Origin of the sequence: Leucobacter aridicollis (genome assembly GCF_024399335.1) — a bacterium.
GTDB classification, from domain to species: Bacteria; Actinomycetota; Actinomycetes; order Actinomycetales; family Microbacteriaceae; genus Leucobacter; species Leucobacter aridicollis_A.
The window spans coordinates 461,374-519,044 of sequence record NZ_CP075339.1; the positions used below are offsets into that span (position 1 = coordinate 461,374).

47 protein-coding genes and 1 other RNA gene (2 of these 48 only partly in view) are annotated in these 57,671 nt (G+C 65.0%); 29 read left to right on the forward strand and 19 right to left on the reverse strand.

Features of this window, described 5'->3' with window-relative positions; all coding sequences use genetic code 11:
• On the forward strand, positions 1-1,267 hold the 3' portion of the coding sequence (locus KI794_RS02005) for a flotillin family protein (protein ID WP_119281634.1). 290 nt of this gene lie to the left of the window's left edge; only the last 1,267 of its 1,557 coding nucleotides appear in the window; its start codon lies off the left edge, out of view; it ends in the stop codon at positions 1,265-1,267.
• Between the two features lie 43 nt (positions 1,268-1,310).
• A complete protein-coding gene (locus KI794_RS02010; RefSeq protein WP_162921004.1) occupies positions 1,311-1,928 on the forward strand; it encodes a PH domain-containing protein in 618 nt (205 codons plus the stop codon).
• 15 nt (positions 1,929-1,943) lie between these two features.
• On the opposite strand, the gene KI794_RS02015 is transcribed toward KI794_RS02010, so the two are convergent.
• On the reverse strand, positions 1,944-2,465 hold the full coding sequence (locus tag KI794_RS02015) for a YqaJ viral recombinase family protein (RefSeq protein WP_119281869.1): 522 nt from the start codon (positions 2,463-2,465) through the stop codon (positions 1,944-1,946).
• 257 nt (positions 2,466-2,722) lie between these two features.
• Between KI794_RS02015 and KI794_RS02020 the strand changes: the two genes are divergently transcribed.
• Positions 2,723-3,445 carry a response regulator transcription factor gene (locus tag KI794_RS02020; protein WP_119281632.1) on the forward strand — a complete coding sequence of 241 codons (723 nt, stop codon included), beginning with the start codon at positions 2,723-2,725 and terminating at the stop codon, positions 3,443-3,445.
• A 25-nt stretch (positions 3,446-3,470) separates the two neighbouring features.
• Here the strand turns inward: KI794_RS02020 and KI794_RS02025 are convergent, their stop codons facing one another.
• Positions 3,471-4,277: an enoyl-CoA hydratase-related protein gene (locus KI794_RS02025; RefSeq protein ID WP_255808953.1), complete on the reverse strand. Its 807-nt coding sequence runs from the start codon at positions 4,275-4,277 to the stop codon at positions 3,471-3,473.
• A gap of 362 nt (positions 4,278-4,639) precedes the next feature.
• On the opposite strand from KI794_RS02025, the gene rplJ reads away from it, so the two are divergent.
• Both rplJ and rplL read left to right on the forward strand, forming a co-directional pair.
• Positions 4,640-5,149 carry a 50S ribosomal protein L10 gene (gene rplJ / locus KI794_RS02030; RefSeq protein ID WP_119281630.1) on the forward strand — a complete coding sequence of 170 codons (510 nt, stop codon included), beginning with the start codon at positions 4,640-4,642 and terminating at the stop codon, positions 5,147-5,149.
• 72 nt (positions 5,150-5,221) lie between these two features.
• Positions 5,222-5,602, forward strand: coding sequence for a 50S ribosomal protein L7/L12 (gene rplL, locus KI794_RS02035; protein ID WP_119281629.1), 381 nt, complete (start codon positions 5,222-5,224; stop codon positions 5,600-5,602).
• A gap of 74 nt (positions 5,603-5,676) precedes the next feature.
• On the opposite strand, the gene KI794_RS02040 is transcribed toward rplL, so the two are convergent.
• The 8 genes from KI794_RS02040 to KI794_RS02075 form a co-directional block, all read right to left on the reverse strand.
• Complete coding sequence (locus tag KI794_RS02040; RefSeq protein ID WP_255808954.1) at positions 5,677-6,786, reverse strand: baeRF11 domain-containing protein; 1,110 nt, start codon at positions 6,784-6,786, stop codon at positions 5,677-5,679.
• Between the two features lie 175 nt (positions 6,787-6,961).
• Complete coding sequence (locus KI794_RS02045; protein WP_255808955.1) at positions 6,962-8,497, reverse strand: amidohydrolase; 1,536 nt, start codon at positions 8,495-8,497, stop codon at positions 6,962-6,964.
• Positions 8,498-8,506: 9 nt separating this feature from the next.
• A complete protein-coding gene (locus KI794_RS02050) occupies positions 8,507-10,222 on the reverse strand; it encodes an amidohydrolase (protein ID WP_255808956.1) in 1,716 nt (571 codons plus the stop codon).
• Entirely contained in the window at positions 10,219-12,018 is a 1,800-nt protein-coding gene (locus KI794_RS02055) for a dipeptide ABC transporter ATP-binding protein (protein ID WP_255808957.1), read from the reverse strand. The genes KI794_RS02050 and KI794_RS02055 overlap by 4 nt, the downstream gene beginning before the upstream one ends.
• On the reverse strand, positions 12,015-12,992 hold the full coding sequence (locus tag KI794_RS02060; protein WP_255808958.1) for an ABC transporter permease: 978 nt from the start codon (positions 12,990-12,992) through the stop codon (positions 12,015-12,017). Before KI794_RS02060 ends, KI794_RS02055 begins: the two co-directional genes overlap by 4 nt.
• Before the next feature lie 5 nt (positions 12,993-12,997).
• Positions 12,998-13,948 carry an ABC transporter permease gene (locus KI794_RS02065; RefSeq protein WP_119281624.1) on the reverse strand — a complete coding sequence of 317 codons (951 nt, stop codon included), beginning with the start codon at positions 13,946-13,948 and terminating at the stop codon, positions 12,998-13,000.
• 120 nt (positions 13,949-14,068) lie between these two features.
• A complete protein-coding gene (locus KI794_RS02070) occupies positions 14,069-15,685 on the reverse strand; it encodes an ABC transporter substrate-binding protein (RefSeq protein ID WP_255808959.1) in 1,617 nt (538 codons plus the stop codon).
• Between the two features lie 11 nt (positions 15,686-15,696).
• On the reverse strand, positions 15,697-16,986 hold the full coding sequence (locus KI794_RS02075; protein WP_255808960.1) for a cyanophycinase: 1,290 nt from the start codon (positions 16,984-16,986) through the stop codon (positions 15,697-15,699).
• A 281-nt stretch (positions 16,987-17,267) separates the two neighbouring features.
• Between KI794_RS02075 and KI794_RS02080 the strand changes: the two genes are divergently transcribed.
• Both KI794_RS02080 and KI794_RS02085 read left to right on the forward strand, forming a co-directional pair.
• Entirely contained in the window at positions 17,268-18,461 is a 1,194-nt protein-coding gene (locus tag KI794_RS02080; RefSeq protein WP_255808961.1) for a M20/M25/M40 family metallo-hydrolase, read from the forward strand.
• 72 nt (positions 18,462-18,533) lie between these two features.
• The gene (locus KI794_RS02085; RefSeq protein WP_255808962.1) at positions 18,534-19,472 is read left to right on the forward strand and encodes a MurR/RpiR family transcriptional regulator; all 939 of its coding nucleotides are present in this window, start codon (positions 18,534-18,536) and stop codon (positions 19,470-19,472) included.
• Positions 19,473-19,496: 24 nt separating this feature from the next.
• Here the strand turns inward: KI794_RS02085 and KI794_RS02090 are convergent, their stop codons facing one another.
• Positions 19,497-19,634, reverse strand: a complete 138-nt coding sequence (locus KI794_RS02090; protein WP_162921001.1) for a putative transporter small subunit — start codon at positions 19,632-19,634, stop codon at positions 19,497-19,499.
• Positions 19,635-19,660: 26 nt separating this feature from the next.
• Positions 19,661-21,379 (reverse strand): sodium:solute symporter family protein, encoded by a 1,719-nt coding sequence (locus tag KI794_RS02095; protein WP_119281620.1) that lies wholly within the window; start codon positions 21,377-21,379, stop codon positions 19,661-19,663.
• Positions 21,380-21,916: 537 nt separating this feature from the next.
• Here KI794_RS02095 and KI794_RS02100 point away from each other — a divergent pair.
• The 3 genes from KI794_RS02100 to ffs all read left to right on the forward strand — a co-directional run bounded on the left by KI794_RS02100 (position 21,917) and on the right by ffs (position 25,890).
• On the forward strand, positions 21,917-23,653 hold the full coding sequence (locus KI794_RS02100) for an ABC transporter ATP-binding protein (protein WP_255808963.1): 1,737 nt from the start codon (positions 21,917-21,919) through the stop codon (positions 23,651-23,653).
• Entirely contained in the window at positions 23,653-25,779 is a 2,127-nt protein-coding gene (locus tag KI794_RS02105) for an ABC transporter ATP-binding protein (protein WP_370647840.1), read from the forward strand. The genes KI794_RS02100 and KI794_RS02105 overlap by 1 nt, the downstream gene beginning before the upstream one ends.
• 14 nt (positions 25,780-25,793) lie before the next feature.
• An RNA gene (ffs, locus tag KI794_RS02110) (signal recognition particle sRNA small type) lies at positions 25,794-25,890 on the forward strand.
• A 17-nt stretch (positions 25,891-25,907) separates the two neighbouring features.
• On the opposite strand, the gene KI794_RS02115 is transcribed toward ffs, so the two are convergent.
• Entirely contained in the window at positions 25,908-26,582 is a 675-nt protein-coding gene (locus KI794_RS02115; RefSeq protein ID WP_255808964.1) for a MarR family winged helix-turn-helix transcriptional regulator, read from the reverse strand.
• A gap of 136 nt (positions 26,583-26,718) precedes the next feature.
• On the opposite strand from KI794_RS02115, the gene KI794_RS02120 reads away from it, so the two are divergent.
• The 9 genes from KI794_RS02120 to KI794_RS02160 all read left to right on the forward strand — a co-directional run bounded on the left by KI794_RS02120 (position 26,719) and on the right by KI794_RS02160 (position 39,168).
• The gene (locus KI794_RS02120) at positions 26,719-27,543 is read left to right on the forward strand and encodes a hypothetical protein (RefSeq protein WP_255808965.1); all 825 of its coding nucleotides are present in this window, start codon (positions 26,719-26,721) and stop codon (positions 27,541-27,543) included.
• A 162-nt stretch (positions 27,544-27,705) separates the two neighbouring features.
• Positions 27,706-29,811, forward strand: coding sequence for a phosphate acetyltransferase (gene pta / locus KI794_RS02125; protein WP_255808966.1), 2,106 nt, complete (start codon positions 27,706-27,708; stop codon positions 29,809-29,811).
• Positions 29,808-31,001, forward strand: a complete 1,194-nt coding sequence (locus KI794_RS02130; protein WP_119281614.1) for an acetate/propionate family kinase — start codon at positions 29,808-29,810, stop codon at positions 30,999-31,001. The genes pta and KI794_RS02130 overlap by 4 nt, the downstream gene beginning before the upstream one ends.
• A 19-nt stretch (positions 31,002-31,020) precedes the next feature.
• On the forward strand, positions 31,021-31,848 hold the full coding sequence (locus tag KI794_RS02135) for a nitrilase-related carbon-nitrogen hydrolase (protein ID WP_255808967.1): 828 nt from the start codon (positions 31,021-31,023) through the stop codon (positions 31,846-31,848).
• A gap of 61 nt (positions 31,849-31,909) precedes the next feature.
• Positions 31,910-34,822, forward strand: a complete 2,913-nt coding sequence (locus KI794_RS02140) for a DNA polymerase III subunit gamma and tau (RefSeq protein ID WP_255808968.1) — start codon at positions 31,910-31,912, stop codon at positions 34,820-34,822.
• A gap of 3 nt (positions 34,823-34,825) precedes the next feature.
• A complete protein-coding gene (recR, locus tag KI794_RS02145; RefSeq protein WP_119281611.1) occupies positions 34,826-35,434 on the forward strand; it encodes a recombination mediator RecR in 609 nt (202 codons plus the stop codon).
• Between the two features lie 85 nt (positions 35,435-35,519).
• Entirely contained in the window at positions 35,520-36,797 is a 1,278-nt protein-coding gene (locus KI794_RS02150) for an aspartate kinase (protein WP_119281610.1), read from the forward strand.
• Positions 36,798-36,853: 56 nt separating this feature from the next.
• On the forward strand, positions 36,854-37,921 hold the full coding sequence (locus KI794_RS02155; protein WP_255808969.1) for an aspartate-semialdehyde dehydrogenase: 1,068 nt from the start codon (positions 36,854-36,856) through the stop codon (positions 37,919-37,921).
• A 26-nt stretch (positions 37,922-37,947) separates the two neighbouring features.
• Positions 37,948-39,168, forward strand: coding sequence for an LL-diaminopimelate aminotransferase (locus KI794_RS02160; RefSeq protein WP_255808970.1), 1,221 nt, complete (start codon positions 37,948-37,950; stop codon positions 39,166-39,168).
• 263 nt (positions 39,169-39,431) lie between these two features.
• Here the strand turns inward: KI794_RS02160 and KI794_RS02165 are convergent, their stop codons facing one another.
• Both KI794_RS02165 and KI794_RS02170 read right to left on the reverse strand, forming a co-directional pair.
• The gene (locus KI794_RS02165; RefSeq protein ID WP_255808971.1) at positions 39,432-40,364 is read right to left on the reverse strand and encodes a metallophosphoesterase; all 933 of its coding nucleotides are present in this window, start codon (positions 40,362-40,364) and stop codon (positions 39,432-39,434) included.
• A 6-nt stretch (positions 40,365-40,370) separates the two neighbouring features.
• Entirely contained in the window at positions 40,371-42,992 is a 2,622-nt protein-coding gene (locus KI794_RS02170; RefSeq protein ID WP_255808972.1) for a transglycosylase domain-containing protein, read from the reverse strand.
• Between the two features lie 91 nt (positions 42,993-43,083).
• Here KI794_RS02170 and KI794_RS02175 point away from each other — a divergent pair, with 91 nt between their 5' ends.
• Complete coding sequence (locus KI794_RS02175) at positions 43,084-43,251, forward strand: DUF4177 domain-containing protein (RefSeq protein WP_119281866.1); 168 nt, start codon at positions 43,084-43,086, stop codon at positions 43,249-43,251.
• Between the two features lies 1 nt (position 43,252).
• A complete protein-coding gene (locus KI794_RS02180; protein ID WP_119281605.1) occupies positions 43,253-43,729 on the forward strand; it encodes a RidA family protein in 477 nt (158 codons plus the stop codon).
• A gap of 81 nt (positions 43,730-43,810) precedes the next feature.
• Here the strand turns inward: KI794_RS02180 and acs are convergent, their stop codons facing one another.
• Positions 43,811-45,814, reverse strand: coding sequence for an acetate--CoA ligase (gene acs, locus KI794_RS02185; RefSeq protein WP_119281359.1), 2,004 nt, complete (start codon positions 45,812-45,814; stop codon positions 43,811-43,813).
• A gap of 155 nt (positions 45,815-45,969) precedes the next feature.
• Between acs and KI794_RS02190 the strand changes: the two genes are divergently transcribed.
• The 5 genes from KI794_RS02190 (at position 45,970) to KI794_RS02210 (ending at position 49,354) form a co-directional block, all read left to right on the forward strand.
• On the forward strand, positions 45,970-46,968 hold the full coding sequence (locus tag KI794_RS02190; RefSeq protein WP_255808973.1) for a CpaF family protein: 999 nt from the start codon (positions 45,970-45,972) through the stop codon (positions 46,966-46,968).
• 61 nt (positions 46,969-47,029) lie between these two features.
• Positions 47,030-47,956: a type II secretion system F family protein gene (locus KI794_RS02195; RefSeq protein WP_255809717.1), complete on the forward strand. Its 927-nt coding sequence runs from the start codon at positions 47,030-47,032 to the stop codon at positions 47,954-47,956.
• Positions 47,957-48,221: 265 nt separating this feature from the next.
• Positions 48,222-48,644 carry a DUF4244 domain-containing protein gene (locus KI794_RS16245; RefSeq protein WP_370647841.1) on the forward strand — a complete coding sequence of 141 codons (423 nt, stop codon included), beginning with the start codon at positions 48,222-48,224 and terminating at the stop codon, positions 48,642-48,644.
• Between the two features lie 15 nt (positions 48,645-48,659).
• Complete coding sequence (locus KI794_RS02205; protein WP_255808974.1) at positions 48,660-49,025, forward strand: TadE/TadG family type IV pilus assembly protein; 366 nt, start codon at positions 48,660-48,662, stop codon at positions 49,023-49,025.
• Positions 49,022-49,354, forward strand: a complete 333-nt coding sequence (locus KI794_RS02210; RefSeq protein ID WP_119281371.1) for an Rv3654c family TadE-like protein — start codon at positions 49,022-49,024, stop codon at positions 49,352-49,354. Before KI794_RS02205 ends, KI794_RS02210 begins: the two co-directional genes overlap by 4 nt.
• A 61-nt stretch (positions 49,355-49,415) precedes the next feature.
• On the opposite strand, the gene KI794_RS02215 is transcribed toward KI794_RS02210, so the two are convergent.
• Together KI794_RS02215 and KI794_RS02220 are read right to left on the reverse strand one after the other, a co-directional pair.
• Positions 49,416-50,753 (reverse strand): TetR/AcrR family transcriptional regulator, encoded by a 1,338-nt coding sequence (locus KI794_RS02215; protein ID WP_255808975.1) that lies wholly within the window; start codon positions 50,751-50,753, stop codon positions 49,416-49,418.
• 9 nt (positions 50,754-50,762) lie between these two features.
• The gene (locus KI794_RS02220) at positions 50,763-51,701 is read right to left on the reverse strand and encodes a DUF808 domain-containing protein (protein WP_119281354.1); all 939 of its coding nucleotides are present in this window, start codon (positions 51,699-51,701) and stop codon (positions 50,763-50,765) included.
• Positions 51,702-51,890: 189 nt separating this feature from the next.
• On the opposite strand from KI794_RS02220, the gene topA reads away from it, so the two are divergent.
• Positions 51,891-54,719: a type I DNA topoisomerase gene (topA, locus tag KI794_RS02225; RefSeq protein WP_119281353.1), complete on the forward strand. Its 2,829-nt coding sequence runs from the start codon at positions 51,891-51,893 to the stop codon at positions 54,717-54,719.
• Positions 54,720-54,726: 7 nt separating this feature from the next.
• The gene (gene tmk, locus KI794_RS02230) at positions 54,727-55,347 is read left to right on the forward strand and encodes a dTMP kinase (RefSeq protein WP_255808976.1); all 621 of its coding nucleotides are present in this window, start codon (positions 54,727-54,729) and stop codon (positions 55,345-55,347) included.
• A 245-nt stretch (positions 55,348-55,592) separates the two neighbouring features.
• Here the strand turns inward: tmk and KI794_RS02235 are convergent, their stop codons facing one another.
• Complete coding sequence (locus KI794_RS02235; protein ID WP_255808977.1) at positions 55,593-56,972, reverse strand: glutamyl-tRNA reductase; 1,380 nt, start codon at positions 56,970-56,972, stop codon at positions 55,593-55,595.
• Between the two features lie 110 nt (positions 56,973-57,082).
• Between KI794_RS02235 and hemE the strand changes: the two genes are divergently transcribed.
• A protein-coding gene (hemE, locus tag KI794_RS02240; RefSeq protein WP_255808978.1) for a uroporphyrinogen decarboxylase crosses the window boundary here: on the forward strand, positions 57,083-57,671 show its 5' portion. Its footprint extends 521 nt past the window's final position; only the first 589 of its 1,110 coding nucleotides appear in the window; it begins with the start codon at positions 57,083-57,085; the stop codon falls past the right edge of the window.

Consider the following 57,671-nt stretch of genomic DNA (forward strand, 5'->3'; position numbering starts at 1 on the left):
GACCGACGGCATCACGATGCAGGCGCAGGCAGTGGCGGTTGTGAAAGTCGGCGGGACGCAGGAGATGATCCGCGCCGCAGCGCAGCGATTCCTGTCAAACTCTGACGAAATTGACGAGTCGACCCAGGAAGTACTCTCGGGCTCGCTTCGCTCGATTATCGGTGGGCTGACAGTCCTGCAGATCATTCGCGACCGCGCCGTTGTTGCGCAGAGCGTGCTCGAGGCTGCAGAGGAGGCACTGACGAAGCAGGGCCTCGTTGTCGACACGTTGCAGATCCAAGAGATCCGCGACGGCGCCGACTACATCGCAAATATTGGCCGCCCGGAGGCAGCGAAGGTTCGCCAGGCGGCAGACATCGCCGAGACCAATGCCTACCAGGCTTCTGAAGAAGCAAAGATTGCTGCAGAGAAGGTCCTGCTTGACCGCAACCGAGAGCTGAAGCTCCGCCAGGCTGAGATTCAGGCCGAGACTGACAAGGCGAACGCGCAGGCGCAGGCGGCGGATCCGCTCGAGCAGGCAATCCAGCAGCAAGCAATTGTTGAACAGCAGCAGATCACGGCTCAGCGCGAGGTCGCGCTGCGCACCGAGAAGCTGAACGCAGACGTTCGCGCGGTCGCCGAGGCCGAGGCGTACAAGGTCGAGGCGCTCGCGAAGGCCGAAGCCGCTGCCGCGGTGTCGGCGGCGGACGGTCGTGCGCAGGCTGTTGAGCGCGAGGGTCTTGCAGCTCGTGCGGCGCGTATCGCCGCGTCTGAGGCTGTCGCGGCCGAGGGCCGGGCAGAGGCCGAGGCCATCCAGGCGAAGGGAACGGCAGAGGCGATCGCGGTCGAGGCCCGCGCACGCGCCCTCGAGACCCAGTCGCAGGCTGTGCTTGCCCAGGAGCTCATCCACAGGCTCCCGGAGATCGCGGGCGAGTACGCGCAGGCTATCGCCGGCATCGACAGCATGACTGTCGTTTCAGCCGACGGCACTTCGCGGGTCGCGGGCGACGCTATGGGCAACCTGAAGGGCCTCCTGGAGATGGCGCGAGAAACGGTTGGGGTCGACCTCGTCGGCATGCTCAACGGCGTCGTCACGGGTAGCGCGGCAGGAGCCGCAGCCGGGCGCGCTGCGTCGTCCTCGAGCTCTGACGAGCCCGCCTTCGCCGTCGCTGAGCGCGGCGCCGAGGAGGAGACCTCGGGTGCCGACCTGACAGCTGCGGTTGACGAGCGACCCGCGAGCGATGGGGCGACTGGCGTCGCCAACGCCGACGAGGAGCCGACTCGCTAAAGCTGCACCGACGAGGCGCAGGCTGACAGGGCAGAATAGGGGTATGCGGCGTACCCGAAATACTCAGGAGACCACGGTGCTCCCCTCGCAGGGGGCCGAGCAGGTGCTCAGGGGCGCGGGTGATCCCGGGACACTCCCGGGCCACCCTGCGGGAGCCAGCCACCAGGCAGGAGCGGCGCCGCAGCAACCCGAGGAGATTGTCGTGCGCGTGCGGCGGCATGGCAGGCATCTCACCATTCCCGTGCTGCTGTTGTTCGTGGTGGCCGGGTTCGGTGGGTTTTTTATCGGCACGCTTCCTGAAGCGTGGATGAATCTCGCCGCCGCGGGCGGGGCAGCCGTGCTCATCGCGTTCGGCGTGATTGGTCCGCTTCTCGGCTGGCTCGCGCGGCGTGCGGTCGTGACGACGAGGCGCGTGATCTTGCATCACGGCTTCTTCGTCAGGCATCGCAGCGAGATTTCGCTCGCTCGCGTGCGTGAGGTTCGGTCAAAGCAGAACCCAGTCCAGCGCATCTGGGGGTCTGGCGACATCGATCTGCTCGTCGGGGCCGAGGCCACCCGGATCCCTGACGCTCCTGGTGTGAAACTGCTGCACGTTGCGCTCCAGGAACTCTCCGAGCGAAGCTACGACGAGCAGGTGCGGGCGACAGCCTTCGGAATGTAGCCGCAGTCGCGACACCTAGGTTGTGCGCGCGATGAGTACGTCTATGAGCTCACTCGCGAGCTTCACGAGGCGTTCGATCTCTGATTCGTCGCGGTCGATCCACCTGAACTCCGGGTCGCCAACGGGAACAAAGTTCTCGTGGCGCTCCCAGACCATGAGCGTTCGTTCAGCCCCAAGCACGTACTGCTGCCACCAGATCTGCCGTAGGTAGTTTCGAGGAATGACTCGCCATTCCTTGTTCGTCGTCTTGATCTCGGCAAGTTCAAGGGCGCCAGTCGCGCGCTCGACTAGGCCATCAGGCGTCGCAAGATGGCGGAGATCTGTCGCCGCGTGGAAGAGCGCCGAGCTTGGGCGGATCCCGTGCTCACGCTCGACCCACGCAGCGATCTCGGGCTCGCGCGCCTTGCCGTGCTCCGTGTAGGCGTTGCCGATGAAGCTGCTGCCGTACATCTTTTCGCGCGCCGCAGTTTCGATTGAGCGAGGAGTCGAAAGCTTTGCGACGTCGGTCGCGGTAATGCCGCGGGCCCGCGCGCGCATCCACGCGGCTCGATCGGAGCCGTCGGTGACGATGCGCGAGAGGTGTGCTCCAGAGCGGGCCGCGGGGCGTTCTGACTCGGAGATAAGCACCGAATCATTGTCGCACGACGCCCGAAGCTTCTGTGGAGGCGAGCCGCGTAGTCGACCAAATGGCGCGCGTGTGCCAACGCTTAAGCTTATGTCGGCTCAAGAGTATACATGTGTTTGCAAAAGTTCGCCCCCAGCGTGCCCCCAGACGCGCCAGGCACTATATATGTATGACTGCCGAGACGCTCACGAGACAAGATGGAACAATGGTGCGCGCCCTCGTCGTGGACGATGAGGAGTCGATAACCCAACTCATTGCGATGGCACTTCGCTACGAGGGGTGGGAGGTGCGCTCTGCCGCATCCGGAGAAGAAGCGCTTCAGGCAGTCGCAGAGTTTCAGCCAGATGTTGCTGTCTTTGACATCATGCTCCCCGATTTCGACGGAATGCGGCTCCTCTCTCAGGTGCGCGCGAAAGGTGAGATCTTCCCGGTCCTCTTCTTGACTGCCCTCGACTCTGTCGAAGAGCGGGTCGCCGGCCTCACCGCTGGCGGCGACGACTACGTCGTCAAGCCGTTCAGCCTCGAAGAGCTCCTCGCCAGGCTTCGCGGCCTTGTGCGCCGCTCGCAACTACGTCTCGCGTCGCAACCCAACCCAATTCTCCGGGTCGGCGACCTCGAGCTCAACGAAGATAGCTATGAGGTGTCGCGTGGCGGCGAGCTGATGCAGCTGACGAATACCGAGTTCGAGCTGCTGCGCTACCTCATGCGCAACTCTGGGCGTGTGCTGTCGAAGGCGCAGATCCTTGACCGTGTGTGGAGCTACGACTTCGACGGGAAGCCGACTGTCGTCGAGTTGTACATCTCGTACCTCAGGCGAAAGATCGACGCCGGGCGTCCGGCCATGATCCACACCGTGCGCGGTGCCGGATACATGCTGAAGCCTGCCGACTAGGGCCTGAAGCCTGCCGATTAGGGCGTTAGTGTCCGATAAAAACCGGGCGCCGCTTCTCGAGGAAGGCTGACGCTGCTTCGATGGCGTCGCTCGTGCGCCCACTCGCGATGTTTCTCCGAGCCTCGCGCGCGATCGCGAGCTGGAACTCAGGGGTGGTCTCGGTGAGGTTTGCCTTCACGTTCCGCAGGGCAATCGGGGGCTTCGCTGCGAGCCCCTCGGCCATAACGTGTGCCTCAGTGTGAAGTTCATCGTCGGCAACGACGCGGGTAACGAGGCCGATCCGGAGCGCTTCGCGCGCACCCACTTTCTCGTTGAGGAAGAACAGCTCCTTCGCTTTCGCCTCACCGAGCAGGCGGGTCAGGAGCCAAGTGCCTCCGAAGTCGCCCGAGAGGCCAGCGTCAAGGAACGCGGTGCGGAACACTGCTGTGTCTGACGCGAGTCGCAGATCGCAGGCCGCGGCGATCGAGAGACCAGCGCCTGCGCAGGCGCCGCGGATGGCGGCGATGGTGATGAGTGGGCTCTCGCGCAGGAGCACTGAGATCTGCGTCGCGCCGAGCAGTTCGCGAACGCTCGTCTCGCGCGCGGCGCCGCCCTTCGTGAATCCTCCTGCCGAGAACTTGTCGAGATCGCCCCCGACGCTGAAGTGGGCGCCAGCGCCGGTAAGCACGAGCACGCGAACTTCTGTTGAATCGGTGAGGTGCTCGAGCGCAGAGCGCACATCGCTCACGAGGTCGTCGCTGAACGAGTTTCGCTTGTTTGGGCGGTTGAGTGTGAGCGTGGCGACTGCGCCGTTGATCTCGATTGTTGCGGCACTGCTCGTTGGTGCGTGCATGGGAAGCTCCTTTGCTCCGGGAGTGTGGCGGGGAGTTCGCGCCATCTCCACCCTCGCCTGGCTTCCTGGGAGAACGGCCCACTGTTGCGCTGATTTTTGCTACCCGTAAGGGTGTGCTATTCTTCTAGCTGGCCCAAGACCGCCGGTAGAGTTCGCAAGAACTCCGGAACGCTCGCAGCCTCCAGTAGTGGAAAGTGCGAGGACCAGCGCAGGTACAGAACTCCTTGACATGCGAACTTGTTCCATGGATTTGAAGCTCCGTGCGTGCGCGCCGGAGCTTTTTCAGTTTCTGGGAATCGCTTCGTGCGGCACGGCCACCCGTGAGGCACTCGCTTCACGGCTACGACAATCAAGGGAGCGCCATGGCTACGAAGGACGCTACGGTCGCCGATCTTCAGAAGCAGTTTGAAGAGTCGGGCGCCGTTCTGCTGACTGAGTACCGCGGTCTCACGGTTGCTCAGTTGCAGGAACTCCGCAACAGCATCCGCGAGCACGCGACGTACGCTGTGGCGAAGAACACGCTGACCAAGATTGCGGCCAACAAGGCCGGAATCACTGCGTTTGACGACGAGCTCGCTGGCCCGTCGGCACTCGCATTCGTGCACGGTGACACTGTCGCCGTCGCGAAGGCGCTGCGTGACTTCGCCAAGGCAAACCCTCTTTTGGTGATCAAGGCTGGCTACTTCGATGGCAAGCCTCTGACCGCCGCTGAGGTAGGCAAGCTTGCCGATCTCGAGAGCCGCGAGGTGCTGCTGGCCAAGGCTGCCGGCGCCATGAAGGCTTCGCTGATCGGTGCTGCACAGCTGTTCAACGCTCTGCCCGCCAAGGCCGCTCGCGGCTTCGGTGCGCTGCAGGAGAAGCAGAACGCTTAAGGATCGGCATCCGCCGACCGCAAACAATCTGTTCCTGCGCGATGTGCAGGGCAAACATCAAGGAGAATCATCATGGCTAAGCTTTCGACTGAAGAGCTGCTTGAGCAGTTCAAGGGCCTGACCCTCATCGAGCTCTCGGAGTTCGTCAAGGCGTTCGAGGAAGAGTTCGACGTTTCGGCTGCTGCTCCGGTTGCAGTTGCTGCTGCTCCGGCTGCTGGCGCAGCTGAGGCTGTCGAGGAGAAGGACGAGTTCGACGTCGTCCTCGAGTCGGCTGGCGACAAGAAGATCCAGGTCATCAAGGTTGTGCGCGAGCTCACCGGCCTGGGCCTCGGCGAGGCTAAGGCTCTCGTCGAAGAGGCACCGAAGACCGTTCTCGAGGCTGCAAAGAAGGACGCAGCTGAAGAGGCAAAGGCTAAGCTCGAGGAAGCTGGCGCTGGCGTAAAGCTTGCGTAAGTTTTCGCTCTAGCGAACTGAAGGTGGGCCGTCCCGATTGGGGCGGCCCACCTGTGTTTGTGGAGTGGGGTTCGTTAGACGCTGAACCGTACCTCGGCCGCGAGCTGTGCTCCGCCAGGCACCTCGCTGCCGCGCAGCGCGAGGACGCGCCCGCCGCTCGCGAGCACCTTCGAGGCGAGCTGGTCGACGAGGCTGTACCCCGGGGTGCTGTCGGCCACGAGTCCGCCAACCTGGTCGTCGAGTGTGCCTTCGGGGTGGGCATCCATGTCGACGTAGAGCGTTGAGATGGCGCCCGCCACGGCTGCGCGGGAGATGTCGGTCAGGTCGAGCACCGCGCGGCCGGCAGACTGGAGGTTTCCGAACTTTTCCTGGCGCTCAGCAAGCTCGTCGGCGTAGTAGGCGTCGAGGATCTCACGCGCGGCAGTGTCGATCTCCGTGGAGCTCAGGTTGTCGGGGTTTCCCGAGATGCCAGCGTCAAGCAGTTTCGCGTTGCGGGTCACTGACCTGAAGACGCTGTCGAGGGGTTGCGCTGCCGCCAGGATCAGCGGGCCGCGCGTGCTTCGAAGCACGGGCGCGATCGCGCGGTCGACTGCCCGTGCGTAGCCGAGGAGACGTGCGTCGTGGCCCTCTGGCCCGTGCAGCCGGCGGCGGTGAGAGTCCACTCCAGGGTCTTCGACGTTGAACGTGTCGAGGAGGTCGCTTGGCAGCTCGGGGACTGGCAGCTCGGAGCCGCGATGGTCTGGCCCGATGACGATGAGCCTCACGTCTTTTTGGCTGAGCGCGAGCACTGTCGCGTCGTGGGCGAACGTGATCGTGCGAAGAAGCGGCACGACCCTGAAGTGGTTACCGGAAAACCACTCAGACTCGAGCTCGTTGGGGAGCCTGTAGGCGACGGTGCGCTCGGGGCTCGCGAAGACGACGAGGCTGTGCGATAGATATCGCCAGAGCTGGGTGTCTTCAAGCAGGGCGCGTAGCCCGGCCTCGGTTGCAGCGATTTCCGCAGCGTCTCCACCGTGCGCGGTGTGTTCTGCGACGGCTTCGCTCACGAGGTTTCCGAAGCTTATTCGGTTCGCCTCGGCATCTGTCGTCACCGGTGACGTTCGTAGCACGATGGTGATGAGGTTCGGGCGCTCAACCGCAGCGAGCTGCTCGATCTCTGAACGGAGCGGAATATCGGTGTGCATGGGCGATCCCCCTTCAACGTCGTCGCGGGACAGCGGGTTCGCGCCCCACGTGAGAGAATCCCTGTGGGAAACTCCCGTGGGATCCTTAGCCCCTACCTTGCCCGATGAAGCGTAAAAAAGGAATGATGCAGTTGTGCAACGCGCGTGCACGCGCGAGGGAAACCGCGCGAGATCCCTATGCGAGCTCTCCCGTCGCCGTGTGCGCGAGGTCGGCGGTGAGATGCGTTGGAACGCCGCCGAGCAGTGTCGCAGCGACGCCCGGCGGCCGGAACCCGGCCGGGCCTATTGGGAGTGCAGCGGTGAGTGGATCTGAGTCGAGCAGCACGAGATCGGCGTGATCGCCCACGCCCGGAGCGAGCGGACCGCGCATCGAACACGCGAGAGCTGCAGCTACCGAGATGCGCTCCTCGGGAACCCAGGCCGGGCTTCCTGCGCTGGCGCGCGTGACGGCGGCGGCGATCGCGTGCCATGGGTCAAGCGGCGCGACAGGGGCGTCAGACCCCAGCACGACGTTCGCCCCACTTGCGAGGAGGGACGCGAGCGGGAACGCGCGATCCGCCCGGTCAGCCCACTCGGCACGCATGCTTGGGACGTCGTCGATGAGGTGCGCTGGCTGAACGCTCGCACCCACGCCAAGCGCGGCGAAGCGAGCAATGTCCGAGCTGCGAAGCAGCTGGGCGTGCTCGATCCTGCCAACCGCCCCGGTCGCCCCGAAGGCGTCGAGCGCCTGCGCGTTCGCGCGGTCACCGATCGCGTGTACCGCGGCCCAATACCCTGCCCGCTTCGCCCGCGCGAGGAGCGAGGAGAGCTCCGCTGGCGCAACAACCTCGCGACCGTGCCCGCCGCCGGCGTAGGGCTCGCAGCAGAGCGCAGTGCGAGTTCCGAGGGACCCATCGGTGATCACTTTGAGTGGGCCGACGGAGACGAGCCCGTTTGTGCCAATCGGCGACCCCGAGCCCAGACCGCAGTCGATGGCGCGATCAAGGTGCTCTGGGTAGATTGCGCTCTCGACGCGCAGCGCGCGAAAGCCGCCGAGCTCACGCCGCGTCCAGTCGTCGAAGCTCCACCTGATCTCAAAGTCGACAACCCCGACGACGCCGAGCGCCGCTGCACGTCGTGCCGCGAGATCCACCGCTGCGTCGAGCGCCTCATCGGTGGTGCGGTCGAGCTCGGCGACAAGCCCAAAGCACTCGTCTTCAACGACGTGCGCAGAGTGGTCGGGAGAAAAGCCGTACTTGGCAAGCGCCGCGCTGTTGAGCCAGGCGCCGTGGAGATCGAGCCCGACGAGCACGATGGGCACACGGCTGCTCACGGAGTCGAGCTGCTCGCGAGAGAGCCCGCCCCAGTCGCCGCCTCGCACGCGCATGCCGATGAGCTCGGTCGGCGCGCTTCCCGACAGATCAGGAGCAAGGTAGCCCGCCGCGAGCTCGAGTGCGGCCGCCGGCGAGTCCGCAGTGACAAAGTCTGGGCGGCTCGACTGCTGGGCCCACTGCCCGAGGTGCACGTGCTCGTCCCACAGCCCCGACGTCAGCACCCGGCCGTCGGCGCGGAGCGTCCGCGCCGACGCAGCGCTCACTCCGTCGAGCTCGGTGAGGGCCCCGGCTGGGGTGAGGGCCGAGATGACGCCATCGCCTCCGATCCAGACGTCAGTGACCGTGCTCGACCCAGGGAAGCGAGCCCCTTGGATGAGCTGGATTGCGGCGTCATGCATCAGGTAAGCCTACGTCGTCGCGCGGTGCGCGACTGCGCCGCCGAGCACGGTGAGCAGGACGGGGGCTTCGGCGAACTCAGCGGCGTCTGCGGTGAGCGGGTCAAGCCCGAACGCAGCGAGATCCGCGACAGCGCCGACCCGCACGAAGCCATCGGCTGGCCTATCGATCGCTGCCCAGCAGTTGTGGGTGATGGCGGCGAGCGCGCGCTCCGGCGTGAGCGCCTGGTGCTCGTCGACGGCTGGGGTACCGGCCCCGTGCCGCTTCCGATTCACCGCTGCCGCGAAGACGCGGCGCGCGTCGAACTCCTCGACGGGCCAATCCGAGCCGAGGGCGACGATTGCCCCGGCGTTGTCGAGGTCGGCAACGCGCCAGGCGTTGTGTGCGCGCTCAGATCCAGCGCCCAGCAGGGTCGTCCACATGTCGAGCCCGTCGGGGCGCTTGCAGAACGCGTGAATCGGCTGCATGCTCGCGGGCACACCGAGCTCAGCGAACCGTGGCACGAGGTGATCGGGGATCGTCTCAACGTGTTCGATACGATGCGTTACACCGCGGGCGTCTGCTGGCAGTGAGGCGACGGCGTCGAGCACGAACTCGACGGCGCGGTCGCCGATCGCGTGCGTTGCGGTCTGGATTCCGCGCGCAGACAGCGTGTGTATCGTGCGGGTGAACAGCTCGGTCGGCGACCAGTACGGTTCGAGCCCGCCGCCTCTGGTATCTGCCTCGAACAGCCAGGCTGAGCCGTTGTCGATGCTGCCGTCGAGCATGAACTTCACGCCTTCGACGTGCCAGCGGCGGCCGCCCGTGCCCTGCAGTGCGACGATGCGCTCAAGCGTCTCATCCCACGGGTCGCTCGCCCGCCAGAGCGGTGAGACGCGCACGCGGGTTGCGAGCTCCCCGGTCTCCTCAATCGCCCGCAGCACCTCGATGTCGCCCTCTTCCATGTTCATCTGGTGAAGCGACGTGTATCCGGTGGCCGCGAAGTCGGCGAGCTTCGCTCTGACCGCGGCGACGCGTTCTGCGAACGGCATTCGCGGGTAGAGGTCGGTGACGAGGAGCTCGGCGTCTGACTCGATGAGGTAGCCGGTCGGGGTGCCGTCCTCGTACACCTCTATGGAAGCGTTGTTGCCAAAGTCTCGGGGGCCGTCGATGCCGGCGAGCTCAAGGGCGCGCGGGCTGGCGATCACTGAGTGGCCGTCGAACAGCAGCAGGTACCCCGGGCGGCCACCGAATGCCTCGGCGAACGGTGCGTTCGTGAGTTCGCCCCCGACAAACATGTCGAATGAGAGACCGAACCCGCGAATCCACTCGTCTTCCCCGCAGGACGCGGCGAACTCGGCGATGCGGTCGGCGACCTCCGCGATTGAGGTGCAGCCGTGAAGCATGAGCGCCTCGTGTCGCGACTCGGCACCCGAGAGCGGGTGCACGTGAGCGTCGACGAAGCCAGCGGTGATTGTCGCGTCGCCGAGGTCGATCGTCTCCCCGGCAGCCACATCCCAGGCTGTGGCGTCTGCCCGCGACCCGACCGCAACGATGACCCCATCGGTGATCGCGACGGCGTCTGCACGCGGCCCGTTCACCGACGACAGCGGCTCTGCAGGCGCTCCCGTGTGCACGCGCCCGCCGAGCACGACGAGGTCGGCACGAAGCTGGGTCGTCGACCCGGATCCTGATCCAGTGACGGGCGCGGCAATCGCGCCTGATGAGATCTGCGCCTCAGACATCATGTCGCGGGTCCTTCCTGCTCGACCGAGAGGATCGGTTGAGCCAAGTCTGTAGCGTGCGCTCGGCGCAGCCGCTGCACCGCGGGGTCGGGCACGGGAACCGCGGCAATGAGCCGCTGCGTGTACTCGTGCTGCGGGTGGTGCAGCACCTGCTCGGTCTCGCCGATCTCGACGAGCCTGCCCCGCTGCAGCACGCCAACGCGGTGGGCGAGCAGCTCGACGACCGCGAGGTCGTGGCTGATGAACAGCGACGCAAAGCCGAGCTCGCGCTGCAGGCCCGTGAAAATGTCGAGCACCTTCGCCTGCACAGACACATCGAGGGCGCTCGTCGGCTCGTCTGCGATTACGAGCTCGGGCTGCAGCGCGAGCGCGCGGGCGAGACCGATGCGCTGGCGCTGGCCGCCCGAGAGCTCGAACGGCTGCCGCTCTGCAAACGTGGCAGGCAGTTCGACTGCGTCAAGCAGCTCGAGCGCGCGGGCTCGATGCGCGCGTGCGCCGCCGGGCGCGCGGTGGATCCGCATCGGCTCGGTGATGCACTGCTCAACAGTCATGAACGAGTTGAACGAGGCTGCAGGGTCTTGGAACACGAAGCCGACGCGGCGGCGCAGTTCGCGCAGCTCGCGGCGCTTCAGGCGCTTGAGTTCGCTGCCAAACACAGTCAGCGACCCTGCGGCGATCTGCTCGAGGCCGCCAATCGCGCGCCCAATCGTCGACTTGCCCGATCCCGACTCGCCAACGAGGCCAACGACCTCGCCGCGCGCGATCGTGAGGTCGACCGCGTGCACAGCCTTCACCGGGTTCGTGCCAAAGCCGCTCTTGTAGACGATATCGACGCCGCGGAGCTCGACGGCGCTTGCTGAAACTGCGCTTGCTGAAACGGCGTCTGCCGCAGCAGTCGCCGAATCCGCGGTGTCGAACTGTTCCGCTGAGTGTGTCGCGACGGCCGCATCGGCAATCGTCGCCGAGCTGACGCGGGATCCGCTGCCGAGCCTCGGCACCGCGGCGAGTAGCTGGCGCGTGTACTCCTGCTTCGGGTTTGCGAAGAGCTCCTCGACCGGCGCCTCCTCGACGAGGTCACCGCGGTACATCACGGCGACACGGTCTGCGAGGTCAGCGACGACGCCCATGTTGTGCGTGATGAGCACGATCGACGCACCAAACTCGTCGCGGCACTCGCGCAGCAGGTCGAGAATCTCGGCCTGCACGGTGACGTCGAGCGCGGTTGTCGGCTCGTCGGCGATGATCACCGACGGGCGTAGCGCGAGCGCCATCGCGATGATGATTCGCTGCTTCTGTCCGCCGGAGAACTGGTGCGGGTAGTCGCTGTAGCGGCGCTCGGGGTCGGGAATGCCGACCGCGCGGAGCATCGCGAGCGCGCGCTCCTTGCGCTCGCTGCCGTCGCTCATGCCGTGGGCCCGCAGGCCCTCCTCGATCTGCCAGCCGATAGTGAAGACAGGGTTGAGTGCGGTTGACGGCTCCTGGAAGATCATCGCGGCCTTGCCGCCGCGGATCTCGCGCAGCTCAGCGTCAGACGCGCTGAGCACATCGGTGCCCGAGAGCAGCACGACGCCTGAGCGCCTGGTGCGCGGCGGGAACAGCCCGAGGGCGGCGCGCGCGGTGAGGGTCTTGCCCGAGCCCGATTCGCCGACGATTGCAAGGATCTCGCCCTGCGTAAGTTCGAGCGACACGTTGTTCACCGCGTGCACGGTGCCGTGGGCGGTGTCGATGTTCAGCGTGAGCTGCTCGATCGCGAGTGGCGCTGTGGTCTGCGCCTGGGGCGCTGTTGTCGCGGTGCTCATCCGTTGAACTCCTTCTTCATGCGGCCCGGCGCGAACACTGCGACGGCGCGGGCGAAGATGCCCGGGCGGCCGGTGAACTCGCGTGAGCGCTGGTCGACGAGGTCGCGCAGGCCGTCGCCCACGAGGTTGAGGGCGAGCACCGTGATGATGAGGAACGCGCTCGTGATGATGATCATCTGCGGTGCCTGCATGATGACTGCCTTGCCGTCGTAGAGGATGTTGCCCCAGCTCGCGTGGGGTGCAGGCACGCCAGCACCGAGGAAGCTCATCGCGGCCTCGGTGATGACCGACTCCGCGAAAGTGAATGTCGCCTGCACCACGAGCACCGAGAGCACGTTGGGAAGAATGTGGCGGATCATGATGTGGAACATGCCCGCGCCCTGCATCGTCGCGGCGGTCACAAAGGTCTCGGAGGTGACCGCGAGCGCTCGTGCGCGCACGAGGCGTGCAATGCCCGGCGTGTAGACGATCGCGAGGGCGATGATGAGGTTCGTGACGCTCGGGCCGAGCGCCGCAGCGAGGGCGACAGCGAGCAGGATGGCGGGGATCGCCATGAGGCCGTCGCAGATGCGCATGAGGATCGCGTCGAGCACCGGGTTGAACACCGCGAGGATGCCGATGAGCGCGCCGATCACGCCACTCACGAGGGCAACAACGAAGCCGACGAGCAGCGACGTCGAAGCGCCGGAGATGATGCGCGTGAAGAGGTCACGGCCGAAGTTGTCGGTGCCGAAGATGTGCTCTGCAGACGGCTTTGCGAGGCGGTTCACCGGGTCGACCGCGTAGGGGTCGAGTCCGAGCACAGGCGGCAGCACGTACGAGATCACGAAGATCGCGAGGATGATGATGATGCCTGTCATGAACCCGGTGTTCGAGAGCGCCCGGCGCCACAGCGTGTTCTTCGGTGCCTCTGGGCGCATTGAGAGCACGGTCGTGTTCGGGACTGGCAGGTTGTGCGTGTTGGGTGCGGTCATGACGCTCAGGCCTTTCCGACGCGAACCCGCGGGTCGACGATGCCGTAGAGCAGGTCGATGAGCAGGTTGGTGAGGAGGTAGATGAGGGTGACAAACAGGATGACGCCCTGGATCACCGGGTAGTCGCGGCGCGAGATTGAGGTGACGAGCAGTTGACCGAGACCCGGGATGTTGAAGATCGTCTCGGTGACGGCGGCACCCGTTACGAGGCCGCCGAGCGAGAGGCCGACGATCGTGAGGATCGGGAGGCTCGCGTTCTTCAGGGTGTGGCTGAAGAGCAGCCTGCGCTCGGCGACGCCGCGCGAGCGGGCCGCGTCGATGTAGTCGGCTGAGAGCACATCAAGCACGGCGGCGCGGGTCGTGCGGGTGATGAGCGCCGCGGTGATCGCACCGAGCGCGATGCCAGGCATGAGCAGCGTCTTGATGCCGTCGCCGAAGCTTTCGAACGGGTTCACGTAGCCCGAGATTGGCAGCCAGCGCAGCGTGAGGCCGAAGAGCAGCATCATGCCGATCGCAAGCACGAAGCTTGGCACAGTCATACCGAGAAGTGTGAAGCCGGTGACCATCTTGTCGAAGGCGCGTCCGCGGAACCGGGCGGCGATGGTGCCAAACGGTACCGAGAGCACGACCGCGACGATGATCGCGATAACGGCGAGCTGGATCGTTGGCACTGCGTTGTCACCGATCGCCTCTACAACGCTCTTGCGCAGGAAGTAGGAGTCGCCGAGGTCGCCGCGGAAGATACCGCCGACCCAATTGAGGTACTGCATGACGATCGGCTCGTTCAGGCCCATGCTCTCGCGGAGCGCAGCGACCTGGTCGTCTGCGGCCTTCTCGCCGAGGATGCGGCGGGCTGGGTCGCCAGGAGTGAGGTGAATGAGCGAGAAGATCACCACCGACACCACGAACAACACTGGGATGAGGCTCAGGAGCCTGCGAAAGATAAATCTAAGCATCTGCGTTCCGGGGTCGGGGTGAGCGGGGTGAGAAAAGCGGTGAAGCGGGGTGGATCAGGGCCGGCCGCGCGAGGCGACCGGCCCAATCCGGTGGGGCGTGATTGCGCTACGCTGCCCCGGTTAGTTCTTCCACTTGGCGTTCCACCACACAAAGTGGCCGTCGAACCAAGCGAGATCGAGATCCTTGTTCGCAGCGTAGACGTTGTGCGCGTCGCCGATGCGGCTCATCGGGCGGGTATCTTCGATCCACTGCTGCATGTCGCTGAACAGTGCGCTTGCGTCTGCCTGGGTGGGTGCGCTGCGGAAGTCTGCGAGCAGCTTTTGCAGTTCTGGGCCGTCGAAGTAGCCGGCGCGGGTCGGCAGGAAGCCGATTGTTTGCGTCGGGTCGAGCTCGGTGCCGAACGGGAACACTACAAGATCCCACTCGTCGCGGCGCTCGCGGTACTTTTCGCTGAACGCGCCCCACTCGTACGCGTCGAGGGTGGCGGCAACGCCCATGCCCTTGAGCTGCTCGACGACGACGACGGCCGAGTTGTATGCCTCGGAGTAGTCCTTGTTTGCGAGCACGATGACGGGCTGGCCGGTGTAGCCGCCGGCAGCCAGCATTTCCTTCGCCTTGGCAGGGTCAGCCTGGTTGAAGTCGGCCTTGCCAACCTCGGTGTCCCAGATCGACTTCTGGCCGAGCGTCATGTTGTGGTGCACGAGGTCGTAGAGATCCTTCGAACCGACAGCCGCGAGCATGATCGGGTCGCGGTCGAGGCCGGTGTTGATCGCCTGGCGGTTCTCGACCTTCGAGAACGGGCTCGTCTCTGCGTCTGAGTAGACGAGGTTGATCGGGCCAACCATGTAGGTGTCGAGCTGCAGGTTCTCGTCGTCCTTGAACTGGTCGAGGCTGTCAAACGGCAGCTCGGTCGTTGCGTCGTACTGGCCCGACTGCAGGCCGAGTGTGCGGGTTGAAGCGTCGGGCACGAAGTTGAACACGACCTCGCTGAGGGTCGCGTCCTTCGCGCCCGCGCGGCCGCTCGACGGCGCGTCGACAGGCACGTAGTCGTCCCACTTCTCGATCACGATCTTCTGGTCAGCGTCCCACTCGGCGAGCTTGAACGGGCCGGTGCCCACGAGATCCTCAAGCGCCTCGATCGGCTGGTCGCCGACCTTCGCGATGACCTCGCTCGGCAGGATCGCCGGGTACGCTGTCGACACCTGCGAGAGGTAGAGCAGGTGCAGGAAGCTCGGGTTCGTGACGTTGAGCTTGACTGTGCGGTCGTCGACCTTCGTCCACTCCGAGCCGGCAAATGCCTCCTGCGCTGCAACAGACACGCGCGTCCAGCGGTTCATCGAGTCGACGACGTCGTCTGCGTCGAGGTCGCTGCCGTCTTGGAACTTCACGCCCTCGCGGAGGGTGAACGTGTACTCGAGCGCGTCTGCGCTCTGCTCGAACGACTCGGCGAGCATCGGCTGCACCTTGAGATCGGCGTCTGCAGTGACGAGGGTCTCGAAGACGGGGCCGGTGATCTCGCCCATGATCGAGTCAGTCGAGATCTGCGGGTCGAGGCTCTCGGGCTGCGCCGGAGTCACGAGGTTCACCGTGTCCTTCGCCGCGTCGCTGCCGCCCTCGGAGCTGCTCGACGGCGAGCAACCCGAGAGGACAAGTGCGCCAATGGCGATCGCGGCGGTCGCGCTGCCAACGCGTCGAAGCGCGCCGGCGCGCCACGATCTTGGTGCTTGAGTGGTCATTGAATGGCTCCTCAGTGGTTGGTTGGGGTTGGAGTGATCGAGATGATGAGGTCTGAGAACCCGCCAGTGGCGAGCGCGTGTGTGCGCTCGTCGCGGTGCAGGCTCGTGCGGTAGCGGGGCTGCCTGTCTGCCGAGCTCTCCCCGCTCGCGCTGAGGGAGTCTGAGTCGAGCAGGCGCTCGGCGAGCGCGAGGAGCGGGCGAGAGCCGTCGTCTGACCAGATGTCGCGGGCGCGTGAATCCTCGACGTCGGAGCCGAACGCGAGGTCTGCGACTCTGGTGCCCCGGGTGGTGGCGGCAGATGCGAAGTCGTGCGTGTCGCCAGGAACGAGGTAGCTCCACCGCGTGCCGAGGATTGCGGCCTGGGAGCCTGCGGCCGACTCGTCTGCGTCGGGGACCTCGCAGCCATCGAGGTTGAGGATGGAGACTCCGCGGTCGCCAATTACCTCCGCCACCCGAGTATCGCGGTCGTAAACGAGCGCGGTGTGCTCGTCGACACCGACGGCGAGGCTGCGGCCGAGGGAATGGGCGAGCCGGATCGAGCGTGCGTGCCTGCCCCACTCGGAGAAGTGCGAGTCGAGTAGCGCCTCTGGGAAGATCCCAAGCCCGCCGGCGGGGATGTGCGTGAGCGCGTCACGGCCGTCGCGCGCGAGATCGTAGCCCGCGAAGGCGCCAAACTTCCACGCGTTGTGAATGTCTGCCCCGCCGCTCACCATGTCTTCGGCTTGCTGGATCGCTAGGCCGGCACTTGTTCCAGCGACGACGCCACCGCGCCCGAGTACGTCGAGGATCGCCGTGAGCGCGGGTGTTGCTGTGCGCGAGGCGAAGGGCTGTGCTCCCGGCGTCGTTGCGCGAAACAGCGCCAATACGTAGTGGGTCTGGTCCCCGCCGCCGAGAAAGACGCCATCGGTGCTCCGAATGAGTTCGGCGGTGTCGGCGGCGTCGGCCTGCGCCCTGGAGTAGCTGGAGCCAGGGTAGGCGGGGGCCTCGCTGACCCCAATCGGGATGGGGACGCCCACGGCGCCGTGGCGAGCGAAGAGCTCGGCGTAGTAGCGGCCGTCTGCCTCGTCGTTCTCGGCTGTCGGGTCCTGGGCAAGTTTCTGCGACCCTGCGGGCTCCGAGGCCGTCGTGAGGATCGCGATGCGGGGCGCCCCAGTCCTTCGGCGCTCGCCCGCGAGCGCGACGATCTTGCGAATGATCTCAGGGTGTTCGTCGAGTGCGCCGCCGATGAGCACGAGCGTTCCCGCGCGTGCCCCGGTTGCGTCTGCGGCGTGCGTCGCGCTGGGCGCTGCGGGGCGTGGCATAGCTGGTGAGTGTGCGTTCACGTTCCCCTCCCGAGGCCTCGTCAATGAAGTGTCGAAATCATTTCATGGATCAAATCCTGGTGCAAGTCTGAAATGAATATTTCACAATCTCTCGAAATGTGGGTAGGGTTTCGGTACCGGCTCCCGGCTGACGCCAGGTCGCATCTCATCGCTGAGACGACAGGCTTCACGCAGGGTCCCACACGGCAACAACTCCCGCGTTACGGGCCATCAGGCTGAAACCTTGAGTTCACAACTGTGCATCTGGAACAGGAACTGAAATGAACACCTCTGTACGCGACGTTTCGGCGGCGCTCATCACGCAGCTGCACGCGCTGGCACTCGAGGCAGGGCCCGCGTACGAGCGCGACCTGTCTGAGGTTGTCGCACTCGACTCAGGCTCATACGATCCTGCCGGAGTGAACAGGGTCGCCGACTGGGTGAGCGCCCGACTCGCGAGCGACGGATTCGCCGTCGAGCGCGTCGCATCGCCAGACGGGCAGACAGGCGACGCCGTCATCGGCCGTCGACGCGGAACCGGCACCAAACGAATCGCCCTATTCGCCCACATGGACACTGTCTTCGAAGCCGGCGACGCGACCCGCCGCCCATTTCGCGTTGACGAGCGTGGGTATGGCCGCGGCCCCGGCGTCACTGACGACAAGGCCGGAGTCATCGCGAGCCTGCACGCGGCCGCACATCTCCGCGCAGCTGGTGCCGAACGCTTCGGCGAGCTCATCCTCATCTTCACGCCCGACGAAGAAATCGGCTCGCCGTTTGGCGCGTCGGTGCTTCGCGACGCGACCGCAGGGATCGACGTCGCCCTCTGCATGGAGTGCGCTCGAGAGAACGGCGACCTCGTCACCTCGCGCAAGGGCGTCGCAGACCTAGAGATTGCGGTGAAGGGCAAAGCGGCACACTCGGGCATCGAGCCCGAGCGGGGAGCTCACGCGGGCCTTGAGGCAGCGCACCTCACCCTGTTTCTCCAGGGGCTCGCCGACCCAGTGACAGGCGTCACCGTGAACGTCGGAATGCTGCGTGCAGGGGAACGGCTGAACATCGTGCCCGACCGCGCAGTGCTGCACGTCGAGGTACGCGCAATCACGGCGGTTGCGCTCGATTCAACGCTCGACAAGATTCGCGAGCGGCTCGAGGCGCCGGTGACCGGCGGCACAGAGCTCACGCTCGCCGCAATCGACCACTGCCCGCCCATGGAAGAGACAGCCGCCGGTTCGGCACTCGCACAGCGCGCGCTCGCCATCGCGCGAGAGCTCGGGTTTACGCCGGGTCTCGCCCGCACGGGCGGGGTGTCGGACTCGAACAGGATCGCGGCGCGCGGTATCGTCACACTCGACGGGCTCGGGCCAGTTGGCGGCGGCGACCATTCAGAAAACGAGTGGCTCGACCTCGCCTCAGTGCCTGACAGGGTGAGCCTCCTGGCCGCGCTCATCGACGACATCGGTGGATCGGACTAGCAGCGTTGTCTGATCGGGGCCCTGTCGATAGTGTTCGTAGACAGTCATCAACGCCGACGGGAGGTGGGCCGAGTGCCGACTGAACACCACGTGCAACGCGACGGTGCCGAGCCCGACTCGCCGCGGTCAGGCGATGCCCAGCACGAACGGCGCACTGAGGACTCGCCCGCGACTCGAATCCGCGAGCGAATGGGAGAGTGCACTCCCGGGGAGCGCAAGGTCGCCCGAGCGCTCCTTGCCGCCTACCCCGTCGCGGGGTTCGAGACCGTCGCTGGACTCGCAGACATCGCCGGTGTGAGCGGGGCGACAGTCGTGAGGTTCGCGACGAAGCTCGGTTACCTCGGCTTCCCCGACTTTCAACGTGCCCTTCGCGACGAGTTCGAGCATCGCAGCGCCTCCCCGATGTCGCTCTACGAGCGGACGAGTAGGAGCCGCAGGGCCGCGTCCCCCGACGACCTCGCGGCACTCGGTGAGGCCCCCGCTGAAGACGTGCGTGCGACCTTCGCCGGTGTTCCGGCTCACGACTTCGAGACCACAATAGCGACGCTCGCGCAAGACAAGCGGCGGGTGTGGATCACCGGGGGGCGCTACAGCCACTTCCTCGCTGAATACCTCGGGGCAAGTCTGCAGCAGCTCAGGCCGGCAGTGCAGATGGTGCCGAACATGGCGAGTGTGCGCGGTGCCGCGATGGCAGACTTCGGCCCGAAAGACGTGCTCATCGCGTTCGACTTCAGGCGATACGAGGACGCGACGCGCGACCTCGTTCGATTCGCGAAGTCGCGCAAGGCCTTCGTCGTACTCATCACCGACAAATGGGTGTCGCCGTGCGCATCGGATGCTGACACGGTGCTCACGAGCGTCGCGGCCGAGCGCGGCCCATTCGATTCGGTCGTGCCTGTGATGGCGCTCATCGAGGCGCTATTCGAAGGGCTCGTTGCGAAGATCGGCAGCCCAGCCCGCGAGCGGATGGCGCGGATCGAGGAGACGGTGCAGCAGCTCGACCTGCTGTAGCTGCAGCACCGCCCACCCCGCGCCCTAGATGATCTGGCGCCCTTCGCGCTTGGCCTCACGCGAGTCCCTGATGAAGGCCCGCACGATGACGAACAGCGTGCCGGTGACGATGACCGGCCACACGAGTACGTACGCGGTTAAGAGAACAACTTCGAGGTTCATTGGTATTCCTTTCCTACCTTGACCTGCTATTTGGTGCTCGGTCGCGTGGCTGACGACGCAGTCTCTGCCGAGTCTGCCGAATCTGACGACACGGTGGCCCTCGCCGCGATCTCCTCGACAGGATCAAAATCGCCAGTGCGCAGTTTGATGAGGTCGAAGTCGAAGCGCTTGTTTGAGCCGAGCGTGATGAGCGTGCACAGGATCGTCGACACCGAGTAGGCAACGAGGGAGCCCGACAGCACCGGGTAGGTGTGCAGGAAGCCGATCGCGAACGGGGCTGCCGCGACTATCGCGATCCCACCAACCCAGTAGGCGACGCGCTTGCCGAAGAACCCGAACGCCATGAGCCCGAGCACCACGCCGATCCCGATCGTCGCGAGCACGTCGAACGCAATCGCTACCCAGCCCGTCATCGGGAGCCACTCAAACCGCACGGGCAGGAACGCTGCGAGCGCGACAACGACGGACACACTGAAAGCGAGGTTCGTCACCCGGTTCCAATAGAAGCTCGCGATCACGGGGAACACGAGTGCGCCCCAGAGCGCGCCGACAAAAACGAGCAGGTCGAGGATGTTGAGCTGCGAGCCCGCGAAGTACATCCCCGCGGTCATGGCGACAACCATCGTGATGCGCCCAACAAGCACCATCGTGCGCGGGTTGGGTTTGCCCTTCGCAATGTTCTGGCCGTAAATGTCGGCCATCACGATCGACGAGAGCGCAGTGAGGTCGGCGTCTGCCGTCGACGACAGTGAGCCGATGATCATGATGAAGAACAGGGCGAGGAGGGCGGGCGGCAGATAGGTTGCTGCCATCTGCGGGATGAGATTGTTCACGTCGCCGCCGATCGGGTCGATCCCGGCATACAACGCGATGACTCCGAGCATGCCGACACCGATGATCGTCGCGCCGTACCCGAAGGTTGCAGTGACAAAGGTCTTCTTGATGAGATCCTCTCGCACCGCGAAGAGCCGCTGCGCGATCGTCTGATTTCCGATCGCGTAGGCGAGCACGGCAGCAATGTATGGCGCTCCCTGATTGAAGAACGCGTCGGATGAGAAGAAGTTCGACTGCTGGGCAGTGAGATTGTCTGCGCCCGACACAAAGAGGTCAGGCCCGCCGGCCGCGAAAAACACGACGGGGATGATGATGATCACCGCGCCGAGCATGAAGAGGACCTGCATGAAGTCGGTGAGTACTGACGCTCTGAACCCTGACCAGAGCGTGTAGAGCAGCACACCTGCGCCGATCGCAAGGACGCCCTGACCGAAAGTGAACGGAGAGAGCATCGAGATGAGCGCTCCACCCGCGATGAGGTTCGAGGTCAGGCTGATGATTGAGCCGAGCACGTTGGAGCCAGCGAGCATGAGCTGGCTCGAGCGGCCGTGGCGGGCGAACATTACCTCTGCGATCGTGTGAGCCCGGGGTGCCACCTGCCTGATCCTGCGCCCGAACGGATAGATGAGCAGGATCATGAGGGCGCCCCAGAGTCCGTAATGGATGGGGCCAGATAAGCCGTAGGTGTAGCCCGAGGTGGCAGAGGCATACATTGACGCTGCCCAAATCCATGTCGCAGTCATTGACGCCGCGGAAATGCCGAAACCGATTCGGCCGCCACCCGTCATGTAGCCGTCGGCGTTCTCACGCTTCTTGCTGATGCGGAGGGAAATGATGAGACTCGCTCCAAAGAATGCGAGAAAGAGGGCGACAACGATGGGGCCCGAGAGTTGCTGGAGCTGTTCTTGCAATTGTGCTTCCTTTCAGAATGCGGATCGGCCGAGGCCGGGAGACCGAATGCGGAAGAAAGCAGCTAGGTGGGGAAGCGGAATATGTAGAACGGGGAACTGGACGGTGTGCGCGAGGGAGTCGATGCTGCGCCAAAGCGTTGCAAGACGGAGATAGGGCTATTTCCTTTCGAAGTGGTCCCGCGCGCCAGGTGCCACCAAACTTGGGTAGCGCGCTGCGGAGGGGGTGCACCGAAACGGGTCCCGTAACGGTGTGCGACGAATGCCTGGCGGCGCAGCACACTGATCTGTTCGTTCAGACCGGCGCATGCGAACACCCTGACCTATCAAGTAGTACATGAGTTGACGGAGAACTTCTAGCCCTCAGAAATTCCAAGTCAGCACCGAAATCTTGGCCTGGGCTACTGATTCACGAGGAACGGTACCAGGGGCTCTGGCATTTGCGCGCGGTTCCTGCTACGTTTGTCCGGCTGATTCTGCCATCTGCTGTGGGAAATCCATCCCCTGGCTTTCTGCAGTTTTAGCGACGGAAGGAATCCCGTGGCCCTCATTTCTCTCGCACTCAGACATGCCAAAAAGTACTGGGTGTTCATCGTTGCAGTACTCGTGCTGCAGACACTCTCGACAATCGCGACACTCTGGCTGCCAAGCCTGAACGCGCAAATCATCGACCAAGGCATCGCCGTCGGTGACACTGACTTCATCTGGCGAACGGGTGGCATCATGCTGCTCGCCGCCTTCGGCCAGGTGCTCGTCGCAGTGGCTGCCGTCTACTTCGGCGCGCGCACCGCGATGGGCGTTGGTCGCGACCTTCGCCGCGAGGTCTACCGCAAGGTTGATTCGCTCTCGACCCTCGAAGCCACGAAGTTCGGCGCGGGAACGCTCATCACCCGCGGCACGAATGACGTGCAGCAGATCCAGATGCTCGTCCTCATGACGCTGAACTTCATGGTCTCTGCACCCATCATGATGATCGGCGGCATCGTCATGGCGCTCCGCGAGGACGCAGGCCTCGCCTGGCTCGTGTGGGTGTCCGTCGCTGTGCTCGCGGTCATCGTGAGCCTGCTCGTGTGGCGCCTGTTGCCCCTCTTCCGCGTGATGCAGGAGAAGGTCGACAATATCAACGGCGTACTGCGCGAGCAGATCATGGGCATCCGCGTCGTGCGCGCGTTCGTGCGCGAACCGTTCGAAGCGAAGCGCTACGACGTCGCGAACCGCGATATCACCGACGTCTCGGTGAAGGTCGGCAACATCTTTGTGCTCATGTTCCCAATCATCATGATGGTGCTGCACCTCGCAACCGCCGCCGTGCTGTGGTTCGGCGGGTACCGCGTTGAAGCCGGCGACATCCAGGTCGGCTCGCTCACCGCGTTCCTCCAGTACCTCATGCAGATCCTCATGGCAGTGATGATGGGCGTCTTCATGACAATGATGATTCCGCGCGCCGTCGTGTGTGCGGAGCGCATCAAGGAGCTCCTTGACACGAAGTCATCGCAGGCCTTCCCCGACCGCGAGACAGTTCAGACGCCGGCAGCTGGCAGGATCGAATTCGCGAACGTCACATTCGGCTTCCCTGGTGCTGAGGCTCCCGTAATCAACAACGCGAGCTTCGTTGCCGAGCCCGGTAAGACGACTGCGATCATCGGGTCGACCGGGGCAGGCAAGACCGTGCTTTTGAACCTCATGCTCCGTCTCTACGACCCGCAGCAGGGCTCGGTGACGATTGACGGCGCCCCGGTTGACAAGCTCACCCGGGCGCAGCTCGCAGATTCGATCAGCCTCGTGCCGCAGCGCCCGTACCTGTTCGGGGGAACGATCGCCTCGAACCTGCGTTTTGGTCGCACCGAGGCGACTGATGAGGAACTCTGGGAGGCGCTGCGTATCGCACAGGGTGAAGACTTTGTGCGCGAGAAGGAGCTCGGGCTTGAAGAGCCGGTGTCGCAGGGTGGCACCAACGTTTCTGGCGGTCAGCGTCAGCGGCTCTCGATCGCGCGTGCGCTCGTTGCCAAGCCGCTCGTCTACCTCTTCGACGACTCGTTTTCGGCGCTCGACGTTGCAACCGATGCGCGGCTGCGGGCCGCGCTGCCCGATGCGACTGAGGGAGCGACTACGATCATCGTCGCCCAGCGCGTATCGACAATCACCGAAGCAGACCAGATCCTTGTCATGGAAGGCGGTGAAATCGTCGGCCGCGGGACGCACGACGAACTGCTCGCCGATAACGAGGTCTACCAAGAAATCGTCCGCTCGCAGCTTGAGGAAGCGGAGGCCGCGTAATGGCAAAACGAGAGAAGGCCGTGAAGGCCAAGAACACCCCGGTCGAAGAAGTAGAAGAGGACTGGGAGAACTTCGAGCCCGGAAACGGGGGCGACATGTTCGGCGAGGGCGCCCCGCCGCGCAAGGCGAAGGCATTCTGGCCGTCTGCGAAGCGACTCGTCGGGCTGCTTGCGCCTGAGAAAGGCAAGTTCGCCTTCGTTGTCGTGCTCGTGGTCGGCTCGGTCATCCTGTCCGTCATTGCGCCAAAGGTGCTGGGTCGCGCGACTGACGTTATCTTCAACGGCATCCTCGGCAAGCAGCTCCCCGCTGGCGTGCCGCTCGACCAGATCATTGCTCAGCTTCGAGCCGAGGGCAACACCCAGTTCGCAGACATGCTGCAGGGCGCGGACGTCGTACCCGGGCAGGGAATCGACTTCGGCCTCCTCGGCATGCTGATCCTCGTCGTCCTCGGGCTGTACCTCGTGTCGTCGCTCCTTATGTGGTTGCAAGGGTTCATCCTCAACAAGCTTGTGATGCGCGTCGTCTACAAGCTCCGTGCCGACATCGAAGCGAAGATCAACCGTCTCCCGCTGTCGTACTTCGACGGTCGCCAGCGTGGTGACGTGCTCTCGCGAGTCACGAACGACGTCGACAACATCCAGCAGGCGCTCCAGCAGGCGTTCTCGCAGCTCGTGCAGTCGTTCCTCATGATCGTCGGCATTATGGCCATGATGTTCGTTGTGTCGTGGCAGCTCGCACTGATCGCGCTCATCGCCCTGCCCCTGTCCGGCGTGATCGTCGGTATCGTTGGCGTGCGCGCGCAGAAGCTGTTCGCGGCCCAATGGAAGCACACGGGTGAACTCAATGGGCACATTGAGGAGTCGTTCACCGGCCACGAGCTCGTTCGTATCTTCAACCGTGACGCGGAGATGGCTCAGGAGTTCGACCGCCGCAACGACGGCCTGTTCACCGCATCGTTCAAGGCGCAGGCGCTCTCGGGTGCGATCATGCCGTCGATGAACTTCGTGCAGTCGCTCATCTACGTGCTCATCGCCGTCGTCGGTGCGCTTCGGGTGACGAGCGGCACGATGACGCTCGGCGACGTGACCGCCTTCATCCAGTACTCGCGAGAGTTCGCGCAGCCTGTCGGCGAAATCGCCAGCATGGCGAACATGCTGCAGTCTGGTGTCGCCTCGGCCGAACGCACGTTTGAGCTTCTCGATGCCGACGAACAGGAGCCCGAGAACGCCGAACTCGACCTGCCTGACCGAACCGATGGTCACGTCCGTTTCGAAGGGGTCTCGTTCAGCTACGACCCCGAGAAGCCGCTCATCGAGAACCTGTCGCTCGAGGCTCGCCCCGGCCACACGATCGCGATCGTCGGCCCGACGGGCGCTGGCAAGACGACCCTCGTGAACCTCATCATGCGGTTCTACGAGATCGACGGCGGCCGGATTCTGCTCGACGACGCCGACATCACGCGGCTGTCGCGTGAGGAGCTCCGCTCCCACGTCGGTATGGTGCTCCAGGATGCGTGGCTGTTCGACGGCACCATCCGTGAGAACATCCGCTACGGCAGACTCGACGCAACCGATGAGGAGGTCGTCGAGGCGGCCAAGGCGACGATGGTGGATCGCTTCGTGCGCCAGCTTCCTGAGGGCTACGACACCGTAATCTCAGAGAACGCGTCGTCGCTTTCGGCGGGCGAGCGTCAGCTGCTCACCATTGCACGCGCCTTCATTGCGAACCCCTCGCTGCTCATCCTCGACGAGGCAACCTCGTCTGTCGATACGCGTACCGAGGTGCTCGTGCAGCAGGCAATGCGGGCGCTCCGTAGCGACCGCACGTCGTTCGTCATCGCGCACCGGCTCTCGACGATTCGCGACGCAGACACCATCCTCATGATGGAGGCAGGCCGCATCGTCGAGCAGGGGTCGCACGTTGAACTCCTCGAGCAGCGCGGAGCGTACTACGACCTCTACCAGTCGCAGTTCGCGGGCGAGGTCGACGAGGAACACGCCGAAGAGCTGTTGACGGGTGAGCCTGTCGCTGCGACAGGCGCAATCCCAGTGCCCGGTGCTGGTGCTGGGGACTCGTCAGCCGCTGCCGATGCGGTCGCCGAGGATGGCTCGAAGGGTGCTTCGTAATCCGCTAGACTAGTTGGTGCCCCTCACGTGGCGATATCTTTGTGAACTCCCCCAGGCCGGAAACGGAGCAAGGGTAGCGGAGCTCTATCGGGTGCGTGGGGGGCGCTTTCGTTTCTGGCGGCGGGTCGCTAGGGCGTGGGCCAGGCGTCAGCGAGTTTCTGGACCAACCTGAGGAGCTCTACCCGTTCGGCGTCGTCAAGTGCGGCGAGCGCTGTGGTGGCCTCGTCGCGCTGTCGGTTCCGTATGCCATGTACGAGCTGTTCCCCAGCGCCAGTCAGCCGCACCCTCGTGCGCCTGGCGTCCGCCGGATCGGCTTCGCGTTCAGCATGCCCGAGCGCCACTGCCTGTTGAACGAGGCGGGAGGCGCGGGGCTGGTCGACGCCAATGTGCTCAGCGAGTTCGCTGATTGACAGCGGTTCGGGGGAGTGCGCAAGCACGCCGAGCATTCGCATGAGCGCTGCGCCGCCTGCGCGCCCACCCGGCCCACCGCGGCCGCGCCGACCCTCGCTGGGTGGGCCGCCGTGGCCACCCCAGTGCTCCCGATGTGCGGCGCCGCCAGGGTGGAACCCGGTGCGTTCCGCGTCGCCAGGTGGGGCGTGCTCGTTGACACCGCGGGCCTCGTGGCCGCCCCAGCCTGCGAAGTCGCCGTGCCTATCCCCGGGTCCGCCGTGTCGGTGGCCCCCTCGCCTCCCTCGCCGTCCACGCATGCGTGCGAGGGCATCGATGAGTGCATCCGCGTCTGCCGTGGTTGGGAGCCCGGACTGGTTCGGTTGGTTCGGCTGTGAGCCGGGCGGGGAAGTCATGAGAAAAGTTTACATGTCTCTTGACATGGAATGAAATGCATGTCACTATACATATGCATGCAAGGTGACATGGAAAGTTACGGCTCACGAACGAGGCATGCTGAGCGGGTCTGATCCCGCACGAAAGGACTTCACCATGAGTAACACTCAAGACTTCAACCCATCAGACGCACAGAACGCCGACGCGAAGGCTTCGGCAGAGTCGGCTCCCAACCAGGAGGTAGGCCAGGTTCGCTTGATTCGATACTGGCTGCGCGCCGTCGACACGCTCGTCACTCGAGAGGTCGATGCCCGGTTCGCAGAGGCTGGCGCCTCCCGGCGTGATCTTCGAATGCTGAGCCTGATCTCGTCTGGCAGCAAACTGTCTGACAAGCAGCGCGCCCGTCTCGACCGCCGCAGCCCGCGCCTCTGGGCCCTCGCTGACCGCGGGTGGATCACGAGAGACAGGCGAGCCGAGGGTGCTGTGTCGCCCACAGGCTGGATTCTCACCGGAGCCGGCGAGGCGGCGCGAGAGCGCCTGCAGCAGATCGCCAAGGACGTTCAGGATCGGATCGAGAGCTCAGTCTCCGACGAAGACCTCTCGATAACGACCGACTCTCTTGAGGCAATTGCCAACGAACTCGGCTGGACCGAGGAGTTGCGCGCTCGCCGACGGGGAGGCCGAAGGGCGTGGGACCCGCGGCGTGGGCATGGACATGGGTATGGACACGGCCACGGCCACGGCCGCGGGTATGGACACGACCAGGATCACTGTCGCGACCACGGGCGCGGCAAGGGTGGCGAACGCAGCTTCCATATGGAACGCGGCTTCGGCCCAGGCGCTGGTGCGAACTCCGGTCGCGGCCGCGACTGGCATGACGGCCGCGGATACGGCCGCGGGCATGCACACGGGCATGGACGCGTTCGCGGGTTTGAACGCGGCTTCACTGCGGGCGTGATGGCTGCGCGTTCGCGCGACTAGCGTGATCCGCGGGTGGTTGTGCGTGCGCATTGTGCCGCACAACCACCCGCAACCGGGCCGGTTTCCCCGAGCGGGGAGGCCGGCCCTTCGGTGTTTCCAGGAGAATGCTGCAGCTTGTACATCCGAGGCCCGTCGGGAGGGGCCGAGGAATACACTGAGGGTGTGGCAGTAAGTATCTATCTCACGTCCCCCGAAGGTCGCACGGGCAAGAGCGCTGTGGCGCTCGGCGTGCTAGATGCGTTGAAGGCCGACGTCCCGCGTGTGGGTGTATTCCGCCCTGTGATCAGGTCTCGCGACGAGCGTGACCGCGTGCTTGAGATGCTGCGAGGCAGGGCGACAGCTCACGCGTCGTACGACGCCTGCATCGGCGCCACATACGAAGAGCTGTCGCGAAATTCAGAAGAGGCCATGGCGAGTATCGTCAGCGCCTACAGTGCGCTTCGTGAGGAGTGCGACGCCATTGTCGTCGTGGGGTCCGACTACACCGATGTTGCCGCTCCGACCGAGCTCGCCACGAATGCGCGGATCGCCGCGAACCTAGATTCTCCGGTGCTTCTTGTGGTCGGCGGTCGAGACATGGCTGAGCAGGAGGTGCTCGGGCAATCGAGTGCCCGGTCGGCAATTGAGCTTGCGAAGGTCGTCGAGTTGAGCGTCGCTGAACTGCACGAAGAACATGCAAGCGTGCTCGCGACCCTCATCAACCGCGCAGACAGCGACGAGCTTGAGGCGATTGTTGGTGCGGTCTCGGCGGTGGTACCTGACGGCAGCGCGGTGTGGGCAATCCCTGAGGAGCCGATGCTCGTCGCCCCGCCTGTCGCCGAGGTGATGCGCGCCGTTGACGGACAGCTGGTTCGAGGGAGCGAAGAGCTGCTGAGCCGCGAGGTGAGCCAGATCGTGGTGGCAGGCATGTCTATGACAAACGTGCTGCCGCGGCTGTTGGAGGGCGCGGTCGTGATTATCGCCGCGGACCGCGCAGAGACGCTGCTCGCTGTTTCAATCGCACACGAGGCTGAGGGGTTCCCGACGCTTGGCGCCGTGGTGCTCAACGGCGACTTCGAGATGTCAGCAGACGTTGAGCGACTGCTTGACGGTGTGGGTGCGGTACTTCCCGTGATCCGCACCCCGCACGGCACATTTGAGACCGCCCAGCGGGTGGTGCACGCGCGTGGGTTGCTCACTGAGGAGTCGCCAGTCAAGTTCGATACTGCTCTCGCGCTTTTTCACGCCCACGTCGACACCGCCGACCTGCGTGAGCGGCTGCGGCTGCATCGTGGGAGTGTGCGGACGCCGGCGATGTTTGCCTACGATCTGTTCGCACGGGCGGCGCAGGCGAACGCACACATCGTGCTTCCCGAAGGACACGACGATCGAATTCTCCGTGCGACGAGCACCCTGCTCGCCCGCGGGATCGCAAGGCTCACCCTGCTTGGTGAGGAGAGCGCGATCCGCAAGCGCGGAGCAGAGCTTGGCCTGGCCATCGACGGCGCGACAGTCATCGATCCGGCGACATCGCCGCTGCTCGAGGAGTTCGCTGCGGAGTATGCGAAGCTCCGCGCCCACAAGGGAGTCACGCTCGAGGATGCGCGGGATCGCTTGGTCGACGTGAGCTACTTCGGCACGATGCTCGTGCACCTCGGCCTCGCCGACGGAATGGTCTCGGGCGCCGCCAACACGACTGCGCACACGATCCGACCGAGCCTCGAGTTCATCAAGACGAAGCCGGGTGTCTCAGTTGTGTCGAGCGTGTTCTTCATGGCGCTTGCAGACAGGGTGCTCGTCTACGGCGACTGTGCAGTGAACCCGGATCCGAACGCCGCGCAGCTCGCCGACATCGCCGCCTCGTCAGCTGAGACGGCAGCGCAGTTCGGTGTCGACCCGCGAATCGCGATGCTCTCGTATTCGACTGGCGAATCAGGATCTGGCGCTGAGGTCGACAAGGTACGAGAGGCAACCGCGCTCGTGCGGGATGCCCATCCCGAGCTGCTCGTTGAGGGGCCGCTGCAGTACGACGCTGCAATTGACCCCGAGACTGGCGCCTCCAAGCTCCCTGGTTCGCAGGTTGCTGGGCACGCAACCGTATTCATATTCCCAGACCTGAATACGGGAAACAACACGTATAAGGCCGTGCAGCGCTCAGCCGGGGCGGTCGCCGTCGGGCCCGTGCTTCAGGGCCTAAACAAGCCAGTCAACGACCTCTCCCGTGGGGCGACAGTTCAAGACATCTTGAACACGGTTGCCATCACGGCAGTGCAGGCGGGAGAACGATGAACGCCGTACTCGTGGTGAACTCTGGTTCATCGTCAATCAAATACCAGGTGATCGACGAGCGGAGCGGAGCCAGGCTCGCTCAGGGGCTCGTCGAGCGTATCGGCGAGAGCGGTCGCGGCCGGGTGGTCTACAAGGGTACTGCCGGTGACTCGGCGACTGAGCAAGACATTCCCGACCACTCTGCGGCATTCGCGGCGATCGTCGAGGAGTTCAGGGCCGCCGGCACGCCGATTGATGAGCTTGGCATCGTGGCTGTCGGTCACCGTGTCGTGCACGGAGGCAGCGACTTCATTGCGCCGACACTCATCGATGATGCCGTCGCCGAGCGGATTCTTGAGCTCGCGGAGCTCGCGCCGCTGCACAACCCAGGGCACTACGCTGCCATCGTCGCGGCACGCGCAGTGTTCCCCGAGCTTCCACACATCGCCGTCTTCGACACCGCGTTTCACCAGAGCATGCCCGAACGCGCATACACGTATGCGCTCGACAGAGACCTCGCGGCCGACCATGGCATTCGGCGGTACGGGTTCCACGGGATCTCACATCAGGTCGTCTCGCGGCGCGCCGCCAGCCACCTCGGCATGCCACTCGAATCGCTCAAGCAGATCGTGCTGCACCTTGGAAATGGGGCCTCAATCTGTGCCATCGATGGTGGCAGATCCGTGGACACCTCGATGGGGCTGACGCCGCTTGAGGGGCTCGTGATGGGAACCCGATCCGGAAACATTGACGCCGGGGCAATCTTTCACCTGCTGCGCCGTGGCGTGAGCGTCGACGAGGTCGACGAGCAACTCAACAAGCGCGCGGGTTTTCTCGGCATGACCGGGTCGAACGACTTCCGCGACGTCCGCGCTGCGGCGGCGAGCGGTGACGAGGCGGCGAACCTCGCGATCGAGGTGTACGTGCATCGCGCCAGGCACTACCTTGGCGCCTATCTCGCGGTACTTGGCGGCACGGACACAGTCGTGTTCACGGCAGGCCTCGGAGAGAACGGGCCCGATTTGCGCGAGCTCATCTGCGCTGGCTTTGAATGGTGCGGTCTGAAACTCGACCCGTCGCGCAACGCGGCTACAGGCTCGGGCGCCAGGGTCATTAGCGCCGACGACTCGGCGATTACTGTGCTCGTTGTTCCGACTGACGAGGAAGCCGAGATCGCGCAGCAGTCGATTGCCCTGATAGCGTCCAGCTAGAGACGACAGGAGACTCACCGTGAAAATCGCAGCCATCCAGTTCACCCCGTCGGTCGAGCCGAGCGAGAACTTCCAGGCGATGCGAGCGCGCGCGGCTGAGGCGGCCGCCGATGGGGCCAGAGTGATCGTGTTCCCAGAGCAGGCGATGGTGCTTTTGCAGTCGGTGACAGTCGACGGGCTGACAGGTATCGCTGCGAAGTGGTGGGATGCGTTTGCGGCACTGACTGCAGAGCTTGCCGTCGAGCACAGCGCCGTCGTGGTCTCGGCGGGGTTTGAACCCTCGCCCGACGGTCTCCCGTTCAACACTGTGCTCGCCGTCGGGCCTGACGGATCAGAGCTCGCCCGCTACCGCAAGCTCCACCTCTACGAGGCGTTTGCGCAGAGCGAGTTCGCGCACACCCAACCTGGCGATGAGCTCCCGCCAGTATTCAACGTGGAGGCGGACGGTGAGAGCCTGAGCCTCGGCCTCGCGAATTGCTACGACCTCCGGTTCCCTGAGCTCTTCCGCTCGCTCGTGGATCGGGGAGCGGACACGCTCGTTGTCGTCGCGGCGTGGGCATCGGGGCCTGGGAAGGAAGACCACTGGTCGATCCTGACTCGCGCACGCGCGCTTGAAAGTGTGAGCTGGCTCGTCGCGAGCGCGGCCGTCGGCGGGGGGCCGCGCGACGCGGCGACGACGGGTCTCAGCAGGATCGTTGACCCGCTCGGTGCCGTCGTCGCCGGCCTCGGCCCGCGCGGCGAGGGGATCGCGATCGCCGACGTCGACCCGGCAGCGGTCGCTCGGGCGCGCGGCGTGCTCCCAGCTCTCGAGAACCGACGCATCGGGCTCACCTACGAACTCGGGTGAGTTATCCCCAGCCTGGGTAACGCCCACGCAAATGTCGGTGCCCGGCGGTAGCATTGGTGTCGTGGTAGCAGCACTGTATCGGCGGTATCGGCCAGAGTCATTCTCGGAAATGATTGGGCAGTCTCAAGTGACCGATCCGCTCATGACTGCGTTGCGCACAGGCAGGGTCGGGCACGCGTACCTGTTCAGCGGCCCACGCGGCTGCGGCAAGACCACAAGCGCCCGAATCCTTGCACGGTGCCTCAACTGTGTTGAGGGGCCAACCGACACTCCGTGCGGCACCTGCCCGAGCTGCGTCGAGCTGAGCCGCGCCGGTGGCGGCTCGCTTGACGTTGTCGAGATTGACGCTGCGAGCCACGGTGGTGTCGATGACGCCCGCGACCTGCGTGAGCGGGCAGTGTTCGCCCCCGCTCGCGACCGTTTCAAGATCTTCATTATTGATGAGGCGCACATGGTCACAGCTGGCGGCTTCAACGCCCTGCTGAAGATCGTGGAAGAACCGCCGCCTCACGTGAAGTTCATCTTCGCGACGACCGAGCCAGAGAAGGTCATCGGCACCATCCGCTCCCGCACCCACCACTACCCGTTCCGCCTGATCCCGCCTGCCGCTCTGATCGATTATGTGCAGCAGCTGTGCGACAGCGAGGGCGTCGTAGTCGAACCGGGCGTGCTTCCGCTCGTCGTGCGCTCGGGTGGTGGGTCGGCGCGTGACACGCTCTCAATCCTCGACCAGCTCATTGCCGGTTCAGAGGGCAACAGTGTCTCAGCCGAACGTGCTGCCGGGCTGCTTGGCTTTACCCACACGGAACTGCTCGACGACGTTGTCGTGGCGCTTGGGTCTGGCGATCCTGCAGCCGCATTCACCGCGACTGATCGGGTGATCCAGACGGGGCAAGATCCTCGGAGGTTCGTTGAGGACCTGCTCGAACGGCTCCGCGACCTCATCATCGTCAACGCGACGTCAATCGACGGCGCTGCCGCAGTACTCCGAGGGGTCCCGCAAGACCAGCTCGACCGCATGTTCGAGCAGGCACGTGCGTTTGGGGCCCGCGAGCTCTCCCGCACGGCCGACACCGTGAGCGAGGCGCTCGATCAAATGACAGGTGCGACGCCGCCGAGGCTGCACCTCGAACTCATGATCGCGCGCGCGCTCGTTGAGCTGTCTGGGAGTGCAGCGCACGACATGCAGGCCCTCGTGCCTGGGCTCGGCATGCAGCAGTCGCCTCAGGGGGCGACGGCGGCTGAGGCCCCCGGTGGGGTTCCGCACCAGAGCGCTGTTCCCGGTGCCCAGCCTCCCCGTGCAGGCGGCCCGATGCCTGTTCAGGACGCTGCGCCGCACCCGGTGTCGCAGGCTCCAGCCGGGCAGGGCGCCCCGACGCAGATGCCGCCCGCCCCAGACCACAACCCAGGAGCCCCGGCGCCCGCAGCGCCGAAGCCCGAACGCGTGGCAAACGCGGCGGAGACTGCCGCGTCGATTCGCGAGTTCCTCCGCAATGAGGACGCGGGGCCGGCCACACCGCCGGTGCAGAGCCAGCGCACGGATGGCGAGCGTGACACGCACCCGAACGAGGGCGCGGCCGGGTTTGGCCGCCCAATTTCAGACGTGTTGAGCGCAGCGCAGATTGCGTCGATCGGTACAGAGCCGACGACTCCCGCTCCGGCTGCTCCCGCTCCGGCTGCTCAGGCCCCGGCCGCCCCTGCAGGGCAGCCCGCTGCGCCCCAGCAGTCCGCTGGTGCGCAGCACCCCGCGAAACAGTCTGTGCCCGGCGGGCCGCAGCCGTCAGAGACGCCCGCCCCTGGAGCAACCCCCTCACCCGCAGCCGCCGCAGGGCCAGAGGGCACCGCCGCAGAACTGAGCGAGGAGCTCGCCGGGTTTGAAGACCTCCGCGAGATGTGGCCCGACCTGCTCGAGGAGCTACTCGAATCAAACCGGGAGGCCTGGAACGCGGTTCGCGCGATTGAGCCGCTCGGCCTCGAAGACGACCTACTGATCGTTGGGGTGGCGAGCCGTTCTGACCTCGACGCGTTCAAGGCAACGGGTGCAGGGCCGCTCCGCGAGACGATCCTCGAAGCGACAGGCATTCGCGTTCGCTACGCCCCCCGTCAGGTGACCGCCGCCCGTGAGTCGCAGGAGCAGTCACAGCCGTCGGTCGGCACCGCCGACTCAGAGGAGCCTCATCGAGGGTCTCCCAAAGCCTCCACACCACCGGTCGACGACCTGGCGGAACGGGCTGCAGCGCGACTCAGTTCACTCGGCCCGAAGCTCGCGGCGCCAGCATGGGCAGACCCCATTCCCGAGCCCGTCACACCCAGCGACCCCGCACCTGTCGGGCAGCCTGCCGCACACGAAACGCCGCAACAGCCGAGCCCGGATGCAGTGGGGGAGCCGCCGGCGTCCCAGTCGCCTGCACCCCAGCAGCCCGCGCCTCAGCAGCCTGCGCCTCAGGCGACAATGCAGGCTGAACATCCTCCTGCCGCAACAAGCAGCTCCGGGGCCGGAACGCGCGACGACGACGGGTACGACGACAACTCCCCGTATGGCGATGGACCGAGCTACAGCGACGACGAGTACGGCTACCCAGAGGGCGACCCATACGCGAGTGCAGCGTCAGCACCACGGCCCGAGCCCGCGCCACAGGCCCAGGCCGCTGCACCGGTCCCGCAGGCCCGGTCGGCAGTGCAGGAGGTGGCACCCGCTCCGGAGTACCCGGCAGCACAGCAGGCCGCGGCAACCCGGCCGGCCGAGTCCGCGAGCGCGGCGGTCCCTGCGACGCAGGCGAGCGCTGCGGCTCCGATGAGCCCCACCCCGATAGCTGCACCGCAGCCGGCAGAGTCATCGGCTGACGCCGGCGGGTCCGCGGCAGGAGGAGCAAAGGTAGCGCCGAAGTTCACCCGCTACGGCGAAGCAGTCGTGCGTGAGGTGCTTGGCGCCGTGTTCGTTGAGGAGCGACCGCTCCCAGAGCCCAGGAGGTAGTCGATGTACGACGGAATCGTGCAAGACCTGATCGACGAGTTTGGCAGGCTCCCTGGCATCGGGCCGAAGTCGGCCCAGCGCATTGCTTTTCACATCCTGCAGACGCAAAGCTTCGACGTGTCCAAGCTCGCCGAGCTGTTGACTGAGGTGCGCGAGCGCGTCCGCTTCTGCGAGGTCTGCGGCAACATTACTGAGCAGACTCGCTGCAGCATCTGCTCTGATGCGAGGCGCGACCACACCCTCATCTGCGTTGTCGAGGAGCCCAAAGACGTCGTCGCCATCGAGCGCACCCGTCAGTTCCGCGGCCTCTACCACGTACTTGGAGGGGCCATCAGCCCGATCGACGGCATCGGCCCTGACGATCTCAGCATCCCAGCGCTTATGCGCAGACTCGGGGAAGCGACGGGAGACGACAGGATCCGCGAGGTGATCATCGCGACCGACCCGAACCTCGAGGGTGAGGCAACGGCGGCCTACCTCTCCCGCCTGCTCACAAGTATCGACGTGCCTGTCTCGCGCCTCGCATCGGGGCTCCCTGTCGGCGGAGATCTCGAATTCGCTGACGAGGTGACGCTCGGCCGAGCCTTTGAGGGCCGTCGCGTCGTCGAGTAACGCGACGTAACGCCAGCGCCACGCGAAGCCGGGGAATACGCCTCGCGCTAGACTAGAAGCTGGCCCAGAACCAAGGAGGACCCTCGTGGCATTGATCGTGCAGAAATTCGGGGGGTCGTCTGTCGCGGACGCAGAGAGCATTAAGCGCGTCGCGAAGCGCATCGTCGAGACTCGTCGCACGGGCAACGAGGTCGTTGTCGTCGTGAGCGCGATGGGTGACACCACCGACGAGCTTCTCGATCTTGCCGCTGACTGCACGCCGATCCCTGCACCCCGCGAGCTTGACATGTTGCTCACCTCGGGTGAGCGCATCTCAATGGCGTTGCTGGCGATGACGATCAAGGGAATGGGTGTTGAAGCCCTGTCGTTCACCGGCAGCCAGGCCGGCATGATCACGACGCCCGACCACGGTTCGGCGAAGATCGTCGACGTCACCCCGGGCCGCGTGCGCGAGGCGCTTGACGAGGGCGCCGTCGCAATTGTTGCAGGCTTCCAGGGCTTCAGCCGTGACTCGCGAGACATCACGACGCTTGGACGCGGCGGCTCAGACACGACCGCTGTCGCGCTCGCGGCCGCACTCAACGCAGATCGGTGTGAGATCTACACTGACGTCGACGGCGTCTTCACGACCGACCCTCGCGTCGCCCCGCTCGCTCGGAAGATCGACGCGATCTCGTCCGAAGAAATGCTTGAGCTTGCCGCGTCGGGCGCGAAGGTGCTGCACCTTCGCGCCGTCGAATACGCGCGCCGCCACGGAGTCGAGCTGCATGTGCGCTCATCGTTCTCCGGCGAACCAGGAACTGTTGTGTACACGCCCAAAACTGGGCACCCGAAGGGAGATCTTGTGGAAGACTCGGTCATCACTGGCGTCGCAGCCGAGGCAAGCGAAGCGAAGATTACTGTCGGCGGAGTACCAGACATTCCAGGGAAGGCCGCGCAGATCTTCGAGGTCGTCGCGAAGACCGACGCCAACATCGACATCATCGTGCAGAATATCTCCGCCGCAGACACGAACCGCACCGACATTTCGTTCACGGTTCCGATGGGCGAGGGCCGCAAGGTGACTGAGGCGCTCGAGGCTGCGCGCGACGATCTCGGATTCGAGACCCTGCTGTATGACGACCAGATCGCGAAGATCGCAGTCGTCGGTGCGGGAATGCGCACGAGCTCGGGAGTCTCAGCGCAGCTCTTCCGGGCTCTGTATGAGGCAGGCATCAACATCGAGATGATCTCGACATCAGAGATCCGAATCTCGGTCGTGACCCGCGCCGACCTCATGGAAAAGGCTGTGCGCGTGCTCCACACTGCGTTCGGCCTCGATGCTGAAGAGACAGCAACGGTCTACGCAGGCACTGGCCGGTAGCGCTGCCGCGGCTAGCAAACACACATACTTGAAGCACTCAGACAGGATCCATTCACATGACTGAACAGCAGGGTTTTGCCGTCGCCATCGTTGGCGCCACGGGGCAGGTCGGCGCTGTGATTCGTACGCTCCTTCAGGAGCGTGACTTCCCCGTCGCCTCACTGCGCCTCTTCTCGAGCGCGCGATCAGCTGGGAGCACGTTAAGCTTCCGGGGCGCCGACATCACTGTTGAAGATGTAGCGACAGCCGACAAGGCCGGGCTCGACATCGTGCTCTTCTCGGCAGGCGGCGCCGCTTCCAAGGAATACGCACCGCAGTTCGCCGAGGCCGGCGCGATCGTCATCGACAACTCGAGTGCCTGGCGCATGGATCCTGCGATCCCGCTCGTCGTGAGTGAGGTCAACCCAGCCGACCTTGACGCGACAGTCGCGGCTCGCAAGGGAATCGTTGCGAACCCGAACTGCACCACGATGGCCGCGATGCCAGTGATGAAGGTGCTCGACGCCGAGGCAGGCCTCGAGCGGATGAAGGTGACGACGTTCCAGGCAGTGTCGGGCTCGGGCCTCGCCGGTGTTGCAGAACTCGCGGGTCAGGTCACGGCTGCGGTGGAGACCGGCAACATCGAAGGACTCGTGCACGACGGCAAGGCTGTCGACTTCGTCGAACCGGCCGTCTATACGAAGACGATTGCGTTCGATGTGATCCCGCTCGCTGGCTCGATCGTTGAAGACGGCGAGGGCGAGACCGACGAAGAGAAGAAGCTGCGCAACGAGAGCCGGAAGATTCTCGGTCTGCCAGATCTGCTCGTCGCGGGGACCTGCGTGCGTGTTCCCGTGTTCACCGGACACTCACTGGCGATCCACGCAGAGTTCGCGAACCCCATCACCCCTGAGCGGGCCCGCGAAGTTCTCAGCTCAGCCCCCGGCGTCGCGCTCAGCGACGTCCCCACACCGCTCGAAGCGGCAGGAAACGACCCCAGCTACGTTGGTCGAATCCGCGCCGACCAGTCCGCCCCCGAGGGCCGCGGGCTCGTTTTCTTCGTCTCCAACGACAACCTGCGCAAGGGCGCTGCACTCAACACTGTGCAGCTCGCCGAGGTCGTCGCAGCCAAGCTCACCGACTAACACACGGAACGGACAGGATCTCCCCGATGATCATCAACACACACTTCGGGGAGATTCCCCAGTCGTACCTTTTCAGCGAGGTCGCCGAGCGCGTGCGGCGCTTCGAACAGCAGCACCCTGACGCGCGGGTCTTGCGGCTCGGTATCGGCGACGTGACCAGGCCGCTCGCGCCCGCGGTCATCGCGGCGCTGCACGCGGCCGTCGATGAGCAGGCAACCGCCGAAGGGTTCCAAGGATATGGCCCAGAGGCAGGCTACGAGTTTCTCCGGGAAGCGATCGCGGAGGGGGAGTACGCGGCAATCGGTGTAGACGTCGCTGCCGACGAGATCTTCATTGGAGACGGCTCGAAGTCTGACTCCGCGAACATCCAAGAACTCTTCTCTGAGGCCGCACGCGTCGCAGTGACCGACCCCGTGTACCCGGTGTACGTCGATTCGAACGCGATGGCGGGCAGGCTTGGCTCGTTCAACGGCGAACGCTGGACGGGTCTCACCTACCTGCCGTGTGACGACACGAACGAGTACCGGCCGCCGCTCCCGTCCGAACCCGTTGAACTCATCTACCTGTGCTCGCCCGGAAACCCGACAGGCACGACGATGAGCCGAGGTGAGCTCGAGGAGTGGGTGCAGTACGCGCGGCGAACTGGCGCGGTGATTCTTTTTGACGTGGCCTATCGCGCGTTCATCACTGGCGACGACGTCCCACGGTCGATCTACGAGATCGAGGGCGCAGACGAGGTCGCAATCGAGCTGGGCTCGTTCTCAAAGACCGCTGGCTTCACAGGCCTGAGGTGCTCGTGGACAGTGGTGCCGAAGAAGCTCCTGCGAGACGGCGCCTCACTGAACGCGATGTGGCTGCGCAGGCAGTCGACGAAGTTCAACGGCACCCCGTACATCGTGCAGCGGGCCGCCGAGGCCGTCTACAGCGCAGAGGGGCGTGAACAGGTTCAGGCAGACGTCGACTACTACCTGCAGAACGCGCGCCTCATCCGCGCGACACTCGAGAACGCCGGCGTGAGCGCGGTCGGTGGCGAGCACTCGCCCTACGTCTGGTTCAGGTGCCCTGGGGGAATGGACTCGTGGGCGTTCTTCGATGCACTGCTCGAGCGGGCGCAGATCGTGGGTACTCCGGGGGTCGGATTCGGCCCGACGGGTGCGGGCCACTTCAGGCTGAGCGCATTCAACACGGCAGAGGCCACCCGGGAGGCCGCTGAGCGGCTCTCAAAGCTGCTTCCGACGCTCGTATAGGGGCGGGCCCCGCTGGGCTCTCCTTTGGGGGCTCTGGGGCTTGCTTGGGGCTTTCTGAGGATCCCCTGGGGCTTCCCGTGGGGATCCTTTGGGGGTGCCTAGGACCTCCTACGCCAGGTCCAACACGCTAGAACTGTGATCTGCAGTTCGAATGTCCTCCGCCTCGCGGAGCAGGCGCATCTTCTGCAGATCACAGTTCGTGTGTCTGAGGGCAGCGCTCTCGGCCGGGCGGCAGCCAGCACCTGCAGCCCTCGGCACGGAGATCAGGCCGTGGGCGACGTTAGCGTGATGAGACTTGCCTCGGGCCGGCAGGCGAATCGGACTGGCGCATAGATCGAGTTCCCGAGGCCCGCACTCACGTTGAGGTATGCGGCGCGGTGCGCGTCGTACCAAACGCTCAAACCGCGAGCCTGGTTCGTCGGGAGGTCGCTGTTCGAGGTGAGCGCGCCCACGCCAGGCACGCGAACCTGTCCGCCGTGCGTGTGACCCGCGAGTATCAGGTCGGCTCCCTCGTCGAGCAGCTCGCCGAGCGCCGATTGGTAGGGGGCGTGAACGACGCCGATCCGTGGAGCTGAGGGGTCGGGATCGGTGATCTCTGCTGATGCGATCGCCGCGCGCATCGCGTCGCCGTCGTCGAGTTTGATGTGTGGATCGTTGAGGCCGAAGAAGTGAAGTTTCGTGCCACGCACTTCGAGCGAGGTCGCCGAGTTGTTCAGGTCGGTGAACCCGAGGGCAGTCATCCCCGCGGTGAGCTGAGCGTTGTCAATGTCCTGCTCGCGTGTAGCAAGCCTGCTCGGTTCGCGAAGATACTTCAGTGGATTTTTGAGCCTCGGCCCGTAGTAGTCGTTCGAACCGTGCACGAAGAGCGTCGGGATTCCGGTGAACGCTTCGAGCGTATGTAGCAGCGACGGCCGCGCGCCAACGTGCCCCATGAGGTCTCCAGTGAGCACGACGAGGTCGGGCTTCAGCTCGGCGAGGGAGCGCACCCAGTTCATCTTGTTCGTCTGCCAGGGCGCGAGGTGGAGGTCTGACAGCTGCAGCACTCGAATCGGTGCCGCGCCCTCGGGCAAGATCGGAATGTCGTGCCTGCGGATCGTGAAGAGCCGGCGCTCGACAACGGTTGACCAGAGCAGCACTCCCGCTGCGGTCCATCCAAGGACCGCAGCGGGAGAGCAACAGCGTGAGCTACGTGCCATCTGAGGTTACGAGCACTTCACGCTGAGCGTCACGCGGGAGTTCAGTGCGACTTCCTCGCCAGCTGCAGGGGAGACCGACTCAACCTTGTCCTTGCCCCCATCGACCTTGCCGCCACCCGTGCAGCTCGTGGTCACCGAGGTGAAGCCCGCAGACTTGAGCGCGCTCTCAGCTTCCTTCGCTGTCATGCCGCCGAGGCCACCCGGAACCTTCGCGGCGTTGCCGCGCGAACGGTAGAGGGTGATCTCGGTACCGAGGCCAGTTGCTGCGCCTGCGCCGGGATCGGTCCGGGCGATCATGCCCTTCGGAACTGACGAGTCGACCTCGCCGCCATCGCGGTACGAGAAGCGGGCGTTCTCAAGAATGCCTGCGGCCTCGTCGAACGACTTGCCTGTCACGTCGGGTACGTTGACCATGGTCTGGCGCAGTGCCGTCGCTGCCGGGTCGCCGAAGCCTTCGCCGCCGAACTTCTCGTCAGCGACGTACATTACTGCAGGCCAGATGCGGCTGTCAGCCGCGGTGAGACCCTGGTATCCGCCGAAGTTGCGGGTATCGACGCGCGAGCAGTCGGGCTGCCCGAGGCACTGCGGGTTCGGGCCGACGTTGCCGACCCAGGTGGCAGTCGAAACCTTGCTCGAGGCGCCGACGGTCCAGTTGTCGATGTACTCATCTGTGGTGCCCGTCTTCGCGAGGTGCGGGATGCCGAACTGCGAGCGCGCGTGGCCAGCGATGCCGTTGTTGATCGTGTACTCGAGGGCGTACGCGACGCCGGCTGCGACCTCGGGGGAGAGCGCCTCAGAGCACTCGCTCTTCTTGAACGGCACTGCCTCGCCGGTTGGCCCCGTGATCGAGTCGATGGCGACCGGGGTGCACACCTTGCCCTTGCCTGCGAAGGCCCCGAAGGCGGTCGACATGGTGAGCGGCGACATCTCGTCGGTGCCGCCGAACGTGTTCGACGGGTTCATCGTGAGCTCAAGAGTGCCATTGTTCGGGAAATCGGGGTGCGTTGCGGGAGACGCGCGGTGGAGGCCGAGCTTCTTCGCGAGCGCGAACGTGTCGCAGAGGTCCATCTGCTGCTGCATCGAGACGAAGCCACCGTTAAGTGACTGGGCGACCGCGGTCAGTACCGACTGGTTGCCGCGCACTCCGAGGTTGTCGTTCTTGAACTCCCACGAGCCGTAGTCATAAACGCCACCGTCCATGCAGCTCGCACCGAAGCTCTGCAGCTGCACGGTACGGCCGTTCACGTTCACCACGTCGCGCACCGAATGGCCCGAGCGAATCCACTCTGCGAGCGTGATCGCTTTGAACGTCGATCCGACCTGGAAGCCCGAGGAGCCACCGTCGCTCTGGTCCGTGCTGTAGTTGATGGCCGTGTAGCCCTGGCTCATCAGCGCTTCATCGTTACTGTAGGGCCGGTTTTGCGCCATCGCGAGCACGCGGCCTGTGCCGACCTCGGTGCTGACCGTTGCGCCACCGACGTCGATGCCCTCCATCGTCTTCGGCACCTCGGCGCGAACCGCGTCGGTCGCTGCCTTCTGCAGGTCGAGATCGATCGTCGTGTAGATGTCGTAGCCACCGCGGCGCATGTTGAAGTCGCGCGTCTCGGCATCGGGGCCGAAGCTTTCGTCCTTCTTCATCTGGTTCTGCACGAAGTCGCAGAAGTGGCCGAGGCCGTACGTCGACTCGGCAGCGGCGCAACCCTGCACGCGCGGGGTGATCTTCGGCTCGACGGGAGTAGCGATCGCCTCGTCACGCTGCGCCTCGGTGATCTTGCCGTGCTTGTACATCTGATTCAGGATCAGGTCGCGGCGGGTCTTGTTCGCCTCGACGTTCTCCTCGATATCGAGCTGGTACGCGGTCGGCTGGTTCACGATAGCGATGAGGCTCGCGGCCTGCGGCAGCGTGAGGTCTTTTGCCGTGGTGTTGTAGTAGTAGTGCGCGGCCGACTCGATGCCGTACACCTGGCGACCGAACAGCGCGATGTTCATGTAGCCGGTGAGAATCTCGTCCTTCGTGAACTTCTTCTCGACGCCGATCGCGAGCTTCATCTCCTTGAGCTTGCGATCCATCGTCTGCTGCATGGCCTCTTCGTAGGCCTTCTTCTGCTCCTCGGGGTCGGGCACCGCCGTCGACTCCTGCACGAGCACGTTGCGCACGTACTGCATGGTGATCGTCGAAGCACCGGACATGTTGCCGCCAGCGGCGTTCTGCAGCACGGCACGCGACGCCGCAAGCGCGTCGACGCCGCCGTGGGTGTAGAAGCGTGGATCCTCAATGGCGACGAGGGCGTCCTTGGCGTATGGAGAAATATCGTCCCAGCCGACCGGGATGCGATCCTGCTCGTAGAACTCGGCGATCTTGACGTTCTTGTCGCCCTGCTTCGCATACAGGGTGCTCGGCTCGGCGAGCTGTCCTGGCTTGAGGTTGCTGGGAAGGTTCTCGAAAATGCTCACTGCGGACGTCGCGGCAGCACCCGAGAGGGCGACTACCGGGGTGACTGCAGCGGTGACAAGAATGCCTGCAATAGCGCTCATTGCTACTGCGCCGAGGATTCCGCCGACGACGCCACCAACCGAACGAGGTTTGGCTGTGGGCACGCGCGAAGACTTTGGGGCCTTTGGGGTCATAGACTCAAGGGTAGGCGAAAAAGCTGGTAATCAGCGCCGCTCGCGCCCAATCCAGGCGTTTTCACCCGCTAATTCCAAGGAGGAGTTTCACGTGAGTGATGCCCCAGAAGCACCGAAATGGGAGTACTTCGTGACTCCGCTATTGCTGCACAACGAAGCCCAGATCCTCAATAACTGGGGGGCACAGGGCTGGGAACTCGTGCAGATCATCGAGGGCCCTGCAGGTGGGAACGTCGCATATCTCAAGAGGAAGGCCTGATATGTCATCAGTTATCGAAGAGCGCATCAACGAGCTCGGATTTGAAATTCCTGAAATCGTCCCGGCGGTCGCGGCGTACGTCCCCGCCGTCCGCGACGGCGACTACGTGTACACGTCGGGCCAGCTTCCCATTGCGAACGGCTCGCTCGTCGCGACAGGCAAGGTCGGCGAAGGTGAGGGGCTCGTGAGCCCTGAGCAGGCTCAGGAGCTCGCGCAGCTGTGCGCGCTGAACGCTCTCGCTGCGGTCCGCGGTGTGCTCGGCTCGCTCGACAAGGTCGAGCAGGTCGTGAAGGTAACGGCGTTCGTCGCGTCAGAACCGAACTTCACCGGCCAGCCGATCGTCGCAAACGGCGCATCGGTGTTCCTCGGCAAGGTGTTTGCTGACCAGGGCATCCACGCACGCTCGGCGGTTGGCGTCGCAGTACTGCCGCTTGATGCACCCGTCGAGGTGGAGTTCATCTTCCGCGTTCGCGACTAAGCGCCTTCGCGGCGTCTCGCGATATGCGACGGGGGCGGCGGATCCGATTTGGATCCGCCGCCCCCGTTTCGTCGTGGTGCGTTACTTCGCGCCGCGCTCTGCAACCACGCGGTCAGAGATGAGCTGCATCACCATCGTGTCTGCAAGCGTGGTGGTGTCGCCGATCTTCCGTCCCTCGGCCGCGTCTTTGAGTAGCCGGCGCATGATCTTGCCCGAGCGAGTCTTCGGCAGCTCGTTCACGACATAGACGTTCCGCGGGCGAGCGATCGCGCCGATGTGCGACGCGACATGCGAGCGGAGCTCTTGCTCAGCTTCTGCCTCGGTGATGAGATGCTGCTGCGACTTCAAGATCACGAATGCGACAACCGCCTGGCCAGTCGTCTCGTCATCGGCACCGACGACTGCCGCCTCGGCGACCGCGTGATGGCCAACGAGTGCCGACTCGATTTCTGTCGTGGACAGTCGGTGGCCAGAGACGTTCATGACGTCGTCGACGCGTCCGAGGAACCAGATGTCCCCATCCTCATCTAGGCGTGCGCCGTCGCCAGCGAAGTACTTATCGCCGAACTTGTCCCAGTAGGTGTCGATGAATCGCTGCGGATCGCCCCAGACGTTTCGCACCATCGACGGCCATGGCCGCTCGACGACGAGCAGGCCGCCCTGGCCATTCTCCACGGGGTTGCCCTCGTCGTCGACGACGGCGATCGAGATGCCTGGCTGAGCGATCTGCGAGCTGCCGGGCTTGAGCGAGGTGAGTCCGGGAAGCGGCGCGACCATCATGGCGCCGGTCTCTGTCTGCCACCACGTGTCGACGATTGGCGTCTTGCCGGCGCCGATCACGTCGCGGTACCAGCGCCACGCCTCGGGGTTGATTGGCTCGCCGACGCTGCCAAGCAGCCGGAGGCTTGAAAGGTCATACTGCTCGGGTACTTGGCGTCCGACCTTCATGCACGAGCGAATTGCGGTGGGCGCCGTGTAGAAGATTGACACCTTGTACTTCTCGATGATCCGCCACCAGCGGCCCCAGTCTGGGGTGTCGGGCGTGCCTTCGTACATCACCTGCGTTGCGCCATTGGAGAGCGGGCCGTACACGATGTAGGAGTGGCCTGTGACCCAGCCAACGTCTGCAGTGCACCAGAAGACGTCGCTCTCTGGCTTGATATCGAAGACGTCGCTGAAAGTTGTGGTCGCCTGAGTGAGGTAGCCGCCGGTGGTGTGCAAGATGCCCTTCGGCTTGCCCGTCGTGCCGGAGGTGTAGAGGATGAAGAGCGGGTTCTCGGCGGGGAAACCCTGCGCCGTGTGGTCGCCGTCGTACGCGGTAATCTCTTCGTGCCACCAGAGGTCTCGGCCGTCGACCATATTGACCTCGTTGCCGCCCCGGTTCACTACGAGCACGTGCTTCACGGTGGTCGGCTTGCCGTCTGCATCGTCGAGCTCGAGTGCCTGATCAACGACGGGCTTGAGCGGTGACACTCGTCCCTTTCGGTACCCACCGTCAGCGGTAATAACTACCTCTGCCTCCACGTCATCAATGCGCGCCCGGAGGCTCTCGGCGCTGAACCCGCCGAAGACGACCGAGTGGGCCGCACCGAGCCGAACCACTGCCAGCATTGCGATGACTGTCTCTGGAATCATCGGCATGTAGATCGCGACGCGGTCGCCTGCGGTGACCCCGAGGCTCGCGAGCATATTGGCTGCGCGCTTGACCTCGTGGGTGAGCTCGGCGTAGGTGAGCGTGCGGGTGTCGCCTGGTTCGCCCTCAAAGTGGATCGCGACGCGGTCACCGAGGCCGTTCGCTACGTGCCTGTCGAGGCAGTTCTCTGCAACGTTGAGCTCGCCGTCTGCGAACCACCGGGCGAACGGTGGGTTTGTCCAGTCGAGAACCTCGGTGAACGGCTTCTTCCAGGCGAGCCGATTCTGCGCCTGCTCAGCCCAGTATGCTTCTGGATCGGCTGCGGCGCGAAGGTAGATCTCTGAAGAGTTCTGGTTTGCTTGCTCGCGGAATTCCGGCGAAGGCGGGTAGCTCTCACCGGCGTCGTGGGCGAGGGCAGAAAGACTTTCAATAGTGCCGTGATCGTCGCTCATGGCTACCCTTTCAATCAGGAAACATCATTGTCTCGCTCAATGGTAGACCCGGCGGCTTCGTCCCCAGGCCCCCCGAAAGAGGGGAGCGGCATCGGCTCTCCACAGTTCGGCTCGGCGTCTTGCGTGACGAGATTTCATCGGGTTCGCTGTGACGCATGAACCCGGGAGCGTCTCGCAGTGACTCACCCCGGTCGGCCGCGCTCGGAATTGACGCCCGGCGATCGTTTGGGGGCTTGATCTCGCTTATCGACGATCCTGACGTGCGCGACATTATGTTGCACGCAGTCGCGGGAAAGGGTGAGTTATGGGTGGACAGGGGACGGGGTGCGGAGATTGTGGAAGGCTGGGAATCCCCAGCTGCCGAGCTCCGAAAGCTCGCGGTGGCGCTCATCGCCGCTGGCGGTAGGCACCTTGACGAGCTCAACCCCATCGCGGATGTGCACCTTGGGGACGCGATACGTGTGCACGCGGTGCTTGCTCCCGTGGCGGTGGCGGGCACAGCAATCTCGATTCGATTGCCCGCGCAACATGCGCAAAGCCTCGATGACCTCGTTGCGTCAGGGAGCTGTTCACGAAGGGTCGCGCGGCTGCTGACAGAAAGCGTTGTCGGCCGACGAAACCTCCTTGTCACTGGCGGGGCAGGGAGCGGAAAGACCACCTTGTTGTCATCCTTGCTTTCGCTTGTCCCAGGGCATGAGAGGCTCCTGACGATTGAAGATGTGGCGGAGCTCCGGCCGGACCACCGGCACCACATTGCATTGGAGTCGCGCCAGCCGAACATTGAGGGCGCCGGCGAGGTGAGCCTTGACCGACTACTGCGGGAGGCGCTCAGAATGCGCCCCGACCGGATCGTGCTCGGAGAATGTCGGGGCGCTGAGATTGCGACATTGCTCGCGGCACTCAATACCGGGCATGAGGGTGGCGCAGGGACACTTCACGCGAACGGAATCGAGGATGTGCCGGCGAGGCTTGAAGCGCTTGGAACGCTTGCCGGGCTGAGCCCCGAGATGCTCGCCCGCCAAGCGACTGTGCTTGATCTCGTCGTGCACGTGAGTCGCGAGGGCGGTGTGCATCGTGTCTCCCAGCTCGGCAGGTTGCGGGTTGGAAGTAGGGGCACGTTGGAGGTGGCAACCCGTGCGGCCGAGGCGTACTAGGCTCGGCGCGCAGGGCGGGGACAGTCGCCTCGCGAGCCGGATCCGAGGCCGTGTGAATCGCGTGCTGTCCCGCGCGAGCACAGATGATGTCGCCGCCGGGGGTGCTGGCTCGGCCGTTGTCGCAGGCCGCTGTGCTGCGCTGCTGCGGGGAGGGATGTCGCCTCCGCAAGTCGTGCGGTCAATCGCCGATGAGTTCTCCAGCGAACCGATCCAGGAGATTACGGAATCGGTGCGTGGTGGCGCCAGCATCGGTTTGGCATTTGCCGGGGTTGATGGGCCTGACTGGCGGGTGCTTGGAGCTGCCTGGCAGCTCGCAGAGACGAGCGGCGCCCCGTTTGCGCCCGCGCTCGAGCGGATCGCTGCTGCGTTGCAGAGCATCTCAGACGGGGCTCGAAAACGTTCGGTGCTGCTCGCAGGACCGAAGATGACTGCCACGCTCGTCATGTGGCTCCCACTTGCTTCCGTCGCTGTGAGCTTCATCCTTGGGTTCAACCCGGTTCCGGTGTTCTTCTCCCCGGTGGGAGCCCTACTGCTCAGTATCGGGGTGCTCCTCCAGGTCGTCGGCGCGAAATGGACGGCAAGGCTGACCGCACAGGTAGAACGGCAAGACCGAGTCGCTGGGCTTGAATGCGAGCTCGCTTGGGTCGCCCTTGCAGGCGGGGCCCCGCCGAGGCTCGCGCTCAGGCGGGTGGCCGATGCGGTGTCAGAAGCGCGCGCCGAATGGGTGCAGTTGGACAGCCTTCGGGCGGGCGAGCCGCTCGCGCGCGCCCTGGCTGTTGCGACCGCCGCCGGTGTGCCGGCCTCCGGACTCTTGCTCGAGGTCGCGAACGACGAGCGTGCGAAGACGCAGGCCGCACTGGAACGCGAAGCTGAGAAGCTCGGGGTGCGCATCCTCTTGCCGCTCGCCGCGTGTGTGTTGCCCGCATTCATCGCCGTCGGAGTCGTGCCAATTGTTGTTGCGCTCGTTGGTGACCTGTTTCCGTCGTGACCCCGCGCAGGCGAGACACACCCCGCTCAGTCATCTCAGACTGCGGCGCTGAGCGGCGCGTTGCGTTGTGTGAGGGGCCGCGCGTTCTCAGCAAGGCTCCGTCGTCGTCCACACCCCGCCTTGCAGGCGTCCGAGGCGGCAATCTCTACACATGATTGCCCTGCGCCCGCCGCAACGATGCCCCCACGCTCACCATGGAACTACCACCGCGGAAGTCGCAGGCGGCAACTTGTCGCACGGCCCCGCAACTGAGAAGGAGGCAAGGATGACTACGACAGCAAGAGAAGGAATTGTGCGGGAGGAAGCGCGCGCGAATGACGCGCGAACCGAACGCGAGGTGCTCCACGATTTGGGGTTTCCGGTCCAGGCCGTGCATACGGCGAGCGAAGAGGATCGAGATCAGCGGACCAGACTCGAGGGCTCGGAGCCCGCCCCACTCAACGGATCGGAAGAGGGAGCTTCACGGACAAGCAATAACCGGGGGCGCCGTATCGGCTGGGCTCGCCGTGGTGCGTCACTTCGCGTCAGGTTTCGCGCTGACGAGCGTGGTGCGGTCACTGCCGAATATGCGCTTGTCATCATGGCGGCAGTCGCGTTCGCGGGATTGCTGATTGTCATTATGCGCTCAGAGGAGATCCGTGGCGCGCTGCTGGGGCTCGTGCAGAACGCGCTCGGCAGCGCAGGCTAGCTGAGTGAGACGCTGATGGTGCACACGTTTATCGCAGACCGTCGTGGCTCTGTGACCGCTGAGTTCGCGGTCGGTCTGCCAGCAGTTCTGCTCGTGCTTGGTCTGGTGATCGGCACTGTCCAACTGTCGGCTGAACGTGTTGCACTGACAGCGCTCGCTGGCGACCTTGCCCGACTGCAGGCGCGTGGAGACACGGGTGTGGCGCAGGCGCGTCTCGACGAGCACGGAGGTTCCCCGAGCGTCAACAGGACTGTGGAAAGCGGGGTGCTGTGCGTAGTGGTGACGTCTCGGCAACGAACGGGGCTGCTGTCGCCACTCTCGGTGAGCGGGAGAGGATGCGCTGCGCTCTCAGACGGGTTGGCGAGTACGGGGTCGACATGAGCGTGCCGGTTGCTGCAGCAATTGCCGCAGGCTCGGTCGTGCTCGCACTCCCGATACTCGCCGCCTCGCAGCTGCTTGTCGCTGGGGCACAGGCGTCCAACGCCGCTGACGCGGCAGCCCTTGCCGCCGCTGATACCTTCGTGGGACTCGTGTCCGGCGGAACGAATGAGGAGCCGTGCGAACTCGCAGACCGAATCGCCGCGGAGAACCGTGCGGAGCTCGGCGAGTGTGCGGTCGGGCCGGGTGTTGCCGAGGTGCGGGTGACAGTCAGGTCGCGGGTCGGGCTATTCGCGGTCGAACGGCATGCCAGGGCTGGCCCGCCGGAGTGAGCGAACGTCGCTAACGGATCGCTTACCTGGTAGTGCGGCTAGCGGTCGAGCGCCTCCGCCATCACTGTGTGTCGGGGCTCTCGCTCGCCGGCCCGATCCCGAGCAGCGCGTCGGTAAACGCAATGAGCCGAGCCATCGCTTCATCATCAAACCGCGGCAGGATCGCAAGCAGGTCTGTGATGAGCCCCAGCGCAGCGTGCACCAGCACCGTCGCTTCGCGGGTGTTCAGTTCCGGGCGGAGGTCAAGCAGGCAATCGACCCAGGCCTGCAGGGAGGCTGCCTGCGACGCCTGGACTCCGCGCAACTCCTGGGGGGTGAGATTGCCTTTCTCGGCAAAAAACACCCGCATGAGTTCCGGGCTCCGAAAGGAGTGCTCAATGTAGGCGCGGATGAGCGAGCGCAGCAGATCAACCGGTGAGAGCGGCGACCCTTCGACCTCGGTCTGATGTGGGTAGAGCCATTGCGTCGCACGCTCGTACACTGCGAGCAGCAGCGCGTGTTTGCCGTCAAAGTGCCTGTACACACCTGATGGTGTGAGGTCGACCTCGGTTGCGATCTCCTCGATCGTTGTCTCGTTGTATCCGCGCGCCCCGAAGAGTCGCACGCTTGCCTCAAGGAGCCGCTCTCGCCGAGAGAGCGGCGGCGTTGAGCCCGCAGCCGTAGAGGCCGCAGCTTTAGAGCCCGCAGGTGCTGAGCCCTCAACTGTGGAGCTCTGAACCGCTGGGCCGCCACCCGCTGGGCCGCCTTCGCCTGCCGTGTCAGCAGATGGCGAGGTGTGCGACAGGTATGTCGAGACATCGACGTTCAGTACATCCCAAGCCGCAGTCGTGAGAAGCGCTCGCAGTCGGGGCCGAGCGAGAATGGTGTCGTGTGCGGAGATGCTCCCAAACACCGCAAACGTGCCAAGCGCCATGTAGACCCGCTCGAGCTCGTCGACATTGGGCCTGTAGCTTCGGTGCGCGGCGATGAAACGGTCGCCGTTCAGCTGAAATCCAGCGTTCAACCGCGCCCGGTCAGCCTGCTCGAGGTAGCGGCCTTCCCACTTGTAGATCCCGCTCGTCGCGCGCAGTTCGATCGTGAGGTCGGCAACGACCCTGATGAGTTCGCCGAGAGCGACGCGGCCCTCGTCTTCGGTTGACAACGGAAGCTCCGCCGCGTCTGCGGTGACCACGGCGAGTTGGTCAACGAGGAGCATCGCAGCGCTGACGAAGAGCGCGTACTTGCTCGGGAAGTGCCGATACAGCGCGGGAGCCGAGATGCCGACCGAGTCAGCAATATCTTGCATGCTGACTGCGTGGTAGCCGCGACGCGAGAACGCGGCCGCGGCAGCGTGCTCGATACGTTGCTTGCGGTCACGCGGGCGAACCCGAGGCGTGGCGGCACTATCGTGCTTGGACATGCCAAAAGCCTAGTGCGTGACAGGTTTTTGAAACCTGAGTCGCGCAAACAGCCCGAGGCCGAGCATCACAACCGCGCCCCAGGCGAGGCCGAACACCGCTGACAGGCCAGAGTCGACGAACCAGGTGACAATACCGGGAAGCGTTGCGGCGTGAACGATCGAGCTCACGAGGTCGTAGGGAGCGCTAAATCCCACTTCTGCGAGATTGACGAGGAGGATATGACCGCCCACCCAGAGCATCGCAAGCGCCCCGACGACCGTGAGTGCCCGGAACACCCACGGCATTGCCTGCACGAGGCCGCGGCCCGTCGCCTGCAGCCAGCGCGCGGGACGTTTGATGAGCCAGAACCCGACATCGTCCATCCTGATGAGAAGCGCTACGGTGCCGTAAACGGCGACTGTCATGAGGAGGCCAACGACGACGAGTGTCGCAAGTCGAATACCCCACGAAGTGGCTTCGATGTTTGCGAGGGAGATGAGCATGATCTCAATGCTGAGGACGAGGTCGGTGCGTACCGCGCTTGACACCATCTGCTTTTCGTCGGTCTGCGTGCGTTCGACGACCTGTTCGACGCCCCCAGCGTCGCCGTGGCTCGGGCGAATCCAGTGCCACACCTTTTCGGCGCCCTCGTATGCGAGGTACGTTCCACCGAGAATGAGAAGCCACGGGAAAATCCACGGCGCCCACGCGCTCAGCACCATGATCCCTACGATGATGATTGCTTTGTTGAGTAATGAGCCGCGCGTAATCTTCCAGACGACTGGGAGTTCCCGCTTGGGGGTAAGCCCCTGCACGTACTGGGGCGATACTGCCGCGTCGTCGATGACGACGCCCGCGGCCTTTGCGGAGGCCTTCGCGGCCCCGGCGACGACGTCGTCGATCGATGCCGCTGCAGCTCGGGCGAGCACGGCAATATCGTCAAGTAGTGCGAAGAAACTAGCGCTCACGTGTGGTGCCTCTATGTAAGGGGAACGAATTGAGAATCAGGATAACCCGTGCGGGGAACGAAACCCGAAGGGAAGACGGAAGTCGCTAGGAATGACGGATTCTCACGTGACTGTGTGTATCGTTGCGGTGCAGGGAGCCCTGCGCGACGAATCGCGTGTACGGGATATAAAGGCGAGAATTGGAGTGCCGTGGGGAAAAAGCTAGTCATCGTGGAGTCGCCGACAAAGGCGCGCACGATTGGTGGTTACCTCGGTGATGATTACGAGGTGCTGTCATCGGTCGGACACGTTCGCGATCTCGCCGAACCGTCCGAGCTCCCCGCCGAGCTCAAGAAGGGGCCATTCGGCAAGTTCGGCGTCGACGTCGACAACGGTTTCGCCCCCTACTACGTCGTTAACGACAATAAGAAGAAGACAGTCGCTGAGCTCAAGCGGGCGCTGAAGGGCGCCGACGAGCTCTTCCTCGCAACTGATGAGGACCGCGAGGGTGAGGCAATCGCGTGGCACCTGCTTGAGGTGCTGAAGCCGAAGGTTCCTGTGCACCGGATGGTGTTCCACGAGATCACCAAGGACGCGATCGCAGAGGCGCAGCGGAACACCCGCGAGCTCGACACCGCTCTCGTCGACGCGCAGGAGACCCGCCGTATCCTCGACCGTCTCTACGGCTACGACATTTCCCCGGTGCTCTGGCGCAAGGTCGCGCCGAAGCTCTCGGCAGGCCGTGTGCAGTCGGCTGCCACGCGTCTCGTCGTTGATCGCGAGCGCGAGCGTCTCGCCTTCAAGACCGCAGAATATTGGAGCATCGCCGCACGCTTCAGCCCGGCTGAAGATGCGCCTGATCGCGTGCCGTTCGAGGCAAAGCTTGTGAGGCTCGATGGCAACCGTGTCGCGTCGGGCGGCGATTTTGACGACGCCGGCAAGCTGACCGCGAAGGCGACAGATGCGGGAGTCATCGCGCTTGACGGTACCCGTGCAGATGCGCTCGCCGCAGCGCTCGGCGATGGGCCGGCCGCACTCGTGCGCGCGCTCGAAACGAAGCCGCACACGCGCCGCCCCGCGGCGCCGTTCACGACGTCGACCCTGCAGCAGGAGGCGTCACGTAAGCTCCGCTTCAGTTCGCGCCAGACGATGTCGTTTGCGCAGTCGCTCTACGAGAACGGCTACATCACGTATATGCGTACCGACTCGCCGACGCTCTCGCAGCAGGCGCTTGAGGCGGCCCGCAGCCAGGCAGCCTCGTTGTACGGCGCCGAGACAGTCCCCGACAAGCCGCGTGTCTACACGGGGAAGGCGAAGGGCGCGCAGGAGGCACACGAGGCGATCCGTCCAGCTGGCGACACGTTTGTGCGGCCGAGTGAGCTCAAGGGCAAACTCACGCAGGGCGAGTTCTCGCTCTACGACCTCATCTGGAAGCGCACTGTCGCGAGCCAGATGGCAGACGCGAAGGGCTCGACAGCCACGGTCACCCTCGGCGTCCCGGTCGCCGAGGGGTCTGCGACGACAGACGCCGAGTTCACCGCCAGCGGCACTGTGATTACGTTCCCAGGGTTCCTCCTCGCATACGAAGAGGGCAAAGACGAGAAGCGCGGCGACGCGGAGAAGTCGAACGTGTCGCTCCCGCAGCTCACCGAGGGGCAGGCGCTCGGGATCAGCGAGCCACTGGCGAAGCAGCACGAGACGAGCCCGCCGCCGCGCTACACCGAGGCGAGCCTCACGAAGCGCTTCGAGGAGCTCGGGATCGGGCGACCGTCGACCTACTCTTCGACGATCTCCACGATTATGGATCGCGGCTACGTCTCGAAGCAGGGCCAAGCGCTTGTGCCGAGCTGGATCGCGTTCTCCGTGGTGCGCCTGCTCGAAGAACACTTTGCGGCGCTCGTCGACTACGACTTCACCGCCGAGATGGAGAGCGACCTCGACGAGATCGCCGCCGGCCAGACTGACCGTTCGGAATGGCTGAAGGAGTTCTACTTCGGCACCGACAATCATCCGGGTCTTCGCGGCGTCGTTGATAATCTCGGTGAGATCGATGCGCGCGCGATCAACACGATCCGAATCGACGACCAGATTTCGCTTCGTAATGGCAAGTACGGCCCGTATCTCGAGGTCTTCGACGAGAAGAGCGAGGTTGACGAGAACGGCGAGCTGAAGCCGCGCAGCGTGAACATCCCCGACGGGATGGCCCCCGACGAGCTCACCCCCGAGCGCGCCCACGAGCTCGCCGACGCCGAGCCCGCTGAGGATCGCGTTGTCGGCCTGCACCCTGTCACTGGCAAGCGCGTCATCGCGAAGAATGGCCGCTTCGGGCCGTACGTGCAGGAGCTGCCGAACGACGACGAGGAGCTACCGAAGGGCGAGAAGCCTCGTACCGCGTCGCTCTTCAAATCGATGGATCCTGCGACTGTCGACCTCGATACCGCCGTGGCGCTTCTCGACCTGCCCCGCGTTGTCGGCAACGACCCGGAGTCTGGCGACCCGATCACCGCGCAGAACGGTCGCTACGGCCCCTACCTCAAGAAGGGCACGGAGACCCGCACGCTGCCGAGCGAGGATTCGATCTTCTCGATCGACCTCCCCGGCGCCCTCGAGGTGCTCGCTCAGCCGAAGTACGGCGCACGCAAGGCGAGCTCGGCGCTGAAGGAATTCGACGCCGACCCCGTGAGCGGCAAGCCCGTGAAGGTGAAGGACGGCAGGTTCGGCCCGTACGTCACTGACGGCGAGACGAACGCGACGATCCCGCGCGGCGACTCCGTCGATGAGATCACGTTCGAGCGCGCGATCGACCTGCTCGCGATCAAGCGCGCGAAGGGCCCGGCGAAGAAGAAAGCGCCGGCCAAGAAGAAGGCGCCAGCGAAGAAGCCTGCAGCCAAGAGGCCCGCAGCCAAGAAGTCCACTGCGGCGAAGAAGGACGTGGATCCGGCCCGCTCCGCCGCGGCGAAGAAGGCAGCCGAGACCCGCAAGGCCAACGCCGCGAAGAAGGCAGCGGAGGCTGCCGCTGCGGCCGAGACCGCAGAGTAGGCCCGGCGTGTTCATTACCCTCGAAGGCGGGGATAGCGTCGGCAAGACGACGCAGGCGGCGCTGCTCGACGCGTGGCTGACAGGCGAGGGCCGTGAGGTCGTGCGCACCCGGGAACCCGGCGGCACGCCGCTCGGAGTCGAAGTGCGCCGGCTGCTGCTGCACGGCGGCGACGAGATCGGCGCGGTCGATCCGCGCGCCGAGGCGCTGCTCTACGCGGCGGACCGCGCACAGCACATCGCGAAGGTCGTTCGGCCCGCGATCGAGCGGGGTGCGGTCGTCGTGCAGGATCGGTACATCGACTCCTCCCTCGCATACCAGGGCGCCGGCCGTGTGCTCGATGTTGATGAGGTTCGCCGCATCAGCGAGTGGGCGGTCGGGGGGCTGTGGCCAGACGTCACGGTACTGTTCGATCTCGCGCCCGAGATCGCGGCTGCCAGACGCTCGTCGCGCGAGGACGACAGGCTTGAGTCGGAGCGGCAGGAGTTCCATGTCGCGGTCCGCGAGGCGTATCACCAGCTGGCTGCGGCATCGCCGGAGCGTTTCCTGGTGGTCGACGCCTCGGGAACCCCAGACGAGATCCACGCCGTCGTTCGCGCCCGGGTCGCGCAGCGCCTCGCCGCCGCCTGACTTCCGCGTACTGCCGGTATCTGCCGGTCGATGCCGGTCGATACGGGTCGATGCAGGTTGATGCCGGTTGATGCCGGTCGATACCGCGAGCGAGGCACTTCTCTGCAAGACAGCACTTTTCTCGCAGTGGGGAACTACCTGTTTGGCGGGAAAAGGACTCTTTGGTGGGAAGGGACTGTCTGGGGGGAACTACCTGTTTGGTGGGGAGCTCCCTGTTGGGCGAGGGGCGTGAGGCTGTGCCGTGCTCATTCCGCGTGAGTGTGGCCGCCGGCCTCAGTTTCGATGCCGAAGAGCGTCTCGAGCGCCTCGGCAGCGGCAGGCACTCGGCCCTCACGCCCAAGTGTGCGGATCCGCGTCATTGGCGTGTGCAGCAGCTTGCCGGTGAACCTTCGCAGCGCGGCCTCGTAGTCGGCCGTGACGAAGGAAGCATCGGAGCCGGCAGTGCCGGAGTCCACGCCAGTATCCGCACGCGCACCAGCGACTGAACCGGCGACAGTGGCGGAGGCCGTGCTCGCGGGCAATCCTGGGCCAACGCTCGACCCCGCAGCGGCAGTCGCCTGCGAGGCGGTCCGGGCCCGGCAGAGCTCGTCTTCAAGGATGCCCATGACGTGCTTGCGGAGGGCGAGCAGCGCGGGCAGCGCGTCCCGTTCAGCCCGGGAAGCGGAGAACTCGTCGGCGGCCTGCCGCACGATCTCGTGGGCCTCGGCGGCGGTGCTGAGCTCTTCGACGGGGGCATGCTTTGAGACCGTCTCGAGGTCGAGCAGTTCGATCCCAGGGAGCTCGGCGACTGCGTGCTCGATGTTCCGGGGCATCCCGAGGTCGATGAGCAGTCGCTCGTTCGATGCGGCCGCTTCTTGTCGCAGCAGCTCGGCCGTGAGCACGGGCTCCTCCGCGCGGGTGCAAGCGATGACGACGTCGGCGGCGTTGAGCGCCTCCGCGAGTCCGCCCTGGGGTACGACGACGAGGTCGTGCTCTGCGGCGTAGGTCTCGGCTCTGCCCGAGGGGGAGTACACCCGAATAGTGCCGGCCCCGCGCGCCCGCAGCGCGGCCACAGTTGCGCCGGCGTAGGCGCCAGTGCCGATGAGCAGCACGCGTGCGGAGCCCCAGTCGGCCACGCGGGCCTCCGCCATCCGCAGCGCGAGGCGTACGAGCGACCTGCCAGCCGAGCGGATGTCGGTGCGGTGCCCCACCTCGCGTGAGGTGCGTGTCGCGGTGCGAAAGAGATGCTCGAGGTCGTGGGTGAGCGTGCCGCGGGCCCGCGCGTCATCGTGAGCCCGCCTCACCTGGCCCGCGATCTCGCTCTCGCCGACAACCGCCGACTGCAGGCCGGCGGCGACGGCGAAGAGGTGCGCCGCGGTGTCGTGATCGGTGGCGCTGCTTGCGGCGGCCGCAAGTTCTGCAACTTCGATTCCCGAGGCCGCAGCGATGCGCGCGAGCACAGGCTCCGGCCTGCCTTGGCCCGTCTCGGCGTACACCTCGAAGCGGTTGCACGTCGCGAGCACGACAGATCCAACGGTGAGCGTGGGGTCGTCGAGCCCCGCCGCGATGTCCTCGGAGCGCTTGGAGAGGGCCTCAAGGAGCTCGAACGGCGCGCGTTCGAGGCTGAAAGAAAGGGAAAGAAGCATGCGCGTTTCTGTGATCGTGTGGGTGATCTGGCTGACGAAAAGCAAGCAAATCACGCGAACCTGAGCACATCAGATTTATCACATCAGATCTATGGGTTACTATCTCGGCGATGAAACTTCTCAGTGAAACCCACCCACTCGTCACCGGGCGTACAAGCAACTCCCCACTTGTTCGGGCCCTCCGCGCCGAGCGGCCCGAACGCGTGCCAGTCTGGTTCATGCGTCAGGCAGGGCGCTCGCTGCCCGAATACCGCGCGCTCCGCTCCGAGCATCGTATGCTCGACGCCTGTTTGAACCCCGAACTTGCGAGCGAGATCACGCTGCAGCCTGTGCGCCGGCACGGCGTCGATGCCGCGGTGTTCTTCAGTGACATTGTGGTTCCGCTGCTGCTCGCGGGCGTCGACGTCGACCTTGTCGCCGGCGTCGGGCCCGTCTTTGCGGAACCCGTGCGTACCGCCGAGGATGTGGCGCGGTGCCGCGCCGAGTACACTCCCGAGCGGCTCCGAGAGGCACTCGAGCCGATCCGCGAGGCCGTCGGTCTGACGGTCGCAGAGCTCGGTGAGACCCCGCTCATCGGTTTCGCGGGCGCCCCCTTCACGCTCGCCGCGTACCTCGTCGAGGGGCGGCCGTCGCGCGAACACCTCCGTGCGCGAACGCTCATGCAGTCCGATCCGGAGACCTGGCGGGAGCTGCTCGCGT

Excerpts from the sequence above, each read along its gene's own strand:
- KI794_RS02055 (WP_255808957.1), bottom strand. The coding sequence starts at position 12,018 with ATGAGCACCGCGACAACAGCGCCCCAGGCGCAGACCACAGCGCCACTC.
- KI794_RS02025 (WP_255808953.1), bottom strand. The coding sequence starts at position 4,277 with ATGCACGCACCAACGAGCAGTGCCGCAACAATCGAGATCAACGGCGCA.
- KI794_RS02105 (WP_370647840.1), top strand. The coding sequence starts at position 23,653 with ATGGCAAAACGAGAGAAGGCCGTGAAGGCCAAGAACACCCCGGTCGAA.
- KI794_RS02065 (WP_119281624.1), bottom strand. The coding sequence starts at position 13,948 with ATGCTTAGATTTATCTTTCGCAGGCTCCTGAGCCTCATCCCAGTGTTG.
- KI794_RS02015 (WP_119281869.1), bottom strand. The coding sequence starts at position 2,465 with ATGCGCGCGCGGGCCCGCGGCATTACCGCGACCGACGTCGCAAAGCTT.
- KI794_RS02210 (WP_119281371.1), top strand. The coding sequence starts at position 49,022 with ATGAGCGTGCCGGTTGCTGCAGCAATTGCCGCAGGCTCGGTCGTGCTC.
- KI794_RS02155 (WP_255808969.1), top strand. The coding sequence starts at position 36,854 with ATGACTGAACAGCAGGGTTTTGCCGTCGCCATCGTTGGCGCCACGGGG.
- KI794_RS02205 (WP_255808974.1), top strand. The coding sequence starts at position 48,660 with ATGGTGCACACGTTTATCGCAGACCGTCGTGGCTCTGTGACCGCTGAG.
- KI794_RS02075 (WP_255808960.1), bottom strand. The coding sequence starts at position 16,986 with ATGCCACGCCCCGCAGCGCCCAGCGCGACGCACGCCGCAGACGCAACC.
- KI794_RS02090 (WP_162921001.1), bottom strand. The coding sequence starts at position 19,634 with ATGAACCTCGAAGTTGTTCTCTTAACCGCGTACGTACTCGTGTGGCCG.
- KI794_RS02180 (WP_119281605.1), top strand. The coding sequence starts at position 43,253 with ATGTCATCAGTTATCGAAGAGCGCATCAACGAGCTCGGATTTGAAATT.
- recR (WP_119281611.1), top strand. The coding sequence starts at position 34,826 with ATGTACGACGGAATCGTGCAAGACCTGATCGACGAGTTTGGCAGGCTC.
- KI794_RS02080 (WP_255808961.1), top strand. The coding sequence starts at position 17,268 with ATGAACACCTCTGTACGCGACGTTTCGGCGGCGCTCATCACGCAGCTG.
- KI794_RS02045 (WP_255808955.1), bottom strand. The coding sequence starts at position 8,497 with ATGCATGACGCCGCAATCCAGCTCATCCAAGGGGCTCGCTTCCCTGGG.
- KI794_RS16245 (WP_370647841.1), top strand. The coding sequence starts at position 48,222 with ATGACTACGACAGCAAGAGAAGGAATTGTGCGGGAGGAAGCGCGCGCG.
- KI794_RS02160 (WP_255808970.1), top strand. The coding sequence starts at position 37,948 with ATGATCATCAACACACACTTCGGGGAGATTCCCCAGTCGTACCTTTTC.
- KI794_RS02040 (WP_255808954.1), bottom strand. The coding sequence starts at position 6,786 with ATGCACACCGATATTCCGCTCCGTTCAGAGATCGAGCAGCTCGCTGCG.
- KI794_RS02215 (WP_255808975.1), bottom strand. The coding sequence starts at position 50,753 with ATGTCCAAGCACGATAGTGCCGCCACGCCTCGGGTTCGCCCGCGTGAC.
- KI794_RS02235 (WP_255808977.1), bottom strand. The coding sequence starts at position 56,972 with ATGCTTCTTTCCCTTTCTTTCAGCCTCGAACGCGCGCCGTTCGAGCTC.
- KI794_RS02020 (WP_119281632.1), top strand. The coding sequence starts at position 2,723 with ATGACTGCCGAGACGCTCACGAGACAAGATGGAACAATGGTGCGCGCC.
- KI794_RS02115 (WP_255808964.1), bottom strand. The coding sequence starts at position 26,582 with ATGACTTCCCCGCCCGGCTCACAGCCGAACCAACCGAACCAGTCCGGG.
- KI794_RS02130 (WP_119281614.1), top strand. The coding sequence starts at position 29,808 with ATGAACGCCGTACTCGTGGTGAACTCTGGTTCATCGTCAATCAAATAC.
- KI794_RS02050 (WP_255808956.1), bottom strand. The coding sequence starts at position 10,222 with ATGATGTCTGAGGCGCAGATCTCATCAGGCGCGATTGCCGCGCCCGTC.
- KI794_RS02120 (WP_255808965.1), top strand. The coding sequence starts at position 26,719 with ATGAGTAACACTCAAGACTTCAACCCATCAGACGCACAGAACGCCGAC.
- KI794_RS02170 (WP_255808972.1), bottom strand. The coding sequence starts at position 42,992 with ATGACCCCAAAGGCCCCAAAGTCTTCGCGCGTGCCCACAGCCAAACCT.
- rplJ (WP_119281630.1), top strand. The coding sequence starts at position 4,640 with ATGGCTACGAAGGACGCTACGGTCGCCGATCTTCAGAAGCAGTTTGAA.
- KI794_RS02165 (WP_255808971.1), bottom strand. The coding sequence starts at position 40,364 with ATGGCACGTAGCTCACGCTGTTGCTCTCCCGCTGCGGTCCTTGGATGG.
- KI794_RS02070 (WP_255808959.1), bottom strand. The coding sequence starts at position 15,685 with ATGACCACTCAAGCACCAAGATCGTGGCGCGCCGGCGCGCTTCGACGC.
- KI794_RS02010 (WP_162921004.1), top strand. The coding sequence starts at position 1,311 with ATGCGGCGTACCCGAAATACTCAGGAGACCACGGTGCTCCCCTCGCAG.
- acs (WP_119281359.1), bottom strand. The coding sequence starts at position 45,814 with ATGAGCGACGATCACGGCACTATTGAAAGTCTTTCTGCCCTCGCCCAC.
- KI794_RS02060 (WP_255808958.1), bottom strand. The coding sequence starts at position 12,992 with ATGACCGCACCCAACACGCACAACCTGCCAGTCCCGAACACGACCGTG.
- rplL (WP_119281629.1), top strand. The coding sequence starts at position 5,222 with ATGGCTAAGCTTTCGACTGAAGAGCTGCTTGAGCAGTTCAAGGGCCTG.
- KI794_RS02190 (WP_255808973.1), top strand. The coding sequence starts at position 45,970 with ATGAACCCGGGAGCGTCTCGCAGTGACTCACCCCGGTCGGCCGCGCTC.